The following is a 55,023-nucleotide window of genomic DNA, read 5'->3' as shown; positions in this document are numbered from 1 at the left end:
AGGCCGTCCGAGCGGCGATCCGTTCGACGGCAGCAGCGACATCTTCAGCCAGATTTTCGGCGAGACCTTCTCTCGCGGCGCCGGCATGGGCGCCGGCCGGCAGGCGCCGTCCGGCGCCGACCTGAACGTGACGCTCGACATCACCATCGAAGAAGCGGCGACTGCCGAGAAGGTAACGGCGATGTTCCCCGACGGGCGCAAGGTCGCCGTCAAGCTGCCAGCCTATGTCGAGGACGGCCAGACCATCCGGCTGAAAGGGCAGGGCGAGCAAGGGCCGGGGCAACCAGGCGATGCGCTGGTCAAGATCCGCTTCCGGCGGCATCCGCGCTACCGTGTCGAAGGCCGCGACCTCCACGCCGACCTGCCGATTGCGCTGGCGGATGCCGTGCTCGGTGCCAAGGTGGCGGTCGAAACGCCGACCGGCAAGGTTGCAGTCAATGTTCCCGCCTGGTCGAGCTCGGACAAGGTCCTGCGGCTGAAGGGCAGGGGCCTGCCGGAAAAAGTCGGCGGTCACGGCGATCTCTACGCGCATGTGCGGCTGATGCTGCCTGAGGGTGGCGACAGCGATCTCGAAACGTTGATGCGCAACCGCAAACGCTAGCCTGGCGCGTCAAGGCGCGCTGCGCCGCAAACGCTCTTGTCTCTCACCTGTCCGTCTTGTTCGACTGCAGGGCTCAGCCGAATTCCGCGACATCGCTCGATGGCCGCCCGGAACATGGCCGGCTCGCGCCAGGCGGGCCAGTCGCTCGTCGCCGAGAGCGTTTTCTTTTCTGCGGGCGGAATAAACCCGCGGCCGCCCCGTTTCCAGACCATTGGTTGACTAACGAAATTGCCGTCAAACGAATAGCAACGAAGGAGCGCGTCGGATTGCTGGGTCATGCGTTATCGAGTTTGGAAAATGCGTTCGGGGAAATCCGGGCGATGTATCGAAACGACAGGCTCAGCAGGGTTTTCGCGCTGATAGTGATATGCCTGAATATCCTCGTCATCATCGTTCCATTCGCGATCGAGGCGCTTCGATCTGTCGGAATTTCACACTACGATCTGCCAGCGCGTCTCAACATCAGCAGGGATGGATCGCTGCCCGAGATGTTCAACTACGGGCAGGCCGCGCTTTGCGCCCTGTTTCTGTTCGGCATCTGGCTTCGAACCAGGGAGCATATGTTTCTTGCCTGGTCCCTGATTTTCAGTTTTGTGACGCTCGACGACGCCACCCGTTTCCATGAGCGCGGCGGCCTGCTGCTGGCAGCGACATTCGACCTCGTTTCGCTGCCGGGCATGCGGGCTCGCGACACCGGGGAAATCATCACCTGGTCGGCGGTCGCGCTCGGCCTGCTGGCGCCGCTGTTGTGGTCATTCTGGCAAAGCAGACCGAGGCAACAAGCCTCGGATCGGTGTTTTTGCTGCTGTTCGCGTGTCTTGTGGGTTTTGCCGTGGTGGTTGACATGCTGCACTTCCTGACGGGCTCGAAGCTCGTTGGCTACGCTGAAGACGGCGGCGAGATGCTGTCGATTGCCGTCGCCTGTTGCTGTGCGTTCATCCTCTATCGCGGGCTGGGGCGTGATGCGGATCTTCACGCAATGGATCCGAGCCTGCCATTCTCAAAGCGGACATAACCGAATTGCGGAAACGGCCGCGCGAACAGGAGGAATAAGTTTGGCTCCGGCCCGTTACCCCGGGATCATTCCGGGAGGAGCCAATGCCGTCGCACCTGTTTCCGTCCGTTCCAACGCGCTGGTTCCGGCGTCGTTCAGAACACCAGGCGGTGAAGCCGAAGCCTGCTATGCCGGCGAAACCTTGCCGCTGGCGCGCCCTTCACCTCGCCCTGCCACTGATGGTCTTCCTGTGCGGCGCTTCGCCAGCGGCCAACGCGGTCGTGCCGGGCACCGACGCCAATGTCGTCACAGCAATCGACGTATCGGACTCGATCGGCCGATATGAGGAATGGCTCCAGCAGGCCGGGCTCGTGCGGGCGCTCGTCCACCCCGACTTCCTGCGCGCCGCCACCGCCGGTCCGCGGCGTCGGATCGGGTTCGCCGTCTTCACATGGTCAAGCGATGGCAAGTTCGACCTGTTGGCCCTGGACCGTCATCGGCTCGGCCGAGGACGCCGCGCGCGTGTCTCAGGCGCTCGCTTCGGTGACGCTCATCGACCGAACCCATTACGGAGGCGGCGATATGGAGCAGGACCGCGACGGCGACGCTGATCCCGCGGCGATGCACGATCGTCTGACAGACATGTCGGAGGCGATCGCCATTGCTTCGCTCCTGTTGACGTCATCGCCGCCCGCGACGGAGCGCGCGGTCATGAACATCTGCGCCAACGGAACCGACAATTTCGCGGGCGGAACAGAATCCTCGCGAGACGCGGCGCTGGCGCAAGGTTTTACAATCAACGGATTGGTCCTGGGGCAGGATGCGGAACTTGCGCAATATTTCCGCTCCAGCGTGATCGGCGGTCCCGGAGCGTTCGCCATGGACATCTCGGATGCGAAAGACGCCGGTGAATTCATGACGAGGAAACTTGTTCGCGACCTGTTGGCGTCGGCGCCGGCAGATGCGCCTCGTTTCAGGATCGAGTGACCGTTTCGATGCACAGCCACTCTCGCAGAACTGCTGCATGGCATCCAAGTCGGAAGGCCAGCCGGGCGGGCACTGTCCGTTTTGAGCGCTTGAAGGGGCTCGGTGCCTGTGCGATAGCCACTTCACGAAGCAGCAAATCTTGCGGAGAGCGCTCACATGGCGGGTGGACAAGGCATTATGGCCGGCAAGCGCGGGCTTGTCCTGGGCGTCGCGAACAATCGGTCGATCGCCTATGGCATTGCCAAGGCCTGCGTCGACCATGGCGCCGATATCGCGCTGACCTATCAGGGCGAGGCGTTCAAGAAGCGCGTCGAGCCGCTGGCGGCGGAACTCAACGCCCATGTCGCCGGCCATTGCGATGTGACCGATCCGGCAACGCTCGATGCGGTCTTCGACGACATCGCCAAGCGTTGGGGCAAGCTCGATTTCCTCGTCCACGCCATCGCCTTTTCCGACAAGGACGAACTGACTGGCCGCTATGTCGAGACGACGCGCGACAATTTCCTGCGCACGATGGACATTTCGGTGTTTTCCTTCACCACCATCGCCAAGCGCGCCGAGGCGCTGATGACTGATGGCGGCTCGCTGCTGACGTTGACTTACTACGGTGCGGAAAAAGTGATGCCGCACTACAACGTCATGGGTGTTGCCAAGGCAGCGCTCGAAGCCAGCGTGCGCTATCTGGCCGTCGACCTCGGCGCCAAGAAAATCCGCGTCAACGCCATCTCCGCCGGTCCGATCAAGACGCTGGCAGCCTCCGGCATCGGCGATTTTCGCTACATCCTGAAGTGGAACGAATACAATTCGCCGCTAAAGCAGACGGTGACGCAAGAGGAGGTCGGCGATTCTGCGGTCTATTTCCTTTCAAACCTTTCACGCGGCGTCACCGGCGAGGTCCACCATGTCGATTCCGGCTACCATGTCGTCGGCATGAAGGCGGTCGACGCGCCTGATATTTCGACCGTCAAGGAATAGACCCGCCTCGAATATACCCTCCCGCATTCTCGACCGCTCTCCGGATGACCTGATGTATCCGCTCGTCTACATCGCGCGCCATGGCCAGACGGTGTGGAACGCCGAGTCCCGGCTGCAAGGACAGGCCGACACCGATCTCAACCCGCTCGGCCGCGAGCAGGCGACCGGCAATGGCCATCGGCTGGCGNTGCAAGGACAGGCCGACACCGATCTCAACCCGCTCGGCCGCGAGCAGGCGACCGGCAATGGCCATCGGCTGGCGGAACTCGTTCAAAACCCCGAAGATTTCGATTTTGTCGCCAGCCCGATGCGGCGAACGCGTGAGACCATGGAACGCATTCGCATGGCGATGGGGCTCGATCCCCAGGCCTACCGCACCGATCCCCGCCTTGTCGAAATGAGTTTCGGCGACTGGCAGGGTTTCACCTTTCCCGAACTCGAGGCCCGGCATCTCGGCTCGGCCAGGGAGAGGCGCCTCGACAAGTGGAATTTCCTGCCGCCCGGCGAGGGCGCCGAAAGCTATCAAATGCTGCTCGAACGGGTAAAGCCGTGGTTCGACGCGCTGGATCGCCGGACGGTCTGCGTGACGCATGGCGGCGTCGTGCGCGTCCTGTTCCGCATGGTGCTGGGAATGCCCGAGAAAGAAGCCGCCAGGCTGAATGTGCCGCACGATCGCTTGCTCAGGCTGGAGGGCCGAAGCCTGGACTGGCTCTAATGCATGTCGCCCAAAAGCATGCCCACGGGCCCGCCTTCTACTGGCCCAACGATCTCAATGCCGCCGCCTCGTCTTCCCGTGACAGAGGCTCATGCACTCCGGTTGCCGCGAGATAGGAATCGAGCGCTTCCGTAGACGAGGCCGGTGCATATCCGCCGTCGCGCGCGGGCGCAACGACGGCAAAATTCACCGCCCAACCATTATCCGAGTGGCACGCCACGGATATGACGGTCGAGCGGTTGGCGGAATCGAGTTCAAATTCGCGGCACAAGGAACCGGTTCCATCGCGAAACGTGGCTACGGCACGGATCCTGTCGGTGGAGCCTGCCAGCACGGTTTCTTCGCCGGACGCCACCTGCCCGAGCGCCTCTGAAAGAGGGCTGTCCTGCCCTGCCACCTCAAGTCCATGCGGCTGGTTTTGGCTGGCAAACCCAAAAAAATATCCGCCGAACCCAAAAACGACTGCAACCAGCGAAGCAGCCAGCGGCATGATCCAGGATGCCTGGGGGCGCCGTATTGACTGATTGTCCCTCGCCCTGAAGGCAACGACACGCGCGGCCTCGATGGCGTGCGATGGAACGCTGCGCCACCTGGCTTCGTCGATTATTCGCTGCACGGACTGGCTGAGCCGGTCGGGAACGGGTTCATCGAGAACCGGCATCAGTGCCTCTTTGACCTGAATGCGGGTTTCCAGGAACAGCGCGACCCGGCTGGCGATATCCGGCTGCATGGCTTTCTCGATGGCTGCGGCAGTCGCGTCGTCAAGTTCGCCGTCTGCAAGGGCCATGAGCGTTTCGTCAGCAAACTCGCGTCTGATCATTTCTGTTCTCGCCCTTCATGACCGGTGAACGTGGCAAGCCGGGATTTATTCCGACTGCCTCGGCGAGATTCTTTCTGGCGCGCGCCAGCCGGCTCATCACCGTTCCGATCGGGATCCCGAGAACGCCGGCCGCCTCCCTGTAGGAAAGGTCCTCGACGCAGACCAGGAGAATGATTTCGCGCTGATCGTCCGGCAGGTCGGTGATCGCCTGGGCAACGCTGTTCAGGGTAAAGCGTGCTTCGACATCTCGCTCGCCACAGGCGCCGACGAGGTCCTGCCGTTGCTCAATGTCCTCCTGCGGCCCGGCCGTGCGCTGCCTTCTGATGTGGTCAATCCACAAATTTCGCAGGATCCGGAACAACCACGCATCAAAACGGGTTCCAGGTTCAAAGCGCTCGGTGTTGGCAAGCGCGCGTTCGCAAGCCGCTTGCACCAGATCGTCCGCAAGATCGCGGGAACGGCAAAGGGAAATCGCAAAACGGCGCAGGTTCGGAAGAAATGCAACAAGTTGCTTTCCGAATTGATCAGTCTCAATCACGTGAAGTTTCCGGTTTCTTGAGGACCGAGCGAAGTCAGCCGCCTCCGCACGCATTCGGGGTGGGTCGGTATCTTCATGTGGCAGCATATGACCACGGCGGCTAAACCAGCGTGGGAGTCCGGCTAGATTTCGGCAAGGCCAGGATTAGACTATGGCAAGCATCAGGTTAGAGCTTGGTGAGAGAACTGCCTATTTCCTGAAAACGTGGGTGACCCGCTGGCTTCAAGCCGATATCACGTAGCCGAAGCCCCGCACGGTTTTTATGAGCGGCTTTTCGTCCACGCTTTCGATCTTGCTGCGAAGGTAGCGAATGTAGACATCGACCACCTTCGTTTCCGGGTCGAAGCTCAGATCCCAAACATTGTTGAGCAGCCGGGTTCTGCTGATCACAGCGCCGGAGTGCGACATTAGATACGCGAGAAGCCTGAATTCCTTGGCCGTAAGGCTGATCTCGCGTTCGCCGCGCCAGACCTTCTTGCCGACCGGATCAAGCGCCAGATCGCCAACCCTGAGGACTGGGTCCGTGCCTGTGCTGGAGCCGCGGCGAAGCAGCGCCTCCATGCGCGCGATCAGCTCGTCGAAGGCGAAAGGTTTGGTCAGGTAGTCGTCGGCGCCCCCCTTCAGCCCTTCGACCTTGTCCTGCAGGCTGTCTCTAGCCGTGAGCATCAGGACAAGATGCTGGTGCTGCTCGCGCCGCAACATGCGACATACTTCGAGGCCGTCGATTCCTGGAAGCATTCGGTCGAGAACGATCAGCGCATATGGCGTCTCCCGCACCATCGCCAGCGCATCCCCGCCACTGTCGGTCACGTCGACAACGTAACCCTCGGCTTCGAGTCCTCGCTTGATGAAGCCGACGATGCGATCGTCGTCCTCTACCAGCAGAATCCTTGACATTTACACCACCTTCTCCCCGGGTCGTATTGCGGGGAGTCAGAGAATTCCCCGCCTCGCGGTGGGCGCGGTCATTCCGCCGAGCTCCCGCCTCAACTATCGTAATCCAGGAAACGAAGGAGGTCGTTCTTTATTCCGAGCCGGTTTTTGCACGCAGCCTCTTTTTCAGAACGACCACGGCGGCACCTGCGTTCGCATCCGCAGACGCGGTTGCGTCAGCGTGTGGAAGCCGGACCACGACCTCAGTAAAAGACCCGACCTCGCTCGTGAGCGCAATCTCGCCACGATGCTTTTCGATGAGCCATTTCGCGATCGCCAGACCGAGGCCACTGCCAAGTTGGCGCGACGCCCTTGGGCTTCGGCCACGGTAAAATCGCTCGAACACCTTGGGTATTTCCTCGGCTGGAATGCCCAAACCCTTGTCGCGTATCGCAATCTCCGCATGCCCGTCCATAGCGGTCATGCTCAAGTTCACCGAGCGATCGCGCGGAGAATATTTTATGGCATTGTCCAGAATTATCACCAGAGCCTGTTTGAGCCGCTGCGCGTCGGCTGTGATCCAGACCGGACGGGTGCTGTAGGCCGCCTTGATCGAGATGCCCTTGGCGCGCCCCAGGATTTCGCCCTCGTGGACCGCATCGGCGACGATGGTAACGAGGTCCGTTCGGCGGGGCTCGAAACGTATTGTATCGGTTTCCGAACGAGAAAGGAAAACCAGATCGTCGACGAGGCGTCCCATCTCCAGGCTCTGAGTGACAATCCGTTCGAGCGCATCGCGGTACACTGCCTCTGGCTTTGAACCATGGCGCAGCGGAATTTCCGCTTCACCGCGAAGCGCCGTCAGTGGAGTGCGCAGTTCATGGCTGATGTCGGCGAGGAACTGGACGCGCAACCGGTCGAGCTCCGTCAGCCGCTGGTTGGCCGCGGCAAGCTCGGCGGTCCGTGTGGCAACTTGCTGCTCGAGTTCTGCTTTGGCATTGAGCAGCCGGTCGCGCTGGTCTTGCTGATGCGTGGCCATTTCGTTGAACCGCCTGGCGAGCGCACCAAGTTCATCGCGGCCATCGAAGGCGATCCGGTGGTCGAGATCACCACGACTGATCGCCTCTGTGCCTTCGGTCAGCAGGCTGATCGGGCGCATCAATGATCGGGCGAGAAGGAAAGCAGCAACAAAGCAGAGAACCACAGCAGCCAATGCAAGCGCGGCCGTCATCCAGGTCAGGCGTCGCCACAGTGCTTCTGCCTGCAGTTCGGTTCGCACAACCTCTTCCTCTTCGTCGCGCCGCGCGGCTTCCAGGATGTTTTCGAACTCGGCGTCGAAACGATTCTCGATGTCCCGGCGAAAAATCCTGACCGCGTCCTCCTGGCGCCCCTAGTTGCGAAGATTGATTGCGTCCGACGTGGCTTTGGCGATTTCTCCGTAGAGCGTGCGCATCCGCGTGATGCGGAAGATCTCGTCACCGGCTTCCTCCTGTTTGCTGCTGCCCAGGAGAAACTCGGCTTCTCCCCTGGTCAGCTCGGCGAGCTTTTCGAATCCGGCCTCAAGTTCGGCGCGGGCGCTCTCGTAGTCGGGACGCTCCGGTTCGCCAATTAACAGGAACTCGGCGATCTGCTCAGAATATCGGTTGGCGTTGACCGTAAGCGCGGTGACGGCTTCCAGTTGGTTGTTGGCCCATTGCACGCGCTGTGTGTAGTAGGTTGTCGAGCGAATCGTGATGTAGACGATAGCCGCCATAATCACGACTGCCCCCACGACAATGAGCTGAAATACAAGAATGCGAGACCTGATGCCCATCGGTGTCCATCGGCGTTGAGAACCCGAAACCGATCGGATTCAAGAATACCCCCTTCGCGGCAGAGAAGGCCACCGTGCAGGATGGCTCGCGCAGATCGGCGCAACATTTCCGCGACGCCGTTTCAGCACGGAGCAACCATAGAGGACCCGCTATTAAGGATATGAGAGATTCAGGTTAGAACTTGGTGAGAATGCAGTCCTGCCGTCCGAATTTAGCGACTTCACCCCGTGAGAGGTTAAGTTCAGCCGGACGCCGCAAGCCGAGGTAAGACTGGCTTGCCGGGTTTGATCGGGCGCAGAGTTGAAGGCCGTCGCGGATGAGTGGGTGTCACTTACGAAACCGCCAGGAATCACCTGAAAGCCGTCTTCGTCAAAACCGAGACCCATCGCAGCCGGAACTGGTCGCGTTGCTCGCGAGAATAGCCAGCACCGCCCAGACTGAATGAGTCTATTCGGTTGAATCGCTATCCGGCAATTGCATGTCGGTGATGATGTTCTCGCCGTTTGTCTCGTCGTAGGCGATCACGATGTCCATGCCGGGTTTCAGCGCTTCGAGATCGGTTTCGGCATTCAGCTTGTAGGATTTGCCGTCGTCGAGTGTCAGCGTCAACGTCTCCTTGTCGATCTCTTTGATCAGGCCTTCGGTCTGGCCGGCGAAGGCGGCGGTGGAAATCAGCAACATGGCGGCAACGGCGCCGATCGGGATACGCATCATCGTCCTCTTATCATTGCGCCGGCTCGGTGGCGGCGGGTGTTCAACAGACGGTGTTCAACAGATGGGTCGAGGGAAGCAGAAACCAACCGAATGTGTCAAAACTAAATCCGCCTGATCACAGTTTGACCGCTGCGGAAAACGCCAATAGAACGCAGCTACGGCGCCACGCGCCCTGACGCAGAAACGACGCTGCGGCACTTTTGATTTGCGCATGATCCTTCCCGAAAATCGCTCCGATTTTCGGGGTCATGCGCTAAGCCGGCTCGACGCCGGCAGGGCTGGTTTTCATGTCTCACAATACGTTTGGCCATCTTTTCCGCGTCACCACCTGGGGCGAAAGCCATGGCCCGGCGCTCGGCTGCGTCGTCGACGGCTGTCCGCCCGGCATCCGCTTCACGCGCGCCGAGGTCCAGGCCGAACTCGACAAGCGCCGCCCGGGTCAATCGCGTTTTGTGACGCAGCGTCGCGAACCAGACGAGGTCAAGATCCTGTCCGGCTTCATCCTGGATGACGACGGCGAGACCATGATCACCACCGGCACGCCGGTGTCGATGCTGATCGAGAACGTCGACCAGCGCTCCAAGGACTATGGCGAGATCGCCCGTCAATACCGGCCGGGTCATGCCGATTATACCTACGACACCAAATACGGCCTGCGCGACCATCGCGGCGGCGGCCGTTCTTCGGCCCGCGAGACGGCGGCGCGGGTGGCGGCCGGAGCCTTGGCCCGCAAGGTCGTGCCCGGCATGATCGTGCGCGGCGCACTGGTGTCGATGGGGGAAAAATCGATCGACCGCGCCAACTGGAACTGGAATTTCGTTGGCGACGCCGAAAATCCATTCTTCACGCCCGATCCGGCATCGGTCGTCGTCTTCACCGCGTATCTTGACGGCATCCGCAAGGCGGGTTCCTCGGTCGGCGCGGTAATCGAGATCGTCGCCGACGGCGTTCCGGCAGGCCTGGGCGCACCGATCTACGCCAAGCTCGACCAGGACATTGCCTCGGGCTTGATGTCGATCAATGCCGTCAAGGGTGTCGAGATCGGCAACGGCTTCGAGGCCGCCCGCATCACCGGCGAAGAAAATGCCGACGAGATGCGTATCGGCAATGACGGCAAGCCGGTCTTCCTGTCCAACAATGCCGGCGGCATCCTCGGCGGCATCTCGACCGGCCAGGCGATCGTCGCGCGCTTCGCCGTCAAGCCGACCTCGTCGATCCTGACCCCGCGAAAGTCGATCGACAAGGACGGCAACGACGTCGAGATCATGACCAAGGGCCGGCACGATCCGTGCGTCGGCATCCGCGCCGTGCCGATCGGCGAGGCGATGGTTGCCTGCGCGATCGCCGATCACTATCTGCGGCATCGGGGACAGACAGGGAGAGGGCAGTAGGGCAGTAGGGCAGTAGGGCAGTAGGGCAGTAGGGCAGTATGTTATCCCGCCGAAGCAGCCAATTTTTTCCTTTTCCCTAATCCCTTACTGCCCTACTGCCTTACTGCCCTATTCCCTGCGAGAGCGAAGCGAGCGTCCATGCCTTACGACCAGAAGAAGATCGTCGAAGCCCTGCGCGCCTTCGAACGCGGCGAGATTGTCGTCGTCATGGACGATGACGGGCGCGAGAACGAGGGCGACCTGATCGTCGCCGCCGTCCATTGCACGCCGGAAAAGATGGCGTTCATCGTCCGCAATACCTCTGGTATCGTCTGCACGCCGATGCCGCGCGAGGAGGCCAAGCGCCTCAACCTGTCGCCGATGGTCGCCGACAACGACTCGGCCCACACCACCGCCTTCACCGTCAGCGTCGATTTCAAGCACGGCACCACGACGGGCATTTCGGCCGACGACCGCACATTGACCGTGCGCAACCTTGCCAACGGCAATGTCGGCGCCTCCGATTTCGTCCGCCCCGGCCACATCTTTCCGCTGATTGCGCGCGAAGGCGGTGTGCTGATGCGTTCGGGCCATACCGAAGCCGCGGTCGATTTGTGCAAGCTTGCCGGCCTGCCGCCGGTCGGTGTCATTTCCGAGCTGGTCAATGATGACGGCACCGTGATGCGCGGCCCGCAGGTGCAGGCCTTCGCCGAAACGAACGGTTTGAAGCAGATTTCGGTCGCCGACCTCATCGCCTATCGCCAGCGCAAGGAAACGCTGGTCGAGCGTGTCGCCTGTTCTGAGATCGACACGCCCGGCGGCAAGGCGCAGGTCTTCACCTACNCACGCTGCCCTGGGACTCCATGCACCATGTGGCGATCGTCTTCGGCGACATCCGCGACGGCGAGGAGGTGCCCGTGCGACTGCATTCCGAGGATGTTGTGACTGACGTCTTCGGCACCGGCCACAGGCTGGACGGCATCATGAAATCGATGGGCGAGCGCCGGCGCGGCGTCATCGTCTATCTGCGCGAAGGTTCCGTCGGCGTCGCCCATCAGGAGCGCAACCGGCCGGCTGCCGGCGACCGCGAGGACCATGAAGAGGCGCGCCGCCGCGAAAGCGAATGGCGCGAGATCGGCCTCGGCGCGCAAATCTTGAAGGATCTGGGCATTTCCTCGATCAACCTGATCGCCTCGCGCGAACGCCACTATGTCGGCCTTGAAGGTTTCGGCATCCACATCGCCAAGACCGAGATTCTTTAGGGCTGGTTTAGCGGAGCGCCGGGTGCGTCCGGTCCCGCTTGGGACCGGACGCCTGAAGGCTATTCGGCAGGAACCGCGGCTGTTTCGCGCGCGGAGATGTCACTATCGCCCGTGGCAAGGCTGCGCATTCCGAGCAGCACGGTGACCAGCGCGATTGTGCCCGCCGCCACCGACACCAGGAACCCGCTCTGGGCACCGAAGGCGTCCACCACCCATCCGGCGGCGAAGGAGCCGAGCGCCATGCCGATGCCTATGCCGGTCATGACCCAGGTCACGCCCTCGGTCAGCATCGCCTCCGGCACGCGCCGCTCGATCAGGCCGAATGCCGTGATGAAGGTCGGCGAGATCGCCACACCGCTAACGAAGACAGCCAGCGCCAGAAGCGGCACCGTGTCTGCGACAAGCAACGGCAGCGTGGTGAGCGCGATGATGGCGATCGCGATGGCAAGCTGAATTTGCAGCGGTGTTTTCAGGTTCAGAGCGCCGAGGACGATGCCGACGACGAACGATCCGAGGGCATAGACGCCGATGACGAGGCTGGCGGCGCCCGGCTGGCCGAGCTCCTTGGTGATCGCCACGGTGCTCACCTCCGTGGTTGCGAAGGTCGCGCCGATGAAGATCAGGGCCAAGGTGATGATTTGGACCGGCCGCAGGCGGATTGCCGATCCGCGCGAACCCTGGTCGACCGGTCGCACGCGCGGCTCGGTCGAGCGCTGCAGGATGAGGGCTGTCGAGCCGAAGGCGAGGAACAATGTGCTCGCCAGCATTCCCGCTTCCGGGAAAAGCGCGACGCTCAGGCCAACCGACAGCGAAGCCCCGGCGATGTAGACCAGCTCGTCCGCCGCCGATTCGAAGGCGAACGCCGTGTTCATCTCGGGGCGATCCCGGAAGAGCTCTGTCCAGCGCGCGCGCACCATCGCTGGGATGCTGGGCATAGCGGCGGCCAGCAGCGCTGACACGAACAGTGTCCATATCGGCAAGTCCTGATTGGCCGCCGCAATCAGCACCACGAAGGCGAGCACGGAAATAACGGTGGTGGGCGCCACAATCCGCGCCTGGCCGAGGCGGTCCACCAGTCGCGATATCTGCGGCGCGACAAAAGCATTGGCCAGCGCATATGTCGCGGAGACGGCGCCGGCCAGCCAGTACTCGCCGTGCGTCTGCGACAGCATCGCGACGATTCCGATCGGAGCCATGGCCATCGGCATCCGGGCGACGAAGCCGGCTGCAGCGAAGCCCTTGGCTCCCCTTGCCTTGAATATTTCGCGATAGGGATTGGGCATGGGAACACTCCTGGATTTTTGAGGCCGATCCACTTATATACGTGGCGTATGCAAATCAAATAATGACATACGACGCGTATGTCAATTAATATACGAGACGTATGTGAAGGAATGGGCGAATGGGGCACAAACCACGCAGGGAGATGATCGCCGAAACCCGCGCCAAACTGGTCGCGGCGGCGCGCCATGCCTTTGGCACTGTCGGCTATGCCGAGGCCTCGATGGACGACTTCACCGCATCGGCCGGGCTGACGCGCGGCGCGCTTTATCATCACTTCGGCGACAAGAAGGGCCTTCTCCAGGCGGTTATCGCCGAGATCGACGCGGAGATGTTGGCCCGGTTGAAGATCGTCTCAGTCAGGGCGGACACTCTCTGGCAGGGCTTTGTCGACGAATGCACCGCCTATATCGAGATGGCGCTGGAGCCGGAGATCCAGCGTATTGTCCTTCGCGACGGACCGGCGGTGCTCGGCGATCCTTCGCAATGGCCGAGCCAGAACGAATGCATCCGCTCGATGAGCGAGAACCTTCAAAAGCTGAGGGACGAGGGAACCATCGTTGCCGTTGATCCCGAAGCCGCAGCAAGGCTGGTCAGCGGCGCCTCGCTACATGCCGCGCAGTGGATCGCAAATTCGGAAAATCCAGAAGCGACGTCGAAAAAGGCGGTGAAGGCGTTCAACGTGCTTTTGCAGGGACTGCTCAGGCAAGGCCGCAGCACTGGTCGTCCACAAGCACCGGCTGAGGTGGACAAATCGCCGGCCTGAGCCTGTCTCAAGACCACCAAAAGGCAAGGCGCGACCTCGAATGGGACGGGCGAAGCGCGCCTCAAGATTCGGGCAGCTCGCGCCGGACCCAACCAGCACCAACGCCTAAACCCTGTTGAACGTCTGCCTTTGCCGGTTGCAAAACATGGTCAAAGCCACCAGGCGCGCCTATATCGGGGGCATGGTCACAAGGCTTTATACCCACCCGATCTTCGTCGAGCATATAACGCCGCCCGGTCATCCGGAGCGGCCGGACCGCCTGCGCGCCATCGAGCGCGTGCTCGACGACGAGGCCTTTGCGGCCCTTGATCGTGCCGAGGCGCCGGAAGGCGACGAGGCCACCATCCTCTACGCACACCCGCAGGAATTCGTCGAACGGGTCCGCGCTATGATACCGGACACCGGTATCGCTCGTGTCGACGCCGACACCACGGCCAGCCCGAAAAGCTGGCAGGCGGCCGTGACGGCGATCGGCGCTGCCAACGCCGCCGTCGACGATGTCTTTCGGGGCGACGTGGCCAATGTCTTTGTCGCCGCCCGGCCGCCCGGCCACCACGCCGAAAAGACCACGTCCATGGGCTTCTGCCTGTTCAACACCGCGGCGATCGCGGCGCGCTACGCGCAAAGGCAGCACCAGGCCGAGCGTGTTGCCATCGTCGACTGGGACGTCCACCACGGCAATGGCACGCAGGATATTTTCTGGGACGATCCGTCGGTGCTCTATTGCTCGACGCACCAGATGCCGCTTTACCCGGGGACCGGGGCGGTGAGCGAAACCGGCGCCGGCAACATCGTCAACGCGCCGCTGGCGCCGCAGACCGGCAGTGAGGTTTTCCGCGACGCTTTCCTGTCGCGGATCTTGCCGGCGCTCGACAATTTCGCGCCCGACCTCATCATCATTTCCGCCGGCTTCGACGCGCACCACCGCGATCCGCTGGCCGAGATCAATCTGACCGAGGACGATTTCGACTGGGCAACCGGCCAGTTGATGCAGCGCGCCGGTCGCCACAGCGACAACCGGCTCGTCAGCCTGCTCGAGGGCGGCTACGATCTGCAGGGATTGGCATTTTCGGTCGCCGCCCATGTCGGGCGACTGATGAAAGGATAGACGATGGCTGGTGAGAGCAACGAAGACGTCAAGGCGATGAGCTTCGAGCAGGCGCTCGACGCGCTGGAGAAAATCGTCGATGATCTGGAGCGCGGCGACGTGCCGCTCGACCAGTCGATCCGCATCTATGAGCGCGGCGAGGCACTGAAACTCCATTGCGACCGGCTGCTCAAGGCGGCCGAGGACAAGGTCGAGAAGATCAGGCTTTCGCGCGACGGCAAGCCGGTGGGGACCGAGCCGCTGGATGCGGAGTAAGGCACGGTCCCGGACGATAATTTCGCCGTGCGGCTTTTCGACATGATCATGATTGAGGATAGTACTCATCCCGCTTGAAACGGCTCCAGGACGAGAGGAGATTGCGAACGATGTGCAGAAACATCAAGACCCTGTTCAATTTCGATCCGCCGGCAACCGATGACGAGGTCCGCGATGCCGCACTTCAGTTTGTCCGCAAGCTGAGCGGAACGACTCGGCCGTCGAAACAGAACCAGCATGCGTTCGACCACGCCGTCGAGGCCATAGCCGCGTCTGCGCGCGAATTGCTGGACAGCCTCGAGACGACACAGCATCCGCGCAATCGCGACGAGGTGGCGGCCAAGGCGAAAGCCAGGTCTGCACTCCGCTTCGCCTGAGGAAGACCGCATGAGCTTCTTCCCCGGAAACGACCCTCTGCCCGGTGACGCCTTCGCCAGCGACCAGATCGAACTGATGGTTATTCCGAACGCCAAGGACATTGGCGGCTTTCAGGTTCGCCGTGCCTTGCCGACCGCCAGGCGTCGGCTGGTCGGTCCCTTCATCTTCTTCGATCGCATGGGACCGGCGATTTTGCGGGCCGGCCAGGCGCTCGATGTCCGCCCGCATCCCCATATCGGCCTGTCGACGGTCACTTACCTGTTCGACGGCAAGATCAGGCATCGCGATTCGCTCGGCACCGAAATGGTCATCCAGCCCGGCGACGTAAATTTGATGACCGCCGGTCGCGGCATCGTCCATTCCGAGCGTACGCCGCAGGAACTGCGTGGTGCGCCGATGTCGGTTTCCGGCCTGCAGACATGGCTGGCGCTGCCGGACGATAAGGAGGAGGTCGACCCGATCTTCGAGAATACGGCGGCCATGCGTCTGCCCGAAATCGACGCTGAAGGCGTCAGCGGACGCGTTGTCATTGGCGCGTTTTCCGGGTTGCGGTCACCGGTCGTGACCGCTTCGGACACGCTCTATGCAGACCTCAGCCTGGCGCCCGGCGCCAGCGTGAAAATCCCAGCCGATGCCGAGGAGCGCGCCATCTATACGTTGGAAGGCGAGGTATCGATCTCCGGTGACCGCTTTCCAGCAGAGCGGCTGCTGGTGTTCCGGCCCGGCGACGAGATCGTCGTGTCGTCGGAGGGTGGAGCGCATTTCATGCTGTTCGGCGGCGCCTCGCTCGGCTCCAAGCGCTACATCTGGTGGAATTTCGTGTCTTCGTCGAAGGAACGCATCGAACAGGCGAAAGAAGAATGGAAGACAGGCCGTTTCGATATCGTTCCGGGGGATGAAGAAGAGTTCATTCCGCTGCCGGACAATTAATGCATGTCGCGCAAAAGTGTGCAGCGGTTTTGCGTTAACGACATGCATAAAACAACAACCTAAAGCGCGTCGCGTGAGGTCGGTCGAACGCGACGCGCTTTAGAGCGCCGCGCGTCCTTTTGGACGCGTAAAGGAAACCCTAACAGTTTGAAGCTATGCCGCGTCACTCACACGCATTTACATTCGCCGGCCGGCAGCCTATTTCGCAGATGAATAAAAAGCAGGCCCCAGCACCAGTGAACGCAAAGCTCCATACGCCACTTCTCGACAAGGTCCGCATCCCGGCCGACCTCAGGACGCTTGACGAACGTGCTCTGCCGCAATTGGCATCGGAGCTTCGCACCGAGTTGATCGACGCCGTGTCCCACACCGGCGGACATCTCGGTGCTGGCCTTGGCGTGGTCGAACTGACGGTGGCGTTGCACTATGTCTTCAACACGCCAGACGACCGGTTGATCTGGGACGTCGGCCACCAGGCCTATCCGCACAAGATCCTGACCGGCCGCCGCGACCGTATCCGCACGCTGCGGCAAGAGGGCGGCCTGTCCGGTTTCACCCAGCGCGCCGAGAGCGAATACGATCCGTTCGGCGCCGCCCACTCCTCGACCTCGATTTCCGCCGGCCTCGGCATGGCAATGGCACGCGATCTCTCCGGGGGCCGCAACAATGTCATTGCCGTTATCGGCGACGGCGCCATGTCGGCCGGCATGGCCTATGAGGCGATGAACAATGCCGGCGCGCTCGATGCCCGGCTGATCGTCATCCTCAACGACAACGACATGTCGATCGCTCCGCCGACCGGCGCGATGAGCGCCTACCTGGCCCGTCTGGCGTCGGGGAAGGCCTATCTGGGCTTGCGCGATTTCGGCAAGAAGCTGACCTCCTATCTCGGCGAGCGCGCCGATCGCGCCATCAAGCGGGCGGTCGAGCATGCACGCGGCTACGTCACCGGCGGCACGCTGTTCGAGGAAATGGGTTTTTATCACATCGGCCCGATTGACGGCCACAATCTCGAGCACCTGATCCCGGTGCTGAAGAACGTCCGCGACAATGCCGACGGTCCGGTGCTGATCCACGTCGTGACCCAGAAGGGCAAGGGCTATGGACCGGCCGAGGCGGCCGCCGACAAATATCACGGCGTCAACAAATTCGACGTCATCACCGGCGCGCAGGCCAAGGCGCCGGCCAACGCGCCGAGCTACACGAAAGTCTTTGCCGACAGCCTGATCCAGGAAGGCCGCGAAGATGATCGCATCGTCGCCATCACCGCCGCCATGCCGAACGGCACCGGCCTCGACCTCTTCGGCGAGGCGTTCCCGTCGAGGACTTTTGACGTCGGTATCGCCGAGCAACATGCGGTGACTTTTGCCGCCGGCCTTGCCACCGAAGGCTTCAAGCCTTTCGCGGCGATCTATTCGACCTTCCTGCAGCGTGCCTACGACCAGGTCGTCCACGACGTGGCGATCCAGAAGCTGCCGGTGCGCTTCCCGATCGATCGCGCCGGCTTCGTCGGGGCCGACGGGGCGACCCATTGCGGCGCCTTCGACACGACTTTTTTGGCGACGCTGCCCGGTTTCGTCGTCATGGCCGCGGCGGATGAGGCGGAACTGCGACACATGGTGCGCACGGCGGCAAGCTACGATGAAGGCCCCATCGCCTTCCGATACCCGCGCGGCAACGGCGTCGGCGTCGACCTGCCGGAGCGTGGCTCGGTTCTCGAAATCGGCAAGGGCCGTGTCGTCAGGGAGGGCACCAAGGTTGCGCTGCTTTCCTTCGGCACGCGGCTGCAGGATTGCCTGGCTGCGGCCGAGGAACTCGGCGCGGCCGGGCTTTCCACCACGGTCGCCGATGCTCGTTTCGCCAAGCCGCTCGACGAGGACCTGATCCGGCGCCTGGCCCGTTCGCACGAAGTGTTGGTGACAGTGGAAGAGGGCGCGGTCGGCGGCTTCGCCAGCCACGTGCTGCAATTCCTGGCCCATGAAGGGCTGCTGGAAAACGGCCTGAAGGTACGCCCGCTTGTGTTGCCCGACAGCTTCGTCGATCACGCCAAGCCCGAAAAGATGTATGCCGACGCCGGGCTAGATGCCGCCGGCATCGTGCGCACCGTCTTTGTGGCGCTGGGACGCACCGCCAGCGCGCAAAGCGCCTGAATCAAAATCTCAACGGCTTGCACCAGTTTGCCGACCGGCGGTCGTAACTGACTGTTTGCGTTGTCATTTGGCATTCGCCTACGGTGCCTCTGTCTCGCGACCCAATCTTCTAAAAGCAGCCTGATGGTGTGAAGGGCAGAAATGGGTAGTTTCGTGCGTTCGAGTGCCGACTGGAAATGAGCAGCCAGCGGACATTGCGGTCGTTGCGATGCCGAAGACTTTCGTTATCCTGCGGCTGACCGATGCCGGAGATTATGGCTCTGAATCAAATCAGTTCTTCCGAGCGATAGCATCCCGACAGATACCGAGGATCAGGATCGCAGGGATCGTTATGAGCGGCGACGGCGCGGTGCTGGTCCAGCAGCCTGCGGACGATCCATCTTCATGCTTGGCCTTCATCGGCGGCGAATACGAACTCGGCGACACCTTTGAGACTCGCCTAAAGAAAGAGTTTGAAGAAGAGACAAACGCCAAAGTGCTCAATGCTCGATATCTCTTCTGCGTCGAGAACCACTTTCATTACAAAGGCACCGTTATTCAGCAGGCGGAGCACTATTTCCTCGTTACGCTGGATCGTCAGGATATCGTGAGTCGGGAACCTCATCTGAGGCAACTTTGGTTGCCTCTTTCAGAGTTAGGTCGCGCCGACTTGCGTCCATTCGTCGTGCGGGATGCTGTCATAAGCGGCAGCTATCTGACAGAGAGGCACCTCGTCCAGGTGCCGGATTAGAACCGGTTCTCACTGTGGCTGTTCATCGTGGGAGACCTAAATGGCGCTTACCAGTCAGATTTCAGCCTATGATGCCAAATGGCCCGACATGTTCCTTTCCGAAAAATGCCGAATCGAAGAGGCGTTTGGATCGGAGCTTGTCCAAATACATCACGTCGGAAGCACGGCAGTTCCCCGCCTGGCGGCAAAACCGGAAATTGATTTGCTGGTCGAAGTGAGAGAGCACCGGGACGAGACGCGTGTGGCCAACTTCATGAAATCCATTGGATACGTTCGGGGAAAGGACCTTTCACCGGACCACCATTTTTATCGGCGTGACGTAAATGGGGTGCGGACGCACAAGGTTCACGTCTGTCCGTCCGGGCATTGGCAGATTTCCAGAATGCTCCGATTTCGCGATCTTCTCAGGGCGGATGCGAACCTCCGCAAGCGATATGAGGATTTGAAACTGCAGCTTGAGGCCGAGAACGAACACGGAATCAAGGAGTATCTGGCGCTCAAAGCTCCATTCATTGACGCGGTGGTTGGCCCAGAACCTAAGGACAAACAATGACCGGCTCGGGCAGGGTCGGATGGCCGCAATGGGTTATGGGCGTGAATTCGGCCGGTCGCGAACGAACCACCGCCAAGGGGTGATCTTCCGCTCTTCCGCACCGGTACTGAGTCCACTAAAACCACATATCGCGCACGCAGCGACCATCGCGCGGAAGGTCCTCGAATGTGTGGAGACCATCGAAATGGTCGATTGGCAAGTCGGCGACGGTGTCAGGCGGCGCAAGCCTCACATTGACGGCGATCCGAGTGCGACCGGCGGCACTGGCGCGCAAACCACGCCAGGCCAGCACACAGGCGCATGTCGGACAGAACAGGATCTCGAGCGACGGGGCATCCTTTCCGGAGCGCGTATAAGCACTTGTCGGTCCCGCAAGACGGATGCGTTCGTCGACATAATCGTAAGCCCACAGCGCGCCATAGCGGCGGCAAAGCGTGCAGTTGCAGGCTGTGATCGAGCCGGGATCGCCTTCCAAAATCCAGTGGGCCGCGCCACAATGGCAGGTTCCGGTCAGCATTCGTCCTCTTCACCTTCTGGCAGCAACACGAGCATTGTTCCCAACATTGTGCCGGACCCAGTGCGATATTCAACAGTTTGTGGCGCGGCCTGATGCGCTCGCCGCTTTGGCAAGATGTTCGTTGTCTTCCCCAATATCCTTGCCTTCGTGACAGGCTTTCGCCATGAAGGCCGATGAACTCCCGTTTGCCAGCCAGCACACGCCAGCGGCTCGACGAACTCCTCGTCGCGCGCGGCCTGTTTCCCAGCCGCTCTCGCGCCCGCGACGCGGTCGAGCGCGGCACCGTGATGGTTGACGGCGTCATCGCCCGCAAGCCCGGCCAGACCGTCCGGGCTGATTGCCTCATAGAAGTCGATGATCCGGCGCAGGGCTATGTGTCCCGTGCTGCGCTGAAGCTGATCGCCGGGCTCGACTATTTCGACCTCGATCCAGCCGGCAGCGAAGCGCTCGACGTCGGCGCCTCGACCGGAGGCTTCACTCAAGTGCTGCTCGGACGCGGCGCGGCGCATGTCACGGCGATCGATGTTGGGCATGGCCAGATACATCCGAATATCGCCGGCGATCCGCGTGTAACTGTTATCGAGGGATTGAACGCCCGTGATCTTTCGACCGCCGATCTTGCCGATCGAATTCCAGATTTTATCGTCTCCGACGTCAGCTTCATCTCGTTGAAACTGGCGCTGCCGCCGGCGCTCGCCATTGCCAGGAGCGGCGCCAAAGCAATATTTCTGGTCAAGCCGCAATTCGAGGCGGGCCGCGAGGCGATCGGCAAGGGCGGCTTGCTGAAAGACCCATACGATGCCGCGCGGGTCGCCGGCCTGCTGCAGGATTGGCTGGACGGCGTCCCCGGCTGGCGCTCGCTCGGACTGCATCTGTCGCCGATCGAAGGCGGCGACGGCAACCGCGAGTTCCTGCTCGCCGGGATCAAGGACGCCGGTATCGAGAACAGGGGGATCGGAGGCCGATGACCGCGCGCTTCACGATCACACGGCTGGGCTCCCAGGGCGACGGCGTCGCCGAAACCGAAACCGGCGAGCTTTTCATTCCGTTCACGCTGCCCGCTGAAACCGTCACCGCCGCGCGCGAAAAGGACCGCGCCATGCTGATGTCGGTGCTGGAGACTTCGCCGCTTCGCATCGACCCTGCCTGTCGGCATTTCACCGAATGCGGCGGCTGCGCCATCCAGCATCTCGAGGCCGAAGCCTATCTTCGGTGGAAGCGCGACAAGGTTGCGCATGCGCTCAACAGCAAGGGCATCAGTTGCGACATTGACGCGCTGGTGCCGTGCGCGCCGCAGACGCGCCGGCGCGTCGTGTTCACCGCCCGGCGGAGCGAGGCCGGCATGCTGCTCGGCTTCGTTCGGGCGCTGTCGTCCGAAATCATTTCCATTGAGGAATGCCCGATCTCGCTGCCCGAGATCGTCGCAAAGCTCGACCGTCTGAGAGCACTCGCCGAACTGGTTTGCGCAACGACGAAATCGTTCCGCATGACGGTCACGGCGACCGGTTCCGGCCTCGATGTCGCGGTTCACGAGTCCGGCAAGCTCGGCGAGAACCAGCGCCGCGTCGCCTCCAATTTCGTCATCGCCCAGGGGCTGGCCAGGCTTTCGATCGATGGCGAGATCATCATCGAGCCCAAAAAGCCGGTTGTCACGTTCGGCAGCGTCGCCGTCGCGGTGCCGCCGGGCGCCTTCCTGCAGGCGACCGAGGCTGCCGAGCAGGCGATGGCCGACATCGTCGGCCGGCACCTCGCGCGCACCAAAAAGGTCGCCGACCTCTTCGCCGGCTGCGGCAGCTTCGCGCTGCGCCTCGCCGCCAGGTCGGAGGTCCATGCGGTGGAGGGGGATGCGGCAGCGCTTTCGGCGCTCGACCGGGCATTCCGTTTCGCCAGCGGTCTGAAGCGGGTGACCAGCGAACGCCGCGACCTGTTCCGGCGGCCGCTCACGTTCAAGGAACTGAATGCCTTCGACGGCGTCGTCTTCGATCCGCCCCGCGCCGGCGCCGAAGACCAGTCGAAGCAGATTGCCCGTTCCGACGTGCCGCTGGTCGCCGCGGTTTCCTGCAATCCGGTTACGCTGGCGCGCGACTTGCGCATCCTCGTCGATGGCGGCTACGCCCTGAAAAGCGTGACGCCGATCGACCAGTTCCTGTGGTCGCCGCATGTTGAGGCCGTCGCGCTTCTGGAGAAGCCGAAGCGAAGGCGGTAGCGAGTCCGCACTTGTTGAGCTTGAATTTCGCGTAAAATGAGCATACTTTGAACGTGTTCTGTTCAAAATGTGCTAGGAACCTGTTATGATTACCGCAGCTCTCGATATCAGAGCATCGCGCTTTGGCGACGAGCGGACGCCATTTCTTTCGGCAAGACGGGTGGCTGAACTGCTGGGTGTCAATCTGACCGAACTGGCGGGCCTGATCGGCGTCGCGCGCAACACGCTTGCCGCCAAGACCGGCGCGCGCAAGGTCGACGCCGCATTGAGTCCGATTGTCCGTATCCTTGCGATGGCAGGCGAGATGGCCGGCGATGAACAGCGTGCGGCGATCTGGTTCAAGCATCAGCCGATCCCCGGCTGGGCGGGAAAGACCGCCTACGATCTCGTTCGAGAGGGCAAGACGGACAAGGTGCTTGCCTATCTGGAGGCAGTCCGCTCCGGCATCTATGCCTGAAAACAGACTGAGCCTATGGCGCGCCTTCGTGCCGCGTTGGGCGCATCTGCCGCTTTCCGGCGAAGGAGCAGCCTGCTTTGGCGGTCGCTGGAATCCAGTGGGCGCCACGACGATCTATGCCGCGGGCGAGTTGTCCACTGCTTGGGCGGAGTACAATCAGGGCTTTGTCCAGCATCCGGCGCTGATTGCGCAACTCGCGCTTTCAGGCGCGCGCCTGGCCGACCTTACGGACGCTGATGTGCTGACCAGGCTCGGCGTGACGGCGGACATTCACCGATGTGAATGGCGCGACATCATGGATCAGGGCCTTGTGCCTGAGACGCATACGCTGAGAGATCGCCTGATTGCCGATGGGCAGCATGGCGTGATCTACCCGTCCTTCATGTCGCCCGGCGGCACATGCGTGGCGCTGTGGCGATGGAACGAGAGCAACACACCCCGTCTGAAGGTCATCGATCCCGACCATCGCTTGCCGAAAACGCCGGCTTCATGGCTTTAGGGCAGTTCGAGCCGGCCGCGCCGCCGCGCTTCGGCCAGCACACCCGCGTCCATTTCTTCCAACGTCTTCGGCCTGTCTGTATGGGGCAGGGATCCAAACACGTCTTCTGGCCGTGTCTCGGCGAAGACTGGCGCAGGCTTCAGTAGCACGCCCTCCGGAGTATCTTCGACCAGAAGACGTGTGCCGGCGTCCCATTCCCTCCGCTTGCGGATCGCGCTGGGCAGGGTGACCTGCCCCTTGGTCGAGACAGTGGTTACGAGTCTTTCCGGGTTGGCCATCGCGGCGCATCCTCTGAATGTAAGACAAAAACCGCAGCTTCTATCAAACCCGCGTTCCGCCAACCGTCATCTGGTTCATCCTGAGGTGCGGCTGGCCAACGCCGACCGGCACGCCCTGGCCGGCCTTGCCGCACATGCCGATGCCGGTGTCGAGCTTCATGTCGTTGCCGATCATCGCAACCCGATGCATGGCATCCGGCCCATTGCCGATCAGCATGGCGCCCTTGATCGGCTGTGTCACCTTGCCGTTCTCGATCATGTAGGCCTCGGTGCAGCCGAACACGAATTTTCCCGAGGTGATGTCGACTTGGCCGCCGCCGAAGGAGACGGCATAGATGCCGTTCTTGACCGAGGCGATGATTTCGTCCGGCTCCATGTCTCCTGAAGTCATATAGGTGTTGGTCATGCGCGGCATCGGCTGGTGCGCGTAGCCTTCGCGCCGTCCGTTGCCGGTGGCGTTCATGCCCATCAGCCGGGCGTTCTGGCGATCCTGCATATAGCCGACAAGCTTGCCGTCGTCGATCAGCACATTGCGGGCCGACGGCGTGCCTTCATCGTCGACGGTCAGCGAGCCGCGCCGCTCGGCCATGGTGCCGTCGTCGACCACGGTGACACCTTTTGCTGCCACCTGCTGGCCCATCAGCCCGGCGAAGGCCGATGTCTTTTTGCGGTTGAAGTCGCCTTCCAGCCCGTGGCCGACGGCCTCGTGCAGCATGACGCCCGGCCAGCCGCTGGACAGCACGATGTCAAAGGTGCCGGCGGGGGCCGGAATGGCCTCGAGGTTGACCAGCGCTTGCCGCAGCGCCTCCTTGGCGGCGTGTTTCCAGCTGTCCTCGACCAGGAATTCGCCAAACCCTTTGCGTCCGCCCATGCCGAAGGAGCCGCTCTCCTGGCGGTCGCCGTTGCCGACCACCACCGACACGTTGATCCTGACCAGCGGGCGGATGTCGCGCACCATCTGGCCGTCGGCACGCACGATCTCGACATGCTGCCAGGAGGCGGCGAGCGACGCCGTCACCTGCCGCACGCGCGGATCCTCGGCTCGCAGCCACGCATCGATTTCCTGAAGGAGCTTGGCCTTGGCCTCGAAGGAGGGCGAGGGGATCGGGTTGTCGTCGCCATAGAGATGGCGGTTGGTGCGGGCGGGAGCCGCAGCAAGCGTGCCGGAATAGCCGCTCTTGACGGTTGACACAGCGTCGGCCGCGCGCAGCAGCGATGCTTCCGAAAGATCGCTGGAATGCGCGTAGCCACTCGCTTCGCCGGCGACCGCCCGCAGGCCAAAGCCTTGGTCTGTGTTGAAATTGGCGGTCTTCAGCCGGCCATTGTCGAACATCAGCGCTTCGCTCTCGCTGTATTCGAGGAACAACTCGCCGTCGTCGGCGCCGTTGATGGTCTCGGCGACGATCTGCTTGATGCGATTGTCGGAAATGTCGAATTGGCCGATGAGGCTGTTCATGGCGCGGTCCATCCGTGGAAAGAGATTGTCCTCACGATGTAGGCGCGAAGGTGCGTCCAGACAATCGGCAATGACCATTGTCTGTGCATGACCCCGAAAATCGGAATCGATTTTCGGAAAGGATCATGCGCAAAATCGAAGCGCTACAGCGTCGTTTGCGCGTCCTTGGACGCGCGGCGCTGTAGCCAAAGGCGCTCACAATCTCATGTTCGTCAGCAGGGTTTTGGGCCTCTCGCCCGGCTCAAGGCAGGGCGGCGAAACCGTCGGCGAAACCCTTGAGCTCGACCGGAATGCCGATACCTTCCTCCGGCGTCTGGAAGACGATGAAGGTGGCCGACGTTCCGGTCTTCAGCGTATCGAGCAGCGGCTTTTCGAGAATGACCTCGGCATAGCAGCCATCCTGGAAGCAGCGCACGAAATAGGCCCGGCCGATGTCCTTGCCGTCGACATTGAGGCCGAGCCCGTTGGGCAGCAGCACGCCGAGCGGCGCCAGCACGCGCAGGATTTCGGCCTTGTTGTCGGCGGTGCGCAGCACGACGACGGAAAGCCCCATCTCGGGACGGTCTTCGGCGACGACGTTCTGCATCATCACGCATTGTTCCGATGTGGCGCCAGCCGGCGTGTCGCAGATGATCGACCATGCGCCATGCGTCGTCCGCACCTTGCCGCTTGGCTGCGCGGCATTGGCCTGGCTGACGCCAAACGAGCCAACATAGGACAGGCCGATCCCGGACAGACCAACGCCAGATAGGCCAACGCTACACACGGCAGCGAGAAGGATGGCCTTTGCCAAGCTTCTAGAAAGCCCAAGTCCCCAAAGCCAAGAGTTCATGACGGCTCCATTGCGAATCACGGCACTTTAAGCCGCGCCAAGGGCAAGTAAAGGATGAGACCACTGCCGGCCTGCCTCGACCAAGGCAATTGTGCGCTTTTCCGTGCCAAATTCGCCCGAATTGCGACGGCCCGGCGCATTTTGCCGGGACACTCCGCCGCTCGGGCGTCGCGGGTCCGACACCGCCGCGGCCGCCGCCACAAGGCGCAGCCGCGCTTGCGCGCAAAAATGCCGCACGGTTTCCCCCGCTCCTTTCTTGCAGAGGCAAATAGAGTATGGTTTGAACCAGCCTCGGGACTATCCGGGATTCCCGTCCCGGCGTTGTTCGATATTCTTGCGGTCCGATCGCGAGGAACTGGGAGATAATGACGGCAATGAGAAAATTCCTAGCAGGCGCCAAACTCCTGGCAAGCGCTGCCGCCACACTGTTCACCGGCGCATCCGCCCATGCGGCCCAGCCTGCGCCGTGGGAGATGACCTTCCAGCCCGCCGCCACCGACATGATGCGGCAGATCGCCTGGTTCGAGGGCTATACGCTGTTGTTCATCGTGCCGATCACCCTCTTCGTGCTCTTTCTCATCGCCTATTGCATCCTGAAGTTTCGCGCGAGCGTCAACCCGACCCCGTCGCGCACCAGCCATAACACGCTGATTGAGGTAATCTGGACGGTCGGGCCGGTCGTCGTCCTGCTCTTGCTCGCCATCCCCTCGTTCCAGCTCTTGACTGCGCAATACACGCCGCCGGAGGAAGCCAAGCTGACCGTCAAGGCGACGGGAAACCAGTGGAACTGGGATTACGAATACCAGACCGAAAACACGCTTTCCTTCAACTCGGCGATCCTGGCGGATTCTGACCGCGCCGCGGCCGGCAAGGAGGACCGCGGCGCTTATCCGCGCCTGCTCGCCGTCGACAACGAGATGGTGGTGCCGGTCAACACCATGACCCGGGTACTGGTGACGGCGGCAGACGTGATCCACGCCTTTGCCATGCCGTCCTTCGGCATCAAGACCGACGCGGTTCCGGGTCGCATCAACGAGGTCTGGTTCAAGGCGGAAAAGGAAGGCCTCTATTACGGCCAGTGCTCGGAGCTCTGCGGCAAGGACCACGCCTTCATGCCGATCGCGATCCGCGTCGTCTCCGACGCCCAGTACAAGACCTGGCTGGCAGCAGCCGGCACCGACCTTCCCGGCGCCAACAAGGCGCTGATGGCCGAGGTCGACGGCAAAGACAAGGTAGCGGCCGCCGGCAACTGATGCCGCGACCAGAAAAGATCAGGGAACGGAGCCGAACATGGCAGACGCTGCAGCTCACGACCACGACCACAAGCCGTATCATGGCTGGGTGCGGTGGGTGTATTCGACCAACCACAAGGATATCGGCACACTCTACCTGATCTTCGCGATCATGGCGGGCTGCGTCGGCGGTGCCCTTTCGGTCGTCATGCGTATGGAACTGCAGGAGCCTGGGATCCAGATTTTCACCGGCCTGGCGCAGATGGTCTACGGCTTGAACGCCGACGCTGCGCTCGACGGCGGCAAGAACATGTACAATGCCTTCACCACCGCCCATGCGCTGATCATGATCTTCTTCATGGTCATGCCGGCGTTGATCGGCGGCTTCGCCAACTGGATGGTGCCGATCATGATCGGCGCGCCGGACATGGCATTCCCGCGCATGAATAACGTCTCGTTCTGGTTGCTGCCACCGGCTTTCATCCTTCTGATCATCTCGGCCTTCGTGCCGAGCGCGCCTGGCGCCTACGGCGTCGGCGGCGGCTGGACGATCTATCCGCCGCTATCGACCTCGGGCCAGCCCGGACCGGCGATGGATCTTGCGATCCTGTCGCTGCACATCGCCGGCGCCTCATCGATCCTCGGCGCCATCAATTTCATCACCACCATCTTCAACATGCGCGCGCCTGGCATGACGCTGCACAAGATGCCGCTGTTCGCCTGGTCGGTGCTGATCACCGCTTTCCTGCTGCTGCTGTCGCTTCCGGTTCTGGCCGGCGGCATCACCATGCTTTTGACCGATCGCAATTTTGGCACCACCTTCTTCGCGCCCGACGGCGGCGGCGACCCGATCCTGTTCCAGCACCTGTTCTGGTTTTTCGGGCACCCGGAAGTTTACATCCTGATCCTGCCGGGCTTCGGCATCGTCAGCCACATCGTCTCGACCTTCTCCAGGAAGCCTATCTTCGGCTATCTCGGCATGGCCTATGCCATGGTCGCGATCGGGGCGGTCGGCTTCATCGTCTGGGCGCACCACATGTACACGACCGGCCTGTCGCTCGACACGCAGCGCTATTTCGTCTTCGCCACGATGGTTATCGCGGTGCCGACGGGCGTGAAGATATTCTCGTGGATCGCCACCATGTGGGGCGGGTCGATTTCGCTCAAGACCCCGATGCTGTGGGCGATTGGCTTCATCTTCCTGTTCACCGTCGGCGGCGTTACCGGCGTCCAGCTTGCCAATGCCGGTCTCGACCGCCCGCTGCACGACACCTATTACGTGGTCGCGCATTTCCATTATGTGCTGTCGCTGGGCGCGGTCTTTGCCATCTTCGCCGGCTGGTACTACTGGTTCCCGAAGATGACCGGCTACATGTATTCGCCTGTCATCGCCAATACCCACTTCTGGGTTACCTTCGTCGGCGTCAACCTCGTCTTCTTCCCGCAGCATTTCCTCGGACTTTCAGGCATGCCGCGCCGCTACATCGACTATCCGGATGCGTTTGCCGGCTGGAACATGGTGTCGTCCTACGGCTCGTATATTTCGGCCGTCGGCGTGGTCATCTTCCTCTATGGCGTGTTCGAGGCCTTCCAGAAGAAGCGGGTGGCCGGCGCCAATCCATGGGGCGAGGGTGCGACGACGCTTGAATGGCAGCTGCCTTCGCCGCCGCCCTTCCACCAGTGGGAACAGCTGCCGAAGATCAAATAGGCTTCTGCCTGGGCGAATACTGAATCGCCGGTTCGCCCGGCGGTTTTTGGCCAACGGAATGATGGACTTTAAGTACGCATGGCCCTTGTCGACGACACATTGACTGACGAACCGGGCTTTCGCATGTCGGAAGCGACGGCGGGCGATTTCTTCGCACTGTTGAAGCCGCGCGTCATGTCGCTGGTGGTGTTCACCGCCTTTGTCGGCCTGGTCGCGGCACCTGTGGCCATCAATCCGCTTCTGGCGGTGATCGCGATCCTGGCTATTGCCATTGGTGCTGGCGCGTCCGGCGCGCTCAACATGTGGTATGACGCCGATATCGATGCGGTGATGACCAGGACCGCCAGCCGTCCGGTGCCGGCCGGCCGCATCCGGCCAGGCGAGGCGCTGAGTTTCGGCCTGGTGCTGTCGGTGCTGTCGGTGATGACGCTCGGCGTGCTGGTCAATTGGTTGTCGGCGACGCTCCTGGCCTTCACCATCTTCTTCTATGCCGTCGTCTACACGATGTGGCTGAAGCGCTGGACCCCGCAGAACATCGTCATCGGCGGTGCTGCCGGCGCCATTCCGCCGGTGATCGGCTGGGCCGCGGTGACCGGAACCGTCAGCCTGGAAAGCGTCGTCCTGTTCCTGATCATCTTCCTGTGGACGCCGCCGCATTTCTGGGCGCTCGCCCTCTTCAAGTCCGAGGACTATGCCAGGGCCGGCATCCCGATGATGCCGAATGTCGCCGGCCAGGCTTCGACCCGACGCCAGATCTTCGCCTATGCGCTGATCCTTGCGCCGGTTGGCGTGCTGCCATGGGCGCTCGGCTTCACCACACCCGTCTATGGCGTCCTTGCGGTGTTGCTTGGCGCCGGCTTCGTCTGGTATGCGTGGCAGGTGCTGCGGATGGCGGACGACGACCATGTCATGAAGCCGGCCAAGGCATTGTTCGGCTACTCACTGCTCTACCTCTTCGCCATCTTCGCCATCTATCTTGCCGACTGCGTTGTCGGGCGCGCGCTGGCCACGGGCGGAGCATGACCATGGCCGACAAGAAGCTTGAACTCGTCACGCTGACGGAGCGCCAGCAGAAGGCCCGGCGCAACCGCTCGGTAGCCATCGGCCTGGCGCTGGCGGTGCTTGTCGTCATCTTCTACATCGCGACCGTCGTGAAATTCGGTCACAACCTCACCGGAACGATGTGAGGCTCAAGATGAACCGCCAAACAGTGACCAATCCTCAAAAGAAGAACACCAACCGCGTCGTCGCCGGCGTCTGCATCGCCTTTTTCGGCGGCATGATCGGGATGGCCTATGCCGCGGTGCCGCTCTACGCGATGTTCTGCCAGGCGACCGGTTACGGCGGCACCGTGAAACGCGCAACGCAGCAATATGCCGACCGGGTGCTCGACCGCGATATCACCATCCGTTTCGACGCCAACACAGCCGGCGTGCCCTGGCAGTTCGAGCCGGTCGCCCGCTCCGTCACCATCAAGATAGGCGAGACGGCGCAGGCGCATTATAGCGCGACCAACAAGTTCGTCCGCGCCACGACGGCCCGCGCGACCTTTAATGTGCAGCCGGAATTTGCGGGGTCTTACTTCAACAAGGTTGAGTGTTTCTGCTTTACCGATACGACGCTGAAGCCTGGCGAGACGCTGGACATGCCGGTCGTGTTCTATGTAGATCCCGACATCGTCAATGCGCCGGAATTGAAGGACCTGAAGACGATTACCCTGTCCTACACGATGTTCCCGGTCGAGAAGAACGAGAAGACCAAGCCGGTGGCGTCGACAGTGCCGGCCGAAGGCACAAGCAACAAAGTTTCACATACCGAACGAAGCCTCGGGGGTTGATATGGCAGACGCGCACGCAAAACCACAACATGACTACCACCTCGTCGACCCGAGCCCGTGGCCATTCGTCGGCTCGGTCGGCGCGTTGGTCACCGCGATCGGCGGCGTCTGTTACATGCAGTATCTCAAGGGCGGCGATTTCCCGATCTTCGGCTTCAACATCGCCAATCCGTGGCTGTTCTTCATCGGCCTCTTGATCGTCATCTACACCATGTACGCCTGGTGGTCGGATACCATCAGGGAAGCGCATGAAGGCCACCACACGCGTGTTGTGTCGCTGCATCTGCGCTACGGCATGATCATGTTCATCGCTTCCGAGGTGATGTTCTTCGTCGCCTGGTTCTGGGCTTTCTTCGACGCCAGCCTGTTTCCCGGCGAGGCACAGCAATATGCCCGCGCCACCTTCACCGGCGGTGTCTGGCCGCCGAAGGGCGTTGAGGTCCTCGACCCCTTCCACCTGCCGCTCTACAACACCGTCATCCTGCTTCTGTCGGGCACTACGGTGACCTGGGCGCACCACGCGCTGCTTCATGGCGACCGCAAGGGGCTGATCAACGGCCTGGTGCTGACCGTCGGTCTCGGCATCCTGTTCACCATGGTGCAGGCTTACGAATACATGCACGCGCCGTTCGGCTTCAGGGATTCGATCTACGGCGCCACTTTCTTCATGGCGACCGGCTTCCACGGCTTCCACGTCATCATCGGCACCATCTTCCTGCTGGTCTGCCTGGTCCGCGCGATGAAGGGCGACTTCACGCCCAAGCACCATTTCGGCTTCGAGGCCGCCGCCTGGTACTGGCACTTCGTCGACGTAGTCTGGCTGTTCCTGTTCGCGTCGATCTATGTCTGGGCCTCGAGCGGCGCGGTCATCGAAGGCCACTGAAATCTTCCTGAGGAAATCGATGAGGCGGCTGCGGCGACGTGGCCGCCTTACCTTTTGGAGTGAAGGGCATTAAAGTATCGCAATGAGCGACGACAAGGCGATCTGGCCAGCAATCGATCCGATTTCGGCTGGCCTGCACGGCCGCTGCCCGCGCTGCGGCGAGGGCCGGCTGTTTTCCGGCTTCCTCACCGTCGGCGAACGCTGCGCCAATTGCGGCCTCGACTATTCCTACGCCGATGCCGGCGACGGTCCGGCGGTGTTCGTCATCCTGATCATCGGCTTCATCGTCGTCGGGCTGGCGCTGTGGATGGAGGTGACGCTCAGCCCGCCGCTCTGGCTGCATTTCCTGCTGTGGATACCGCTGACGCTGGTGCTTTGCCTGGGCGCGCTCAGGCTGATCAAGGGCGTGCTCCTGACGCTGCAATACCGCAATAAGGCGGCAGAGGGCAGGCTGGACCTCGGCGAATGAGCACGACATCCGCTTCGATTGCGGGCCGTTCGCGGCCGAAGACGGCATTGCTGCTTGGGCTTGGCCTCGTGCTGTTCTTCATCCTGCTGGCGCTCGGCACCTGGCAGTTCCAGCGCCTGTACTGGAAAGAGGGTCTTCTCCAGACCATCGACCAGCGCACGCACTCAGCGCCCGTGCCGTTGGCCGAGGTCGAAAAGCGGTTTGCTGCCAGCGGCGATGTGGATTACACGCCGGTGACGGCATCAGGCACCTTCCTGTATCAAGGCGAGCGACATTTCTTCGCGACCTGGGAAGGCCAGTCCGGTTTCGATGTCTTCACGCCCTTGCATCTGGAGGACGGGCGCTTCGTTCTGATCAATCGCGGCTTCGTGCCGTACGATCTCAAGGACGCAGCCAAGCGCCCGCAAAGCCAGGGTGCGGGCCAGGTGACGGTGACGGGGCTCGCCCGCAATCCGCTGCCGGCAAAGCCCTCGATGATGCTTCCCGACAATGATCCGCAGAAAAACATCTTCTACTGGAAGGATCGCGACGCCATGGCGGCCAGCGCCGGTCTGCCGGCAGGTGCGGGGCTGGTGCCATTCTTTATCGACGCGGACGCCACGCCGAACCCGGGCGGGCTGCCGGTCGGCGGCGTTACAATCATCGAGCTGCCGAACAGCCATCTGCAATACGCCGTAACCTGGTACGGCCTTGCCGCTGCCCTTGCCGGCGTCCTCATCTTCAGGCTTCGCCGCCCGGCGAAAGAAGAATGATCAGCACTGGTGCCCTTGACAGGGCAGGGGTGCGCACCTCATTTCGCGCCTTGAGTTCAAGACTTCAGTTCACGCTACGACCAACCGGCCGGGAATCATGCTTCACACGACGACAAAGCCACCGCTGACGATAAGGCTCTGCCAGCCGCGCGGCTTCTGCGCCGGCGTCGACCGCGCCATCCAGATCGTCGTCCTGGCGCTGAAGAAATACGGCGCGCCGGTCTATGTTCGCCACGAGATCGTGCACAATCGCTACGTCGTCGAGGGGCTGCAAAGCCTCGGTGCGGTGTTCATCGAGGAGCTCTCCGAGATACCGGCTGAGCATCGCCAGAGCCCGGTCGTCTTTTCGGCGCATGGCGTGCCGAAGTCGGTGCCGGCGGACGCCCAGGCGCGCAACCTCTTCTATCTCGACGCCACCTGCCCGCTGGTGTCGAAGGTCCACAAGCAGGCAATGCGCCATCAGCGGCTCGGCCGTCACGTGCTTCTGATCGGCCATGCCGGCCACCCGGAAGTGATCGGCACGATGGGGCAGTTGCCGGACGGCGCCGTCACCTTGATCGAGACCGAAGCCGATGCCGCGAATTTGGTGCCCGCCGACCCGCAGGCGCTCGGGTTCGTCACCCAGACGACGCTGTCGGTCGAGGACACCGCCGGCATCATTCGGGTGCTTAAGGATCGTTTTCCCGATTTGCATGCGGCGGCAGCGGAATCGATTTGCTATGCCACCACCAATCGCCAGGAAGCGGTCAAGGAGACCGCCGCGGGTGCCGATCTCTTCCTGATCGTCGGTGCTCCCAACTCCTCAAATTCGCGGCGTCTCGTCGAAGTGGCCGAACGCGCTGGCGCCTCGATGTCGCTTCTGGTGCAGCGCGCCTCCGAGATTCCATGGACCGAGATCGCCGGCATCTCGACGCTCGGCCTGTCGGCAGGTGCATCGGCGCCGGAAATCATCGTCGACGAGATCATCGATGCGTTCCGGCAGCGCTTCGAGGTAACCATCGAGCTGGCGGTGACGGCGACGGAAACCGAGGATTTTCCGGTGATGCGGGTGCTGCGCGACGTCGAGCTGACGGCCGCCGACATGGCTTTCGTCAACGGGGCCGCGTAAGGTTCATGGCGGTCTACACCGACGTCAACGAAGGCGAGCTCGGCGCGTTCCTGAAGGCCTATCCAGTCGGCGATCTCCTGTCCTACAAGGGCATAGCCGAAGGCACCGAGAACTCGAACTTCCTGCTGCACACGACCAGCGGCTCCTACATCCTGACGCTCTACGAAAAGCGCGTCGACAAGGCCGATCTGCCGTTCTTCCTCGGCCTCATGAGCCATCTCGCCAGGAAGGGCATTTCCTGCCCGCTTCCGGTGACCGCGCATGATGGCGACGTCATCGGAACGCTTGCCGGCCGGCCGGCGGTCATCATCACCTTCCTCGAAGGCGTTTCGCTGCGGCGGCCAACATCAGCGCACTGCGGCGAGGTCGGCAAGGCGCTGGCGGCGCTGCATCTGGCCGGCGCCGACTTTCCGATGACCCGTCCGAATGCCCTTGCCATCGATGGCTGGCGCAAGCTGTGGAGCGCCTCTCGCCCTCGCGCCGACGAGGTCGAGCCGGGACTGGCGGCCGAGGTCGATGCCGACTTCGCCGATTTCGAGAGGAACTGGCCGAACGGCCTGCCGGAAGGCATCATCCATGCCGATCTTTTCCCCGACAACGTCTTCTTCCTCGGCGAGAAACTGTCGGGGCTGATCGACTTCTATTTCGCCTGCAACGATCTCTACGCCTATGATGTCGCTACCTGCCTCAATGCCTGGTGCTTCGAGAAGGATTTTTCGTTCAACCTGACCAAGGGCACGGCGCTGCTTGCCGGCTACCAAAGCGTGCGGCCCTTGAGCGGCGAAGAGAAAGCTGCGCTGCCGATGCTGGCGCGCGGCTCGGCACTGCGCTTCATGCTGACCCGGCTTTACGACTGGCTGATCATTGCCAACGGCGGGCTGGTCGTGAAACGCGATCCGACCGAATATATCAGGCGTATGCGTTTCCACCGGGCGATCAAATCTCCTTCCGAATACGGACTGACATGACCAAGCGCGTCGAAATCTTTACCGATGGTGCCTGTTCGGGCAATCCGGGGCCTGGCGGCTGGGGGGCTGTCCTTCGCTTCAAGGGCGTCACGAAGGAACTGTCGGGCGGCGAGGCTGCTACCACCAACAACCGCATGGAACTTTTGGCCGCCATCTCGGCGCTCAATGCGCTGAAAGAACCCTGTGCGGTCGATCTTTATACCGACAGCAACTATGTCAAGGACGGCATTTTCAGCTGGATCGACGGCTGGAAGCGCAACGGCTGGAAGACCGCTGCCAGGCAACCGGTGAAGAATGCCGAACTGTGGCAGGCGCTCGACGAGGCGCGCAACCGTCATCAGGTGATCTGGCATTGGGTCAAGGGCCATGCCGGCCATCCGGAGAACGAGCGTGCCGACGAATTGGCGCGGCTCGGCATGGCGCCGTTCAAGAACAAGACGGCCAGGCCCGCGCCCGTTTCGGCTGGGGAAAACACCCAAGCCAAACAGCCGGCAGCCAGGAAATTGCGCCGCTCGACCCAAAGCTACTGACCAGTCTGGGCTACTGACCAGTCTGGACTACTGACCAGTCTGGTCCGCCATATTCAGCGGATCAGCAGCGCTGTGCCGAAAAGTCCGAGCGCGAACACAGTATGCGACACGAGGTTGAGGGCGCGGATCTGCATCGGGTTGGGGCGCTTTGACGCGGCCCAGCCGGCGCCCATGCCGGGCGCCAGCAGGAACCAGCCGGCGCCTACGGTGACGATGCCGAGGATGAAGGCCGGCAGGAAGGTCGGCGCGGCCAGCCACGCCGCTCCCGCCAAAACGGCCAGAACGATGCCGTAGACGATGCCGACAAGATAGTGGAAGGCCCAGCCCAGCGCCGATTCATACGCATAGGGTGCTGCCTCGCCGATATCGTCATGGAAGACCTTGCCGTCCCTCAGGTGCCAGACCCAGCGACCAACCAGTCCCCAGTTCGGCCGTGGCTGAGCAAACACCGTGTTCAGGAAAATCGCCCAGAGGTCCATGAGTGCCGTGGCGCCGATGCCGATCGCCACAGCGCGCCAGAAGTGGTCAAACATCATTGAGGTCCCTAAAAGCAGGCAATTCCTGAACAGCGTTCTTTGCACGCCCAATTGGACGCGCCGCGGCCGAAACGAGCGCGATAGTCAGGCCAAAGGACCGCGGCAACCTCGGCCTATGCTGTCGCCAAAACGGAAAGCTGTCCGAGAATGTGAGCAGCACCGGATTCATCAACGCCAGGCTTTGTCTCGAGATTGAGCGCGGCGACCTTGCCGTCGTCGACGATCATCGAAAACCGCTTCGAGCGCAGCCCCATGCCACCGCCGGAAAGGTCGGCGTCGAGGCCGATCGACTTGACGAAATCGCCATTGCCGTCGGCAAGATAGAGGATCTTGCCTTCACCGCCGCTGAAGCGGGCCCAGGCGCCCATCACGTGGACATCGTTGACGGCGACGACGGCAATGGTGTCGACGCCGCGCGCCAGGATGGCGTCGTAATTGTCCAGAAAGCCGGGCAGATGGTTGTTGGAGCAGGTCGGCGTGAAGGCGCCGGGAACAGCGAACAGCACCACCTTCTTTCCCGAGAAAATCTCGGCCGTCGTGATCGCTTTTGCGCCGTCGGCAGTCATCGTCTTGAAGGTCGCTTGGGGCAGCTTGTCGCCAACGGCAATCATCATCGTGGTCCTCGTTTTGACAAATGGAAGGGAGTGTCCTTGCGATAGCGAATTCAGCCGTTTCCCGCAACTGTCGGGGTGGCCGGAGCAAGGGATGTTCGATCTGAACATCCTTTGCTGGGGATCAAGGGAACGGCAGCAGGCCTTCGACGGCGCCGGCCGCAGTTGTCAGCGTGTAGTAAAGTCCGCCATCCGTCGGCGTCGTCGTCGGTCTGTCGAGGATCGGCACGGTAAACAGCAGCTTGCCGTCCTTTTCGCTGCGGGCCGGCACGCCGAACATGTAGTCCCGCTCGCCGGCGACGAAGAAATCCGCTGCTTTGGGATTGCCCGGAAAGCTCGCCTCGACAATCAGTGTCTCGCGGTCGCCCGGCAGGATCTTGACGCCGAAATCGGGTCTTGCGGGAGCAGGCAGCGTTGCAAGCGCCGCCTTCACCAAAGCGGCGTCTTCGACATTGTCCGGATCGGAGCCCGGATCGATGGTCAGCTTTGTTTGCACCGGGATGCAGATCGTCTCACAAATTCCGAGAAAGATATCGGCAACGATGACGGCCGGCTCGTTCGGCGCCGACAGCGTGAACGTTACCGGCAGCGAAACCGGATGGTCGTAGCCGGCCCATTTGCCGGAGCCGTCGTCGTGGCGCTGGGGTGGTGGAAACGAAAACGTCGCGTTGGCAATGTTGGTGCTGGCCGAGATATCGATTTGCGGCGGCACGCCCGCGTCGCCCGGATCGCGCCAGTAGGTTTTCCAGCCGGGCTTGAGCGAAATATCGAGGACGCCATGGATGCGTCCGGCTGTGTCGGGCTTGCCGCTCGTCACAAGGCGTACTTTGCCGCCTTCGCTTTCGTACCAGATCGACGAGGAGGCTGCGGCGGGAAGACCGGTTCCACATCCGACAGCGGCGCTGAGCAGCAGGACTTTCAAGCTTTGCATGGCGGCGATTTGAGCGTCCGTTCATGGCTGCGCAATGACTTCATGGCGTCGCTGCTATCATATTTGCGTGACCTCGGGCACAGCTTTGTGTGACCTCGGGCACAGCTTTGCGTGGCTTGGATGCACATCTGCGACCAAATCGCGCGCGGCGCATCTTTTCGGCGCTCCAGAAACGCGTTACGCTCCCCTCATGGACTTGTTGCGCCACAAGAAGATGGCTGCGGGACGCGGCTTTCTCGACGACCAGTTCCTGATTGCCATGCCCGGCATGAAGGACGACCGCTTCACGCGCTCCGTCATCTATATTTGCGCGCACAGCGACGAAGGCGCGATGGGCCTGGTCATCAACCAGACACAGCAGATGCTGTTTCCGGATCTGCTCGTGCAACTCGGCATCATGAACGAACAGGAGGCGATCCGCTTGCCCGCGCAGGCCCGCGACTTCGTCGTCCGCAACGGCGGACCGGTGGACCGCAGCCGCGGCTTCGTCCTGCATTCGGGCGACTACCGGGTGGAATCGTCGCTGGCCGTCTCCGACGACATTTGCCTGACCGCGACCGTCGACATATTGCGCGCCATTTCGTCGGGCCGCGGGCCTCGGCACGCGCTGATGGCGCTCGGCTATTCGGGCTGGGGCGCCGGTCAGCTGGAAAGCGAAATCGCCGAGAACGGTTGGCTGACCTGCCCGGCAAATGCGGAGCTTCTGTTCGATACCGACATCGAGCGCAAATACGACCGGATACTCGCTTCGATCGGTATCGACCTCGCGCATCTCAGTCTGGCCGCCGGTCACGCCTAATGCATGTCGCGCAAAAGTGTCTAGCGGTTTTGCGATAGCGACATGCATAAAACGACAACCTAAAGCGCGTCGCGTGAGGCCGATCAACGCGACGCGCTTTAGAGGTGAAAACCCGATACCTGGATGGTTACCGCCGCATTGCCATCGCCAGCCGTTTGCCCAGATCGTAGACGAGATTCTCGAAACCCGACGTCCAGGACAGGTCGGCCTGTTTCACGCGCGTTTCGACATCGCTGTATTTGCCGATGCGGGCTTCCAGGAAGGAGCGCAGGCGCTGGTGAAACTGGCCGACGGTGAGCTGTTTTCCCTCGGCCTTGAAGATCGCAGTGTTGAAGCGTGCCGCCTTGGGGAAGATTTTGCTGGCCGTGGCATTGGGCTTCTTATCGGCATTCGACAGGAGCGCTGCTGCCCCGTTGGTGCCAAGGAAATGGGGGAGGTAGAGATCCTTTTCATCCATGGCCTTCTCAAGACGAGCTTCGATGCGTTGCTTGGCCGCGAGAAGGTTCTTGGCCGCAAGTGCCGCCGACAGATAGGGATCGCGCCTGAATTCAAGGATGCGCTGTTCTTCGGCCTTGTCCTCGACGAAATGGTATTCGCGTTTGCCCTCGGGGCGGGTCCGGATCAGTTCCGCTTCGTCGCCCAAGCCGAATTCTGCACCGTACCTCTTCACCGCCTCGAGCCATGTCTGGTCGAGGAATTGCATAAGACCAAGCGCCGACCCTTTAGACGGGCGATTGTTGATGTCGAAGGAGGATTCCTTTTCGGCGATCGCAAAAAGCGTATCGGCAGGAAATTGGGTGTCCTTGGCTGCACGAAGGATTTCGCTGGCGATGTGCTGCGACACCTTGTACTCGCCGAACTCGTGCATCGACATGCCGATGACGATCTGTTCCGCGCCTTCGGAAAGGATGGAGACGGTGCCCTTCAATGCCTCGGCCAGTGTGCGTTCTCCCTCGCGTCCAGAGGTCGATATGGTGTCTGGATCGATGATGTCGAACTCGGGCGCGGCCGAGGGGAAACTCAGAGCCGAGAACGGAACAGCAGTGGCAACCGCGGCTTCGGTCACGCCGTTGACCAGGACTCCCGAATGGACCGGCCATGGCATGGCTGCCACTATCGCCGCCAGGCCAAGCCCCGCGATCCTTTTCGACAAAGGCCGTCCGCCCGAAAGGACGAAGGCTCCGCAAGCAAAGAATTCAAATGTTCTTTGGAGTGACGCCAGGTCCCCCTCCGTTCCTTGTCTAGCCGCCCAGATACTTTGGGGCAGGTCTATTTCCAACGTTGAGCCGTCAACGTCGAAAAAGACAAGAAGAACGGTCAGTGCTTCATTCAACTAGTCATGGATAATGGCGGCACAATGGCCACAGTGCGGCAAAATAATTCGAAATGTAAAACAAGATGGTTTTTATCGAGGGCTGCGTAGCCGATGCGTTGCTTGTGAAGCCTCTCGATTGCGAGCAGTAGTTTCCCTGAGGTGGTCTGCCCTCGACCGCAGCGGGGCAATCCTTTCGGTTCTCGAACGGCGAATGTGAATGAGCAGCCATTCTCCGCACAATACACGATCGAACCAGTTCTCCGCTGGTGAGAGATCATTTAGCCTTTGGCTGTCGCCAGATTGGTGCTGAGCTCGAAGGCCAGTCCCGTCCCGATGGTGTATGGCTGCAGCACGGGCGCACTCTCGCTCACGATCGCCTCCACGACGCGCTTGCGTTCCTGATCACCCAATTCCTTGGCTAAGGAACTCATCCCGACCAGCGCCATCGTATTCAAATGCAGGAAAGGTACGCCTTCCCCGAAATGGATGGTGCGCGAAACAATCCACGATCGGACCTCGTGGAAGCCGGCGTCTCGCAGCAGCGCCTCGAGTGGAGCCGCTTCCCCGAAGCTGTACCGTTGATCGGCGATGGCGCCCAAATGGCGCTCCGCGACGCGGCGCAGGTCGCGAAAGAACGGGATTTCGTCGTCCGGGCGCCACGTGGCGATCGCTAGCCTGCCGCCCTTCGTCAGCGCGCGACGCATCTGCGCAGCCGCCGCGGGTTTGTCAGGAAAGAACTGCAGTCCTTGCTGGCAGACGACCACGTCGAAGGTCTCACCACTACGCAGAGGCAACTCGCCGGCATTGCCCTGGCGCCAGTCGATGGCTGGTTCTACAGCCCGTGCCACTGCAAGCATGTCCGCGCTGACGTCGACACCGACGATATATCCGGCTCCACCGAGCCGCTCTCTAGCAACGCGCGCCACTATTCCTGTTCCGCAAGCGATATCGAGTAGCCGATCGCCCGAAGACAATTCCAACTCGTCAAGAGCCATCTCGGCCCATGGACGGAAGAGAGGGCCGACGAGCCACCGCTCGTACATCTCCGGGAAACTTACCTGGTTCATTGCGTAGCTGGGCAAGGTCATGATCGTCCTCCCTCAGGGCGCATGACTATGGCGGATCTACTTCACCGGCGCCAGCAGGTGCTCGCAAGGCGCGTTGGGCCACATTCGGCGCCATAGAATGACGTTTTGCATCGACGAGAAGCGAAAACCTTCGGCGGGCTTTGGACCAGCAGCCAGAGCGCTCCGTCGGGATGGCAACACTCTTCGCATCACGCGGCTTCGCCGCGTGCAAGGGCCGCCGCCTGCTCCAGGCTCACGCCCTTGACCAGGGGGTCAGCGTGCCGATGCACCAAGCGCCATTCCGCCTCTTCGCGGCGATAGACCAAGGTAACCCGCAGCGGCCAATCCTGGGCTGGCAGACCGCCGACCTCGACGTGCGGGCGTTCAATGATCGCGAGGACCACCATGTCGGCGGAACCATAGGCTTGAAGAAGTTCGTGCTTGAAGGTGCCGTTCTTGAAAAAGCGGCCCATCGCCTCGATCCGCTCGGCAGTCAGTTCAGACGCCCGCGTGGGCTTTCCTCCGAATGGAGACATCAGCAGGAAGTCCCCGGTATGTGGGATCACCTCGTAGTATTTCGTTATCTCCCCGAGCATCAGCGCCGAATTTGCTTCCGCAGACCGCTCGACGAGATCGGCAACCGTCTGGTCTATCGCAGGCTCCCCAAGAGCCTGTGCCGAGGCTTTCGTTGATCTTGCAGTTTCTGACAATGCCACGCCAGCGCTTGCTGCGGCGAGAAGGGAACGTCGTGATACTGGCATGCGGGTGCTCCTGCATCTGTTTCCGATGCGAAGCGCGCCTTGCGCTGCTCCGCTTGCTCAGGAGATCGCACTTCGATGATGCTGAATCCAGTGATATGATTTCATCGAAATGCTGAACAGGATTGATCTCAACCTCCTCGTTCTGTTTGAGATCGTGCACGACGAGTGCCACGTGGGCCGAGCGGCCGAAAGGTTGAATCTGACGCATCTCAAATCAGCATAGCTCAAGCCTCAGCGCTAAACGCCTAGCCTGGCCAATCGAACGTCTGGGCAGCTCGGACCATTGCCGCCGTCGCCGGGCTATAGGGCCGGCCGGGAACGCTAGCCAGGGACACCGTGCGTGCCACCGCGGGTTCGATCAGCGGACGCTGCAAAAGTTCAGGCGACGTCACCGAATATTCAGGCATGAAGGCGAAGCCGATCCGCGCCAGCACCATTGATTGGATCCAATCCTCGCGCTCGGAACGAAAGCGGGCATAAAGGCTGACGTTTCTTTCCCGGCACGCACCCATCACCAGGTCCCGCATTTCGCAGGACAGACGATCGACATAGGGTTCTTGAGAGAGATCGACCAACTTGATTGCATTGAGGCTCGCAAGCCGGTGATCCGGCGCGAACACGACGACGTAACGCTCACTGTAGAGATCATGGACGCGGAACGCCGCTCCCAATCCCTCCAGCGGATTGAGAACGGCAAGATCGAGATCGCCTTGCTCGAGCCTGTTTTTCAGTTCCTGGACGCTCGCCTCGCTAACTTCAAGCTCCACGCCATGATAGTCGCGCTGGAACTTTGCGAGGAACCGGGCGAGTTTCACATGGCCGATGGTCGACATGACGCCGAGGCGGATCGGCACCTGGTTGAGCAGCCTGAAATTGTCGGCAAGCGTTCTGGTTGCGTGGGCCTCCTGCATGATCTGCTGAAGATGCGGCAGAATGGAGCGCCCGAACTCACTCAGGAGGACGCGCTTTCCCTCGCGGTGGAACAAAGGCGCGCCAAGCTCATCCTCGAGCGTCTTGACAGCTTTGGTGAGCGCCGGTTGAGAGACATTGCAATCGGTGGCGGCCTTGGTGAAGTTCAGCATCTTCGCGGCGGCAAGCACGTAGCGGACCTGAAACATCTCCATGGCGAGCCTCCCGAGGCGGTTCCACGAAACGACATTGTAATCCTTTCATCGATAACTGTCGGCTATCGATCGATAGAAAAAATGTCGTTCTCTTTCGCCCGCAGCTGCGTTCAACTCCTGTGGTCACTTTTCACAGGAGGAGATCTGGAAATGACTGTCTACATGGTGGAACGCGACCTCAAGGGCATCAGCATGGAAGCTCTGGGAGATGCGCAGAAGGCGGCGATCAGCAAAGCCGCCGAGATGACCTCCAACGGCACCGACATCAGCTATCTGCGCTCGACCTTCGCACCGGAGGACGGGCGCTGCATGTGCCTGTTTGACGCTGCCTCCGATGTCGACGTGAAGCGTCTAAACGACGATGCGGGGCTGCCCTATCACAGAATCGTGCCGGCGCTCGATCTTACCCCATAGGGCCGGCGCGACCGGGCTCGTGATGGCTATCCGGGCCCGGTGTTCTTGCGGAGTTATGCAGCGCGCCAGATTGGATCTTTGGAACGACGGAAGGGCCAAGACGTTCGTGCTGCATCCGCCAGCCACACGCGTTGCCAGGAGAGTCGGAGCATGTTTGGCAATTCGGGCACCCTTCCTCTGCCTCGCCTGCTTGAGCGTCGTGTGGACACCCTTGCGCTGTCGTTCATGCGCCAGCGGCTCGGATCTCAGATGGACTTCTCGACCCCGCAGGGCGAGCCGGCGCTGTTGCCGCCCAACTCGGTGTCGTGGCGTATTTTCAAGAACCCGGTTGCGCTGTTCATCGGCGGGGTTACGGCGGTGCTGCTCGAATTGGCAGAGCCGCGGGTTCGCGACGCCATTTGGCAGCACAGCACATTCCGCTCCGACGCGCTCCGACGATTACGGCGCACCGGCCTCGCCGCCTTGGTCACGGTCTACGGTCCCCGGACCAAGGCCAAGGCCATGATTGAAGGTGTGGTCAGGATGCATGGGCGCGTTTCAGGCCGAACCAGCGAAGGTGAGCCATACCACGCCACCGACCCGGAGTTGCTGGACTGGGTGCAAGCGACGGCCGGGTTTGGCTTCATGGAGGCCTATCACGTCTACGTGCATCGATTGCGTTTTTTCGAACGGGATGCGATGTTTGCCGAGGCTCGCCCCGTCGCGCTTCTCTATGGTGCGGTTGACGCGCCCACGTCGCAGGCCGAGCTTTACGCGCTGTTCGACGTGATGAGGCAAAGACTCGTCGCATCGCCGATCGTCCTGGAATTCCTGCAGATCATGGAAGACGTTCCCGTCTTGCCGGGGGTGGCTCAACCGCTTCAGCGGCCATTTCTGAAGGCAGCTGTCGAGATCCTGCCCCGCTGGGTCCGCAAGCGGTTGGCACTCGGCGACCACTGGACGTTGAAGCCGTGGGAGCGTGCTTTTGTGAAGACGACGGCTGCAATCTGCGAGCGCATCGTGCTCCCTTCATCTCCGGCCGTCCAGTCGAGCCGTCGCCTCGGTCTTCCCGAGAACTATCTCTATCGCCGACAGAAGGCACCTAGACACGAGCAGCACGGTCGCGATCATGCGGGATTTGATGCCCGCATAAGGGAAAGCGACGGGTTAAAAGTGCGGCAATGGCCGCCCTAAGGGCGCGTATCTCGTGTTGGGGAATGTCCAGCGAAGGGCCCGAAAGCGACGATCAGCGGAGCCGGAAATTCCTATCATTTCGACCTGGCAGGCTGTCGGACATGCTCCGCTGGTAGCCGCCCAGCAAGTTCCCTCGCGATCCTGTTCAGGGCGTCGCGAGGCCGGTCCCGCGACGGGCCGCATCGACGCTCCACGCGCCGCCTCCCGCGAAAAAGAAGTACAGGAAGATGAAGCAGTAGAGGATCGACGAGTCGCCCTCGTTGACAACCGGAAAGAAGTTTTGCGGCGCATGCGCCATGAAATAGGCGACCGCCATGTTGCCGGACAGAATGAACGCGACGGGCCGGGTGAAGAGTCCGAGGGCAAGCAGCGCGCCTCCGATCAGCTCGATCAATGCCTGGATCACAATAAGCCCCGACAGTTGCATCGGCTCGGGCGCGGGCGGAAAATTGAAGAGCTTTTGAGTTCCGTGCTCCAGAAACAGCAGCGCCGACATGATCCTCACGACGCTTAACCACACCGGAGCCCAAGCAGAAATCTTGTCGAAATTCATCAGTTGGGCCTCCATCATGACCCGGTGATTCCGGGCAGCAGGCTGAATTATCAGCGGGTCCGCTCTTCGCACCGATTTCGCGAAGTCGGTATGATGCACAGCGCGAGCCGCAAACCAATACTCCCAGTTCACAGTCGCGTGACCTCTGGTCGTGCTATTGATGGAGTGCCGAGCCGCGGGAAGCGAGACCTTGCCGATGCGCTTCAGCGGGTGCCAATCGCCAGGCTCATGCCGCCCAAAAAGGGCAGCGGTTTTGGGACAACGACATGAACAAGATCAAGCCCGGGTCAGCGGATACTGTTCCTTCAGCGTCCTCAGCACCTGATCACCGGGCATCGGCGCGCCGAACATGAAGCTCTGCACATATTCGCAGCCCATCTGGCGCAGTTCGAGCGCATCGCTTTCGTCCGAAATGCCCTCGGCCACGACCGAAAGGCCAAGTTCATGCGCCATGTTGACCATCGATTTGAGCAGCACCGCGCGCTTCGGTGTCGTGTCGTCGACAAAGCTCTTGTCGATCTTGATCGTGTCGAAGGGAAAGCGCGTCAGATAGGCCAGCGATGAGTAGCCGGTGCCGAAATCGTCCAGCGACAGGCCGATGCCAAGCTTCTTCAGCTTGTTCAGCACATGGGCTGTCTGCTCGGGATTGTCCATCACCAGCGATTCGGTGAGCTCGAGTCGGAAACAGCGCGGCTTCAGATTGGCCCGCGCGATCACCGAGCGAACGTCGCTGACCAGATCGCGGCGGATGAGCTGTCGGCTGGACAGGTTGACCGAAACCGACAGCGGCGCGTCGCCGATCTGCTTTTGCCATCCCGCCAGATCTTCGGCGGCCTGCTGCATGGCGAACAAGCCAAGCTGCACGATCAGGCCGCAGCTCTCGGCGACCGGGATGAAATCGCCTGGCGGGATCATGCCGCGACGCGGATGGTCCCAGCGCAAAAGCGCCTCGAAGCCGGCAACGCTGCCGTCTTCCAGCCGCACGATGGGCTGGTAGGCGAGTGTGAATTCGCGCCGTTCGATGGCGCGGCGCAGGTCGGACTCGAACTGCAGCCGGTCGGTGCCGACGGTGCGGAAGGCGGGTCGGAACGGTTCGATCCTGTCGCCGCCAAAACGCTTGGCCTGGTGCATGGCAAGCTCGGCGTCCTTGACCATGTCCTCGGCCGAACTCTGCGCCGAGGTCCAGGTGACCAGACCGATCGAGCGAGCCCAACGCCGGAAGCGCTCCGGCGACCATTCCGGGTAGNGACCGATCGAGGCGGTCAGCACGATCTCGCGCTTGGCAAAGGTAATCGGATTGTTGATCGCATGCTTGATGGCATCGGCAACGGCTGCGATGCGGGCCGGGTCCTGCTCGGAAAGCAGCATCAGCGCGAACTGGTCGCCGGCAAAGCGCGACAGCGAATCCTTCGGCTTGAGCAGCCGGTGCAGCCGGCGCGCAACAGTGAGCAGGATGGTATCTCCGGCCGAGATGCCGAGCCCGTCATTGACCTGCTTGAACCGGTCGATGTCGATGACGAAGACGGTGGGACGGACCTTCTCTTCGGTGCGCGCGATCGAGATGATCGCCTCCAGCCGGTTCATAAGCAATTCCCGGTTCGGCAGGCCGGTCAGATTGTCGTGCACGGCATCGTGCAACAGCCTCTCCTCGGACTTCTTCTGCTCCGTCACGTCGACCATGGTGCCGACGCAGCGGATGACCTCGCCGTCCGATCCGATCACCGGCCGGGCGCGCAGCGAAAACCAGTGATAGTGCCCGTCGGCGCCGCGCAGGCGGAAATTCTGCGACACCCGGCCGCGCCGGTGTTCAAGCACCACGTCGAGCGTCGTTCGGAAGGTGTCGCGGTCGTCGGCATGGAGTACCGGCAGCCAGTTGCGGGCAGCGCCGCCCAGGCTGTCGGGCGCAAGGCCCAGCTGGATGCTGACATCCGGCCTGGTGACGACGCGGTCGCGCATCACGTCCCAGTCCCACACCGTGTCGCCCGATCCGGCCACGGCCAGCGCCTGCCGTTCGAGATCGGAGAACAGGCCCTGATGCAGCGCACCGCCGGCAAAGGCGTGCTGCATTACGGTGAAGCCGATGAGCAGGATGATGAGGATCAGCCCGCCGCCCAGTGCCGGCTGGGCGATGTCATTGTCGAGCATGCCGGTGATCGCCATCCACGACCCGCATAGCCACAACAGGACCATGACCCAACTGGGCACCAGCATGATGGCACGGTCGTAGCCGCGTATGCCGAGGAAGATGATCAGGCCGAGGCCGGTCAGCGCGGTAGCGGCGAAGGACAGCCTGGCGATGCCGGCGGCGACCGCCGGGTCGACGATTGCAACGCCGGCGATCAGCAGCAGCCCCAGAATCCAGACCAGAGCGCCGTAGCTGAAATGGCCGTGCCATCGGTTAAGGTTGAGATAGGCGAACAGGAACACCACGAACGTCGCTGCAAGCGCCACCTCCGTTCCGGCCCGCCACATCTGCTCGTTGCCGGGCGATATTTCCAGGACCTTGTTGAGAAAGCCGAAATCGATGCAGATGTAGGCGAGCACCGCCCAGGCGAGTGCTGCGGTTGCCGGGAACATCGAGGTCCCCTTGACGACGAAAAGGATGGTCAGGAACAGCGCCAGGAGGCCGGCGATGCCGATGACGATGCCGCGAAACAGCGTGTAGGAATTGACCGAATCCTTGTAGGATTCCGGCTCCCAAAGATAGACCTGCGGCAGTTTGGGCGACGCCAGTTCGGCAATGAAGGTGATCACCGTTCCGGGGTTCAGCGTCACCCGGAACACATCAGCGTCGGGGCTGCTCTGGCGGTCAAGCGCGAAGCCCTCGCTGGGCGTGATCGCGGCAATGCGGGTCGAGCCGAGATCCGGCCAGAAGATACCGGAATTCACCAGCCGGAAATGCGGTGCGACGATCAGCCTGTCGAGCTGCTGGTCGGTGGTGTTGGCAAGCGCGAACACCGCCCAGTCGCCGGTCGAGCGCGCATCATTGGCCTCGACCTCGATGCGCCGCACGATGCCGTCCGGTCCCGGAGCAGTCGACACCTGAAAATTCTCGCCCTGGTTGCGGTATATTTCGACGGCACCCGAAAGGTCGAGCGCCACATCGTCGCGGGCAATCTTGATCGGTTCGACGGCGAAGGCCGAAGACGCCGCGCAGAGCACGACGATTGCCGTCAGCACAAAGGCGAACAACGACCCGATTCGCAGGAAATTCGTCAAAATCAGTCCTTCGTTTCCGCGCCCGGCGGATCGTCCTCGATCCGGGCGTAGAGGTAGTGGTCCTGCCAGATGCCGTTGATCCTGAGATAGGATCGGAGAAGTCCTTCGCGCCGGAATCCGGCTTTTTCAAGCACGCGGATCGACCGGGCGTTGTCGGGAATACAGGCAGCTTCGATCCGGTGCAACCTCAGCGTATCGAAGGCGAAGCGCGTCACCACCTTGACCGCGTCGGTCATCAGGCCACGGCCGCTGTAGCGCTCGCCGATCCAGTAGCCGATATGGCCGCTTTGCGCGACGCCGTGGCGGATATTGCCGAGGGTGATTCCACCGACAAGCTTGCCGTTGCTTTTGTCGAAGATGAAGAAGGCTATGGCCGTTCCCTGCGCATAGTCTTCGCGATAGCGGCTGAGGCGATGCCGCCAGGCCGTGCGGTCGAGCTCGTCGGGGTTCCAGCGCGGTTCCCACGGCTCCAGGAAGGCGCGGCTTTCCCCGCGCAGCACCGACCATTCACGATAGTCGTTGGTCAGCGGCACGCGCAGCGTGACCCGGTCACCCTTCAGTGCCGGCAGGTCACGGCGAAAGAAAGGGAGCGCGAACATGACGCTTTGATGGACTTAGCCGGCGAGCTTTCGGGCCGTGGTCTGCGTGCCCGAAAGCGACTCGAGGACCGCCTCATAGGGAGCGAGCGTGCCCACCGGTCCGACGGCAGTCAGCGTCGGCTTGGTCGAAAACAGCCGTGACGACAGGTCCGTTAACCGCTCGACCGTCAACGCCGACAGCCGTTCCATCAGCTCTTCCTTGGCGATCGGCCGGCCGAACAGAAGCATTTGCCGGGCGATCTGCGAGGCGCGGCTGGCTGGGCTTTCGGCAGACATGATCAGGCCTGCACGGTACTGGGCGCGTGCCCGGTCGAGTTCCTCCTGCAGGATGTTCTCGCCGACCTTCTGCAACTCGCCGATGACCACCGGCACCAATTCGGCGATATCGCTCTGCCCGGTCGCGGCATGGACGCCGAATATGCCGGTATCGGAAAAACCCCAGTGGAATGCATAGACCGAATAGCACAGCCCGCGCTTTTCGCGGACCTCCTGGAAAAGACGCGACGACATGCCGCCGCCAAGGATCATCGACAGGACCTGCGAGGCGTAGAAGTCGCGTACATGATAGGCGCGGCCCTCGAACCCCAGCACGATCTGCGCGTCCATCAGGTCGCGGTCCTCGCGGAAATCGCCGCCGACATATTGCGCATATTGCGGCATGGTGTTGTCGGACTTGCTGCGGAAACCGCCGAGATGCTTCTCGACCTCGCGCACGAAGTTGTCGTGCTTGATGTCGCCGGCGGCAACGACCACCATGCGCTCGGCGCCATATTGCCGTTCGATGAATTTGTGCAATTGCTTCGAGGTGAAGGATTTGACGGTTTCCGGCGTGCCGAGGATGGAGCGGCCGATCGTCTGGTGGCGGAAGGCCGTCTCGGTGAAGTGGTCGAAGACGACGTCGTCGGGTGTATCGTGTGCGGCGCCGATCTCCTGCAGGATCACATGCTGCTCGCGCTCCAGCTCCTGCGGGTCGAACTCGGATTCCTGCAGGATGTCGGACAGGATATCGACGGCCAGGGGCACGTCGTCGCTCAGCACCCTGGCATAATAGGAGGTGGTCTCGACACTGGTGGCGGCATTGATCTCGCCGCCGACATCCTCGATTTCGGAGGCGATCTCGAAGGCGCTGCGCCTTCTGGTTCCCTTGAACGCCATGTGTTCAAGCAGGTGGGCCATTCCGTGCTCTTCGCTACGCTCATTGCGGGCGCCTGATTTGATCCAGGCGCCAAGAGCGACGGATTCGAGGCTTGGAAGGGTTTCGGTGGCGACTGTCAGGCCGTTCGACAGACGGCTTACCTCAACACCCATATAGCTGATACTCCCTAATTTGCCGCCCGCGTGTGGCGGCTAACATAATCTTCCACCATTTTCAGGTCGGATGGAAGTACCGTGTATTTTTCCTCTGAAGTCATCAACCCGCCTAGCCATGCGGGCAGGGCAGGCGACACGCCGCTGGACGCTTCGACGGCGGCGGGGAACTTTGCCGGATGGGCGGTGCCCAGCACCACCATCGGCACGGCATTGGTGGCTTTTGCAACCGCAACGTGCATGGCCGCGGCCGTGTGCGGGTCGAGCAGATAGTTGCTGGCTGCGAGCGTCGAGCGGATCGTGGCGGCGACTTCGTCCATGGTCGAGCGGCCGGCGTCGAATTCGGAGCGGATCCTGGCGATCTCGCCGGCTTCGATGGTGAAGGCGCCGGACTGCTTGAGGCCGCTCATGTAGCGCCGCACGGTAGAGGCGTCGCGGCCGGCCGCCTCGAACAGCAAGCGCTCGAAATTCGAAGAGACCTGGATGTCCATCGACGGCGACGTGGTCGAAAAGACGCCTTTCGTGCGGTACTCGCCGCTCGACAGCGTGCGCGCCAGAATGTCGTTGTCGTTGGTTGCGATGATCAGCCGCTCGATCGGCAGCCCCATCTTCTTGGCGGCGTAGCCGGCGAAGATGTCGCCGAAATTGCCGGTCGGCACCGTGAACGAAATCGGCCGGTCGGGCGCGCCGAGCGACAGCGCCGATGAGAAGTAATAGACGATCTGGGCCATGATGCGGGCCCAGTTGATCGAATTGACGCCGGACAGCGATACCCGGTCGCGAAAACCGTGATCGTTGAACATGTCCTTCACCAGGCCCTGACAATCGTCGAAATTGCCTTCGACCGCCAGCGCATGGACATTTACGGCGATGGACGTCGTCATCTGCCGCTGCTGCACCGGCGAGACCCGGCCGTGCGGGAAAAGAACGAAGATGTCGGTGCGGTTGCGCCCGGCGAAGGCATCGATGGCGGCCCCGCCGGTATCGCCGGAGGTGGCGCCGACAATGCTGGCGCGCTGGTTGCGTTCGGCAAGCACATGGTCCATCAGCCGGGCGAGAAGCTGCATGGCGACGTCCTTGAAGGCAAGCGTCGGGCCATGGAAGAGTTCCAGAATGAACACGTTCGAGCCGGTCTGCACCAGCGGGCAGACCGCCTCGTGACGGAACGTCGCATAGGCTTCGCGCACCAGGCGTTCGAACACCGGCATCGCGATCTCGCCGCCGAGAAACGGCGACAGCACGCGGATGGCGAGGTCGGGATAGGCAAGGCCGCGCATCGCGCGGATCTCAGCTGCCGAAAACTGCGGCCAGGTTTCAGGGACATAAAGTCCGCCATCGCGCGCCAAACCCGCCAGCACAGCGTCGGAAAATCCAAGCACGGGCGCTTCCCCGCGGGTACTCACATAACGCATCGTCATGTTCCATTGCTGCCGGGCGGTATTGTCCGCGGCAAAGTGGTTAATTTCCGTACTTGCTCAGTCGCATTTTTGCCGCGCGGTTGATATACGTCACCCGCTTTGCGAGAGGGAAGTGCAGTTCATGGCGTTTCATACATTTAACGGTCGTTTTGTCGCGGGTCTGGCGCTCGCCGGCTTTATGCTTACCGCCGCAGGCTGCCAATCAGGCGGCAGCAGCATGCTGGGCTTCGGAAAGAAGGACACGACACCGCCACCACCGCCGGACCCCAAGGTTCTCGCCAGCCAATTGCTGGCCTATTGTCCGAAAGTGACGCTGCGCGACGGCACCGCCTTCTTCAATACCTATGCCAAGGGCAGTCAAAAGCTCAAGAAAAAAGCCGCCACCCTGGATGCGGAAGCTGCTGCGCTTGACGCGAGCAGCGGCCAGCAGGATGATTCCGCCAAGATCGTCTATCAGGCCTCGATCACCGATGTGACCCGCGACTGCATCCGCGCCAACGGCTCGCTGACGATGAAGATCGCCGTCGCCGGCAAGGTCGTTCCGGGACCGATGTTCAGCCCTGGCACCATCACCATGCCGATCCGTATCGCTGTGATGCATGGCAAGGAGGTCCTTTACTCGCAGCTTCACCAACATCAGGTCCAGGTTACCAATCCCTCGAGTGCCACCCAGTTCGTCTTCACCGATTCGAACGTTGTCGTTCCCGAACCCACCGCGCGGGACTATCAGGTGTTCGCCGGCTATGACGAAGGCCCGCCGAAGAAGACTGACAAGAAGGTTGCCGCGGCCGAATAGCCGCGGCTTTGGATCTGCGCGTCCATTTGGACGCCTGCTTCACGCATCCGCCGACCACTCCGACAGGGCGGAGATCACGCTTTTCAGTTCCGCCCAGCGGCGGATGACCGTTTCGGCGCCGGCCTCGGTCAGCGCGTCGGCATGGCCGGGATAGCTGTGCGCCGCTCCGGTGAAGCCGATCACACGCATGCCGGCTGTCCTGGCGCCGGTCACGCCATGCACGGAATCCTCGATGACGAAGGTGTTCGCCGGATCGGCCTGGAGCTTTGCCGCGGCAAAGAGAAACACGTCGGGCGCCGGCTTGGATTTTCCGCTAGGTGTTTCCAGCGAGGAAAAAATCCGGCCGCTGAAAAACGGCAGCAGATGCACCTTCTCCAACATGAATTCGATCCGCTCGGTGCGCGAATTCGAGCAGATGCAGCGCGGCGCCGTCACCGCGGCGACCGCCTCGTGCACCCCGTCGACGGCGCGCACGTCGCTGCGCAGCCGGCGGTCGACCAGGTCTTCGGCGCGATCGATCAGCGAGGCTTGGAATGGGACGCGGGATTTTTCCTCGACCCGCATCATGATGTCCTTGAAGGTCAGCCCGGCATAGGTCTCGGAAATCTCCTCGGCCGATATCTCGTAGCCGGCCGACGTCAAAAGCTCGGCCTCGATGCGCGCGGCGATGATTTCGGAATCGACGAGCACGCCGTCGCAATCGAAGATGACAAGGTCTGGCTGGGGCATAGCGATCCGAAAAGCGGGAGGGAGGAGGCTGGGACGGTTCAGGCGGCGCGGCATACACCAACAGGCGGATCTTCGCAAATTACCCGGGGTCCGCACCCTCGGCCTTCACCGAATATTTACGCTGATCGGTAACCATAACAGGGAGTAAACAGTAACGCGTGCTTTGGGTGTCACAATGTCTGCCGTGCGTCTTCTCGACGAGCTTTCCCATGCTCCCCAGCAATCCGAATGGCTCGATACGATCCTGAAGGGCGATTGCGTCGCCGCGCTCGACCGGCTGCCCGAAAAATCCATCGACGTGATCTTTGCCGATCCGCCCTACAATCTGCAGCTCGACGGCGATCTGCACCGGCCCGACCAGTCCAAGGTCGATGCCGTCGACGACGACTGGGACCAGTTCGCAAGTTTTGAGGTCTACGACGCCTTCACCCGGGCCTGGCTGCTGGCGGCGCGCCGCGTGTTGAAGCCCAACGGCACCATCTGGGTCATTGGCTCCTACCACAACATTTTCAGGGTCGGCGCCAAGATGCAGGATCTGGGGTACTGGATCCTCAACGATGTCGTCTGGCGCAAGACCAATCCGATGCCGAATTTCCGCGGCCGCCGCTTCCAGAACGCCCATGAGACGATGATCTGGGCCTCGCGCGATCAGAAGGGCAAGGGTTACACCTTCAACTACGAAGCGCTGAAGGCGTCGAACGACGACATCCAGATGCGGTCCGACTGGCTGTTTCCGATCTGCACCGGCGCTGAGCGCCTCAAGAACGAAAATGGCGACAAGCTGCATCCGACGCAGAAGCCCGAAGCGCTGCTCGCCCGCATCATGATGGCCTCGACGAAGCCCGGCGATATCGTGCTCGATCCCTTCTTCGGCTCCGGCACCACCGGCGCCGTGGCCAAGCGCCTCGGCCGCCATTTCGTCGGCATCGAGCGCGAGCAGGCCTATATCGACGCCGCCAACGAGCGCATCGATGCAGTCCGGCCGCTGGACGGCGCTGCTCTTACCGTGCTTACCGGCAAGCGCGCCGAGCCGCGCGTCGCTTTCGTCAGCCTCATCGACACCGGGCTGATGCTGCCGGGCGCCACGCTCTACGACGCCAAGAAGCGCTGGGCGGCCAGGGTGCGCGCCGACGGCACTGTGGCGGTCGGCGGCAGCGCCGGATCGATCCACAAGATCGGCGCGGAAGTGCAGGGGCTGGATGCCTGCAACGGCTGGACCTTCTGGCACTATGAGCGCAGCGGCGGCCTGACCCCGATCGACGAGCTTCGCCGCATCGCCCGCCTCGGCATGGAGCGGGCAGGGGCCTGACGATAACCGCTACAGAGGTCTCGTTGCACGTCGTTCTCATGCGGCGCGCAGGCCGAGGTAACGAACCATCGGGTCGAAGTCTCGGTCATCATGCAACAGCGCGTGTCCGCCCAGGATGCAGAATGTGCCGATAATCATATCGACTGTCTTGCGGATGGTGATGCCCCGCTGCCGGAGCATGCGGTAGTTTCGGGCAGCTTCGACTGCCGTCGCCGGATCCAGCATCGGAACGATGGCGAATTGTCGGAGGTTCCGCTCGATCAGTTGGGCATGCGGTTCGTTGAGCGCGCCTTGCAGCACTTCCAGCAGGATCAAGTCTCCGACCAGAATCTCCTGTGTGTCATCGAGATGCCTGAGCTTGCCGACCGAGACGCTGTCCGTATTGCGGAGATGGGCGATCCACACGGAACTGTCGACGACGATCATCGCTGCCGATCGGGCGAACGGCCTTCCCGCATGGCGTCGAGATCGCCCTCCCAGCCGGCGCCAGCAAGGGCGGCGATAGCCATATCCTGCCTGTGCCGGCGCACCAGACTGCGCAGCGCCGCCTCAATCGTCGCTTTCTTGGTCTTGAGGCCGGAGGCGGCCATGGCCTCCGCGATCAATTCGTCGTCGAGTTCGATGTTGGTTCGCATGGTGCTTCTCGATGTGTATAGATTGGACTAAATATACACATTCTGCTCCTGACCAACAAGCCGTCACGACGAAAGAGAGGACATCTTCGACACCTAGTGGTCAGAATCTGATGGAGTGGATGCCCCCTCCCGACGGCATCGCGATGTGCCAGTTTGGTGATTGCCAGAATCGACCAAGAC

61 protein-coding genes and 4 pseudogenes (1 of these 65 only partly in view) are annotated in these 55,023 nt (G+C 61.9%); 38 read left to right on the top strand and 27 right to left on the bottom strand.

Annotation, left to right across the window (positions count from 1 at the left end):
- The 7 genes and pseudogenes from X738_RS58530 to X738_RS58510 form a co-directional block, all read left to right on the top strand.
- Positions 1-601: the 3' portion of a DnaJ C-terminal domain-containing protein gene (locus tag X738_RS58530; protein WP_023799360.1), read on the top strand. It extends 320 nt beyond the left edge of the window; the window shows 601 of its 921 coding nt (coding positions 321-921); its start codon lies beyond the left edge, outside the window; its stop codon occupies positions 599-601.
- A 320-nt stretch (positions 602-921) separates the two neighbouring features.
- Entirely contained in the window at positions 922-1,461 is a 540-nt protein-coding gene (locus X738_RS58525) for a hypothetical protein (protein WP_023799358.1), read from the top strand.
- Positions 1,446-1,616, top strand: coding sequence for a hypothetical protein (locus tag X738_RS84775; RefSeq protein WP_023799357.1), 171 nt, complete (start codon positions 1,446-1,448; stop codon positions 1,614-1,616). Before X738_RS58525 ends, X738_RS84775 begins: the two co-directional genes overlap by 16 nt.
- Positions 1,617-1,699: 83 nt before the next feature.
- Positions 1,700-2,005, top strand: a pseudogene (locus tag X738_RS89060) (hypothetical protein); the annotation flags it as partial.
- A gap of 52 nt (positions 2,006-2,057) precedes the next feature.
- Positions 2,058-2,582, top strand: a complete 525-nt coding sequence (locus X738_RS80850; RefSeq protein WP_023799355.1) for a DUF1194 domain-containing protein — start codon at positions 2,058-2,060, stop codon at positions 2,580-2,582.
- 156 nt (positions 2,583-2,738) lie between these two features.
- Positions 2,739-3,557 (top strand): enoyl-ACP reductase FabI, encoded by an 819-nt coding sequence (gene fabI / locus X738_RS58515; protein ID WP_031254975.1) that lies wholly within the window; start codon positions 2,739-2,741, stop codon positions 3,555-3,557.
- 52 nt (positions 3,558-3,609) lie between these two features.
- Positions 3,610-4,272: a histidine phosphatase family protein gene (locus tag X738_RS58510; RefSeq protein WP_023799353.1), complete on the top strand. Its 663-nt coding sequence runs from the start codon at positions 3,610-3,612 to the stop codon at positions 4,270-4,272.
- A 37-nt stretch (positions 4,273-4,309) separates the two neighbouring features.
- On the opposite strand, the gene X738_RS58505 is transcribed toward X738_RS58510, so the two are convergent.
- From X738_RS58505 to X738_RS58480, 7 genes and pseudogenes are all read right to left on the bottom strand, one after another.
- Positions 4,310-5,002, bottom strand: a complete 693-nt coding sequence (locus X738_RS58505; protein ID WP_156942592.1) for an anti-sigma factor — start codon at positions 5,000-5,002, stop codon at positions 4,310-4,312.
- Positions 5,003-5,069: 67 nt separating this feature from the next.
- Positions 5,070-5,684: an RNA polymerase sigma factor gene (locus tag X738_RS58500; protein WP_084833722.1), complete on the bottom strand. Its 615-nt coding sequence runs from the start codon at positions 5,682-5,684 to the stop codon at positions 5,070-5,072.
- Between the two features lie 168 nt (positions 5,685-5,852).
- Complete coding sequence (locus X738_RS58495) at positions 5,853-6,527, bottom strand: response regulator transcription factor (protein ID WP_023799350.1); 675 nt, start codon at positions 6,525-6,527, stop codon at positions 5,853-5,855.
- 127 nt (positions 6,528-6,654) lie between these two features.
- Positions 6,655-7,416 carry a sensor histidine kinase gene (locus X738_RS87015; RefSeq protein ID WP_245277669.1) on the bottom strand — a complete coding sequence of 254 codons (762 nt, stop codon included), beginning with the start codon at positions 7,414-7,416 and terminating at the stop codon, positions 6,655-6,657.
- 174 nt (positions 7,417-7,590) lie between these two features.
- Positions 7,591-7,662, bottom strand: a pseudogene (locus X738_RS87010) (HAMP domain-containing protein); the annotation flags it as partial.
- A gap of 231 nt (positions 7,663-7,893) precedes the next feature.
- Positions 7,894-8,256 (bottom strand): hypothetical protein, encoded by a 363-nt coding sequence (locus X738_RS87005; protein ID WP_023799348.1) that lies wholly within the window; start codon positions 8,254-8,256, stop codon positions 7,894-7,896.
- Positions 8,257-8,764: 508 nt separating this feature from the next.
- On the bottom strand, positions 8,765-9,028 hold the full coding sequence (locus X738_RS58480; protein ID WP_031254973.1) for a DUF1344 domain-containing protein: 264 nt from the start codon (positions 9,026-9,028) through the stop codon (positions 8,765-8,767).
- Positions 9,029-9,318: 290 nt separating this feature from the next.
- Here X738_RS58480 and aroC point away from each other — a divergent pair, with 290 nt between their 5' ends.
- Both aroC and ribB read left to right on the top strand, forming a co-directional pair.
- Positions 9,319-10,422, top strand: coding sequence for a chorismate synthase (gene aroC / locus X738_RS58475; protein ID WP_023799346.1), 1,104 nt, complete (start codon positions 9,319-9,321; stop codon positions 10,420-10,422).
- Positions 10,423-10,560: 138 nt separating this feature from the next.
- Positions 10,561-11,663 (top strand): annotated as a pseudogene (gene ribB / locus X738_RS58470) (3,4-dihydroxy-2-butanone-4-phosphate synthase).
- Positions 11,664-11,722: 59 nt separating this feature from the next.
- Here ribB and X738_RS58465 read toward each other — a convergent pair.
- Positions 11,723-12,946, bottom strand: coding sequence for an MFS transporter (locus X738_RS58465; protein ID WP_023799343.1), 1,224 nt, complete (start codon positions 12,944-12,946; stop codon positions 11,723-11,725).
- Positions 12,947-13,065: 119 nt separating this feature from the next.
- Between X738_RS58465 and X738_RS58460 the strand changes: the two genes are divergently transcribed.
- From X738_RS58460 to X738_RS58425, 8 genes are all read left to right on the top strand, one after another.
- Complete coding sequence (locus X738_RS58460; protein WP_051407827.1) at positions 13,066-13,710, top strand: TetR/AcrR family transcriptional regulator; 645 nt, start codon at positions 13,066-13,068, stop codon at positions 13,708-13,710.
- Between the two features lie 181 nt (positions 13,711-13,891).
- Entirely contained in the window at positions 13,892-14,818 is a 927-nt protein-coding gene (locus X738_RS58455; RefSeq protein WP_031254972.1) for a histone deacetylase family protein, read from the top strand.
- A gap of 3 nt (positions 14,819-14,821) precedes the next feature.
- A complete protein-coding gene (locus X738_RS58450; protein ID WP_023799340.1) occupies positions 14,822-15,073 on the top strand; it encodes an exodeoxyribonuclease VII small subunit in 252 nt (83 codons plus the stop codon).
- Between the two features lie 110 nt (positions 15,074-15,183).
- Positions 15,184-15,450 carry a DUF2277 domain-containing protein gene (locus X738_RS58445; RefSeq protein ID WP_023799339.1) on the top strand — a complete coding sequence of 89 codons (267 nt, stop codon included), beginning with the start codon at positions 15,184-15,186 and terminating at the stop codon, positions 15,448-15,450.
- A gap of 10 nt (positions 15,451-15,460) precedes the next feature.
- The gene (locus X738_RS58440; RefSeq protein ID WP_023799338.1) at positions 15,461-16,381 is read left to right on the top strand and encodes a pirin family protein; all 921 of its coding nucleotides are present in this window, start codon (positions 15,461-15,463) and stop codon (positions 16,379-16,381) included.
- Between the two features lie 209 nt (positions 16,382-16,590).
- Positions 16,591-18,531 carry a 1-deoxy-D-xylulose-5-phosphate synthase gene (gene dxs, locus X738_RS58435; RefSeq protein ID WP_198032820.1) on the top strand — a complete coding sequence of 647 codons (1,941 nt, stop codon included), beginning with the start codon at positions 16,591-16,593 and terminating at the stop codon, positions 18,529-18,531.
- A gap of 208 nt (positions 18,532-18,739) precedes the next feature.
- Positions 18,740-19,261 (top strand): NUDIX domain-containing protein, encoded by a 522-nt coding sequence (locus X738_RS58430; protein WP_023799336.1) that lies wholly within the window; start codon positions 18,740-18,742, stop codon positions 19,259-19,261.
- 40 nt (positions 19,262-19,301) lie between these two features.
- Positions 19,302-19,814 carry a GrpB family protein gene (locus tag X738_RS58425; RefSeq protein WP_023799335.1) on the top strand — a complete coding sequence of 171 codons (513 nt, stop codon included), beginning with the start codon at positions 19,302-19,304 and terminating at the stop codon, positions 19,812-19,814.
- Between the two features lie 115 nt (positions 19,815-19,929).
- Here the strand turns inward: X738_RS58425 and X738_RS58420 are convergent, their stop codons facing one another.
- The gene (locus tag X738_RS58420) at positions 19,930-20,331 is read right to left on the bottom strand and encodes a GFA family protein (RefSeq protein WP_023799334.1); all 402 of its coding nucleotides are present in this window, start codon (positions 20,329-20,331) and stop codon (positions 19,930-19,932) included.
- 173 nt (positions 20,332-20,504) lie between these two features.
- Between X738_RS58420 and X738_RS58415 the strand changes: the two genes are divergently transcribed.
- The 4 genes from X738_RS58415 (at position 20,505) to X738_RS58400 (ending at position 23,493) form a co-directional block, all read left to right on the top strand.
- Complete coding sequence (locus X738_RS58415; protein WP_023799333.1) at positions 20,505-21,299, top strand: TlyA family RNA methyltransferase; 795 nt, start codon at positions 20,505-20,507, stop codon at positions 21,297-21,299.
- Positions 21,296-22,537: a class I SAM-dependent RNA methyltransferase gene (locus X738_RS58410; protein ID WP_023799332.1), complete on the top strand. Its 1,242-nt coding sequence runs from the start codon at positions 21,296-21,298 to the stop codon at positions 22,535-22,537. The genes X738_RS58415 and X738_RS58410 overlap by 4 nt, the downstream gene beginning before the upstream one ends.
- Positions 22,538-22,622: 85 nt before the next feature.
- Positions 22,623-22,994: an antitoxin Xre/MbcA/ParS toxin-binding domain-containing protein gene (locus X738_RS58405; protein WP_023799331.1), complete on the top strand. Its 372-nt coding sequence runs from the start codon at positions 22,623-22,625 to the stop codon at positions 22,992-22,994.
- Positions 22,960-23,493 (top strand): RES family NAD+ phosphorylase, encoded by a 534-nt coding sequence (locus X738_RS58400; protein WP_373420415.1) that lies wholly within the window; start codon positions 22,960-22,962, stop codon positions 23,491-23,493. Before X738_RS58405 ends, X738_RS58400 begins: the two co-directional genes overlap by 35 nt.
- On the opposite strand, the gene X738_RS58395 is transcribed toward X738_RS58400, so the two are convergent.
- The 3 genes from X738_RS58395 to X738_RS58385 form a co-directional block, all read right to left on the bottom strand.
- Positions 23,490-23,771 carry an AbrB/MazE/SpoVT family DNA-binding domain-containing protein gene (locus tag X738_RS58395; RefSeq protein ID WP_023799329.1) on the bottom strand — a complete coding sequence of 94 codons (282 nt, stop codon included), beginning with the start codon at positions 23,769-23,771 and terminating at the stop codon, positions 23,490-23,492. The two genes, X738_RS58400 and X738_RS58395, sit on opposite strands and share 4 nt — an antisense overlap.
- A 43-nt stretch (positions 23,772-23,814) precedes the next feature.
- Positions 23,815-25,227, bottom strand: coding sequence for a metalloprotease TldD (tldD, locus tag X738_RS58390; RefSeq protein ID WP_031254970.1), 1,413 nt, complete (start codon positions 25,225-25,227; stop codon positions 23,815-23,817).
- 241 nt (positions 25,228-25,468) lie between these two features.
- Complete coding sequence (locus tag X738_RS58385) at positions 25,469-26,059, bottom strand: invasion associated locus B family protein (RefSeq protein ID WP_031254969.1); 591 nt, start codon at positions 26,057-26,059, stop codon at positions 25,469-25,471.
- Between the two features lie 374 nt (positions 26,060-26,433).
- Here X738_RS58385 and coxB point away from each other — a divergent pair, with 374 nt between their 5' ends.
- The 11 genes from coxB to rnhA all read left to right on the top strand — a co-directional run bounded on the left by coxB (position 26,434) and on the right by rnhA (position 35,546).
- The gene (gene coxB, locus X738_RS58380) at positions 26,434-27,312 is read left to right on the top strand and encodes a cytochrome c oxidase subunit II (RefSeq protein ID WP_023799326.1); all 879 of its coding nucleotides are present in this window, start codon (positions 26,434-26,436) and stop codon (positions 27,310-27,312) included.
- 37 nt (positions 27,313-27,349) lie between these two features.
- Positions 27,350-28,999 carry a cytochrome c oxidase subunit I gene (gene ctaD / locus X738_RS58375; protein WP_023799325.1) on the top strand — a complete coding sequence of 550 codons (1,650 nt, stop codon included), beginning with the start codon at positions 27,350-27,352 and terminating at the stop codon, positions 28,997-28,999.
- Positions 29,000-29,077: 78 nt separating this feature from the next.
- Positions 29,078-30,022 carry a heme o synthase gene (locus X738_RS58370; RefSeq protein WP_023799324.1) on the top strand — a complete coding sequence of 315 codons (945 nt, stop codon included), beginning with the start codon at positions 29,078-29,080 and terminating at the stop codon, positions 30,020-30,022.
- Positions 30,023-30,024: 2 nt separating this feature from the next.
- Positions 30,025-30,186 carry a hypothetical protein gene (locus X738_RS82655; RefSeq protein ID WP_077381685.1) on the top strand — a complete coding sequence of 54 codons (162 nt, stop codon included), beginning with the start codon at positions 30,025-30,027 and terminating at the stop codon, positions 30,184-30,186.
- 8 nt (positions 30,187-30,194) lie between these two features.
- Positions 30,195-30,836, top strand: coding sequence for a cytochrome c oxidase assembly protein (locus X738_RS58360; protein ID WP_031254967.1), 642 nt, complete (start codon positions 30,195-30,197; stop codon positions 30,834-30,836).
- A gap of 1 nt (position 30,837) precedes the next feature.
- Positions 30,838-31,719: a cytochrome c oxidase subunit 3 gene (locus X738_RS58355; RefSeq protein WP_023799321.1), complete on the top strand. Its 882-nt coding sequence runs from the start codon at positions 30,838-30,840 to the stop codon at positions 31,717-31,719.
- Positions 31,720-31,801: 82 nt separating this feature from the next.
- Positions 31,802-32,188 carry a DUF983 domain-containing protein gene (locus X738_RS58350; protein WP_023799320.1) on the top strand — a complete coding sequence of 129 codons (387 nt, stop codon included), beginning with the start codon at positions 31,802-31,804 and terminating at the stop codon, positions 32,186-32,188.
- Complete coding sequence (locus X738_RS58345) at positions 32,185-32,940, top strand: SURF1 family protein (protein WP_023799319.1); 756 nt, start codon at positions 32,185-32,187, stop codon at positions 32,938-32,940. Before X738_RS58350 ends, X738_RS58345 begins: the two co-directional genes overlap by 4 nt.
- A gap of 97 nt (positions 32,941-33,037) precedes the next feature.
- Positions 33,038-34,048: a 4-hydroxy-3-methylbut-2-enyl diphosphate reductase gene (gene ispH / locus X738_RS58340; RefSeq protein ID WP_023799318.1), complete on the top strand. Its 1,011-nt coding sequence runs from the start codon at positions 33,038-33,040 to the stop codon at positions 34,046-34,048.
- A 5-nt stretch (positions 34,049-34,053) separates the two neighbouring features.
- Complete coding sequence (locus tag X738_RS58335; RefSeq protein WP_023799317.1) at positions 34,054-35,016, top strand: homoserine kinase; 963 nt, start codon at positions 34,054-34,056, stop codon at positions 35,014-35,016.
- Positions 35,013-35,546: a ribonuclease HI gene (gene rnhA / locus X738_RS58330; RefSeq protein ID WP_023799316.1), complete on the top strand. Its 534-nt coding sequence runs from the start codon at positions 35,013-35,015 to the stop codon at positions 35,544-35,546. Before X738_RS58335 ends, rnhA begins: the two co-directional genes overlap by 4 nt.
- A 53-nt stretch (positions 35,547-35,599) precedes the next feature.
- Here the strand turns inward: rnhA and X738_RS58325 are convergent, their stop codons facing one another.
- The 3 genes from X738_RS58325 to X738_RS58315 all read right to left on the bottom strand — a co-directional run bounded on the left by X738_RS58325 (position 35,600) and on the right by X738_RS58315 (position 37,624).
- On the bottom strand, positions 35,600-36,079 hold the full coding sequence (locus tag X738_RS58325; RefSeq protein ID WP_031254965.1) for a DUF2938 domain-containing protein: 480 nt from the start codon (positions 36,077-36,079) through the stop codon (positions 35,600-35,602).
- A 116-nt stretch (positions 36,080-36,195) separates the two neighbouring features.
- Complete coding sequence (locus X738_RS58320) at positions 36,196-36,696, bottom strand: peroxiredoxin (protein WP_023799314.1); 501 nt, start codon at positions 36,694-36,696, stop codon at positions 36,196-36,198.
- 121 nt (positions 36,697-36,817) lie between these two features.
- A complete protein-coding gene (locus X738_RS58315) occupies positions 36,818-37,624 on the bottom strand; it encodes a protein-disulfide reductase DsbD domain-containing protein (protein ID WP_023799313.1) in 807 nt (268 codons plus the stop codon).
- A gap of 190 nt (positions 37,625-37,814) precedes the next feature.
- On the opposite strand from X738_RS58315, the gene X738_RS58310 reads away from it, so the two are divergent.
- Entirely contained in the window at positions 37,815-38,423 is a 609-nt protein-coding gene (locus X738_RS58310; RefSeq protein ID WP_023799312.1) for a YqgE/AlgH family protein, read from the top strand.
- A 127-nt stretch (positions 38,424-38,550) separates the two neighbouring features.
- On the opposite strand, the gene X738_RS58305 is transcribed toward X738_RS58310, so the two are convergent.
- The 3 genes from X738_RS58305 to X738_RS58295 all read right to left on the bottom strand — a co-directional run bounded on the left by X738_RS58305 (position 38,551) and on the right by X738_RS58295 (position 41,521).
- Positions 38,551-39,576, bottom strand: coding sequence for a transglycosylase SLT domain-containing protein (locus X738_RS58305; RefSeq protein ID WP_023799311.1), 1,026 nt, complete (start codon positions 39,574-39,576; stop codon positions 38,551-38,553).
- 440 nt (positions 39,577-40,016) lie between these two features.
- The gene (locus tag X738_RS58300) at positions 40,017-40,826 is read right to left on the bottom strand and encodes a class I SAM-dependent methyltransferase (protein WP_023799310.1); all 810 of its coding nucleotides are present in this window, start codon (positions 40,824-40,826) and stop codon (positions 40,017-40,019) included.
- 188 nt (positions 40,827-41,014) lie between these two features.
- A complete protein-coding gene (locus X738_RS58295) occupies positions 41,015-41,521 on the bottom strand; it encodes a nuclear transport factor 2 family protein (RefSeq protein WP_245277665.1) in 507 nt (168 codons plus the stop codon).
- Positions 41,522-41,675: 154 nt separating this feature from the next.
- Here X738_RS58295 and X738_RS87000 point away from each other — a divergent pair.
- Positions 41,676-41,771: pseudogene (locus X738_RS87000) on the top strand (LysR family transcriptional regulator); the annotation flags it as partial.
- A 40-nt stretch (positions 41,772-41,811) separates the two neighbouring features.
- Here the strand turns inward: X738_RS87000 and X738_RS58290 are convergent.
- Positions 41,812-42,690 (bottom strand): LysR family transcriptional regulator, encoded by an 879-nt coding sequence (locus X738_RS58290; protein ID WP_023799308.1) that lies wholly within the window; start codon positions 42,688-42,690, stop codon positions 41,812-41,814.
- Between the two features lie 150 nt (positions 42,691-42,840).
- On the opposite strand from X738_RS58290, the gene X738_RS58285 reads away from it, so the two are divergent.
- Together X738_RS58285 and X738_RS58280 are read left to right on the top strand one after the other, a co-directional pair.
- Entirely contained in the window at positions 42,841-43,104 is a 264-nt protein-coding gene (locus tag X738_RS58285; RefSeq protein WP_023799307.1) for a DUF4242 domain-containing protein, read from the top strand.
- Positions 43,105-43,254: 150 nt separating this feature from the next.
- Positions 43,255-44,277, top strand: coding sequence for an oxygenase MpaB family protein (locus X738_RS58280; RefSeq protein ID WP_023799306.1), 1,023 nt, complete (start codon positions 43,255-43,257; stop codon positions 44,275-44,277).
- A gap of 145 nt (positions 44,278-44,422) precedes the next feature.
- Here the strand turns inward: X738_RS58280 and X738_RS58275 are convergent, their stop codons facing one another.
- The 5 genes from X738_RS58275 to thrC all read right to left on the bottom strand — a co-directional run bounded on the left by X738_RS58275 (position 44,423) and on the right by thrC (position 51,368).
- Positions 44,423-44,830, bottom strand: coding sequence for a DoxX family protein (locus X738_RS58275; protein ID WP_031254957.1), 408 nt, complete (start codon positions 44,828-44,830; stop codon positions 44,423-44,425).
- 276 nt (positions 44,831-45,106) lie between these two features.
- Positions 45,107-48,049 (bottom strand): EAL domain-containing protein, encoded by a 2,943-nt coding sequence (locus X738_RS58270; RefSeq protein WP_023799304.1) that lies wholly within the window; start codon positions 48,047-48,049, stop codon positions 45,107-45,109.
- Positions 48,050-48,051: 2 nt separating this feature from the next.
- Positions 48,052-48,648 (bottom strand): GNAT family N-acetyltransferase, encoded by a 597-nt coding sequence (locus tag X738_RS58265; RefSeq protein ID WP_023799303.1) that lies wholly within the window; start codon positions 48,646-48,648, stop codon positions 48,052-48,054.
- A 15-nt stretch (positions 48,649-48,663) separates the two neighbouring features.
- Positions 48,664-49,956, bottom strand: coding sequence for a M16 family metallopeptidase (locus tag X738_RS58260; protein WP_023799302.1), 1,293 nt, complete (start codon positions 49,954-49,956; stop codon positions 48,664-48,666).
- A 14-nt stretch (positions 49,957-49,970) separates the two neighbouring features.
- Positions 49,971-51,368, bottom strand: coding sequence for a threonine synthase (thrC, locus tag X738_RS58255; protein WP_023799301.1), 1,398 nt, complete (start codon positions 51,366-51,368; stop codon positions 49,971-49,973).
- Between the two features lie 127 nt (positions 51,369-51,495).
- On the opposite strand from thrC, the gene X738_RS58250 reads away from it, so the two are divergent.
- Entirely contained in the window at positions 51,496-52,170 is a 675-nt protein-coding gene (locus tag X738_RS58250; protein ID WP_023799300.1) for a hypothetical protein, read from the top strand.
- Positions 52,171-52,209: 39 nt separating this feature from the next.
- On the opposite strand, the gene X738_RS58245 is transcribed toward X738_RS58250, so the two are convergent.
- Entirely contained in the window at positions 52,210-52,899 is a 690-nt protein-coding gene (locus X738_RS58245) for an HAD family hydrolase (protein WP_027152381.1), read from the bottom strand.
- 175 nt (positions 52,900-53,074) lie between these two features.
- On the opposite strand from X738_RS58245, the gene X738_RS58240 reads away from it, so the two are divergent.
- Positions 53,075-54,208: a site-specific DNA-methyltransferase gene (locus X738_RS58240; protein ID WP_023799298.1), complete on the top strand. Its 1,134-nt coding sequence runs from the start codon at positions 53,075-53,077 to the stop codon at positions 54,206-54,208.
- A gap of 36 nt (positions 54,209-54,244) precedes the next feature.
- Here the strand turns inward: X738_RS58240 and vapC are convergent, their stop codons facing one another.
- Both vapC and X738_RS58230 read right to left on the bottom strand, forming a co-directional pair.
- Positions 54,245-54,634, bottom strand: a complete 390-nt coding sequence (vapC, locus tag X738_RS58235; protein ID WP_023799297.1) for a type II toxin-antitoxin system VapC family toxin — start codon at positions 54,632-54,634, stop codon at positions 54,245-54,247.
- A complete protein-coding gene (locus X738_RS58230; protein ID WP_023799296.1) occupies positions 54,631-54,843 on the bottom strand; it encodes a type II toxin-antitoxin system VapB family antitoxin in 213 nt (70 codons plus the stop codon). The genes vapC and X738_RS58230 overlap by 4 nt, the downstream gene beginning before the upstream one ends.
- Positions 54,844-55,023 lie beyond the last annotated feature (180 nt).

This window comes from Mesorhizobium sp. L48C026A00 (assembly GCF_000502375.1).
Classification (GTDB): domain Bacteria; phylum Pseudomonadota; class Alphaproteobacteria; order Rhizobiales; family Rhizobiaceae; genus Mesorhizobium; species Mesorhizobium muleiense.
The sequence above is the reverse complement of the archived record's forward strand: the minus strand, read 5'-3'. Positions and strand labels throughout refer to the sequence as shown.

Bases quoted from the DNA above. Each gene is read 5' to 3' on its own strand.
- X738_RS58525 (WP_023799358.1), top strand. From the start codon at position 922: ATGTATCGAAACGACAGGCTCAGCAGGGTTTTCGCGCTGATAGTGATA.
- X738_RS84775 (WP_023799357.1), top strand. From the start codon at position 1,446: ATGCTGCACTTCCTGACGGGCTCGAAGCTCGTTGGCTACGCTGAAGAC.
- X738_RS80850 (WP_023799355.1), top strand. From the start codon at position 2,058: ATGGCAAGTTCGACCTGTTGGCCCTGGACCGTCATCGGCTCGGCCGAG.
- fabI (WP_031254975.1), top strand. From the start codon at position 2,739: ATGGCGGGTGGACAAGGCATTATGGCCGGCAAGCGCGGGCTTGTCCTG.
- X738_RS58505 (WP_156942592.1), bottom strand. From the start codon at position 5,002: ATGCAGCCGGATATCGCCAGCCGGGTCGCGCTGTTCCTGGAAACCCGC.
- X738_RS58500 (WP_084833722.1), bottom strand. From the start codon at position 5,684: ATGCGTGCGGAGGCGGCTGACTTCGCTCGGTCCTCAAGAAACCGGAAA.
- X738_RS58495 (WP_023799350.1), bottom strand. From the start codon at position 6,527: ATGTCAAGGATTCTGCTGGTAGAGGACGACGATCGCATCGTCGGCTTC.
- X738_RS87005 (WP_023799348.1), bottom strand. From the start codon at position 8,256: ATGGCGGCTATCGTCTACATCACGATTCGCTCGACAACCTACTACACA.
- X738_RS58480 (WP_031254973.1), bottom strand. From the start codon at position 9,028: ATGCGTATCCCGATCGGCGCCGTTGCCGCCATGTTGCTGATTTCCACC.
- aroC (WP_023799346.1), top strand. From the start codon at position 9,319: ATGTCTCACAATACGTTTGGCCATCTTTTCCGCGTCACCACCTGGGGC.
- X738_RS58465 (WP_023799343.1), bottom strand. From the start codon at position 12,946: ATGCCCAATCCCTATCGCGAAATATTCAAGGCAAGGGGAGCCAAGGGC.
- X738_RS58460 (WP_051407827.1), top strand. From the start codon at position 13,066: ATGGGGCACAAACCACGCAGGGAGATGATCGCCGAAACCCGCGCCAAA.
- X738_RS58455 (WP_031254972.1), top strand. From the start codon at position 13,892: ATGGTCACAAGGCTTTATACCCACCCGATCTTCGTCGAGCATATAACG.
- X738_RS58450 (WP_023799340.1), top strand. From the start codon at position 14,822: ATGGCTGGTGAGAGCAACGAAGACGTCAAGGCGATGAGCTTCGAGCAG.
- X738_RS58445 (WP_023799339.1), top strand. From the start codon at position 15,184: ATGTGCAGAAACATCAAGACCCTGTTCAATTTCGATCCGCCGGCAACC.
- X738_RS58440 (WP_023799338.1), top strand. From the start codon at position 15,461: ATGAGCTTCTTCCCCGGAAACGACCCTCTGCCCGGTGACGCCTTCGCC.
- dxs (WP_198032820.1), top strand. From the start codon at position 16,591: ATGAATAAAAAGCAGGCCCCAGCACCAGTGAACGCAAAGCTCCATACG.
- X738_RS58430 (WP_023799336.1), top strand. From the start codon at position 18,740: ATGCCGAAGACTTTCGTTATCCTGCGGCTGACCGATGCCGGAGATTAT.
- X738_RS58425 (WP_023799335.1), top strand. From the start codon at position 19,302: ATGGCGCTTACCAGTCAGATTTCAGCCTATGATGCCAAATGGCCCGAC.
- X738_RS58420 (WP_023799334.1), bottom strand. From the start codon at position 20,331: ATGCTGACCGGAACCTGCCATTGTGGCGCGGCCCACTGGATTTTGGAA.
- X738_RS58415 (WP_023799333.1), top strand. From the start codon at position 20,505: ATGAACTCCCGTTTGCCAGCCAGCACACGCCAGCGGCTCGACGAACTC.
- X738_RS58410 (WP_023799332.1), top strand. From the start codon at position 21,296: ATGACCGCGCGCTTCACGATCACACGGCTGGGCTCCCAGGGCGACGGC.
- X738_RS58405 (WP_023799331.1), top strand. From the start codon at position 22,623: ATGATTACCGCAGCTCTCGATATCAGAGCATCGCGCTTTGGCGACGAG.
- X738_RS58395 (WP_023799329.1), bottom strand. From the start codon at position 23,771: ATGGCCAACCCGGAAAGACTCGTAACCACTGTCTCGACCAAGGGGCAG.
- tldD (WP_031254970.1), bottom strand. From the start codon at position 25,227: ATGAACAGCCTCATCGGCCAATTCGACATTTCCGACAATCGCATCAAG.
- X738_RS58385 (WP_031254969.1), bottom strand. From the start codon at position 26,059: ATGAACTCTTGGCTTTGGGGACTTGGGCTTTCTAGAAGCTTGGCAAAG.
- coxB (WP_023799326.1), top strand. From the start codon at position 26,434: ATGAGAAAATTCCTAGCAGGCGCCAAACTCCTGGCAAGCGCTGCCGCC.
- ctaD (WP_023799325.1), top strand. From the start codon at position 27,350: ATGGCAGACGCTGCAGCTCACGACCACGACCACAAGCCGTATCATGGC.
- X738_RS58370 (WP_023799324.1), top strand. From the start codon at position 29,078: ATGGCCCTTGTCGACGACACATTGACTGACGAACCGGGCTTTCGCATG.
- X738_RS82655 (WP_077381685.1), top strand. From the start codon at position 30,025: ATGGCCGACAAGAAGCTTGAACTCGTCACGCTGACGGAGCGCCAGCAG.
- X738_RS58360 (WP_031254967.1), top strand. From the start codon at position 30,195: ATGAACCGCCAAACAGTGACCAATCCTCAAAAGAAGAACACCAACCGC.
- X738_RS58355 (WP_023799321.1), top strand. From the start codon at position 30,838: ATGGCAGACGCGCACGCAAAACCACAACATGACTACCACCTCGTCGAC.
- X738_RS58350 (WP_023799320.1), top strand. From the start codon at position 31,802: ATGAGCGACGACAAGGCGATCTGGCCAGCAATCGATCCGATTTCGGCT.
- X738_RS58345 (WP_023799319.1), top strand. From the start codon at position 32,185: ATGAGCACGACATCCGCTTCGATTGCGGGCCGTTCGCGGCCGAAGACG.
- ispH (WP_023799318.1), top strand. From the start codon at position 33,038: ATGCTTCACACGACGACAAAGCCACCGCTGACGATAAGGCTCTGCCAG.
- X738_RS58335 (WP_023799317.1), top strand. From the start codon at position 34,054: ATGGCGGTCTACACCGACGTCAACGAAGGCGAGCTCGGCGCGTTCCTG.
- rnhA (WP_023799316.1), top strand. From the start codon at position 35,013: ATGACCAAGCGCGTCGAAATCTTTACCGATGGTGCCTGTTCGGGCAAT.
- X738_RS58325 (WP_031254965.1), bottom strand. From the start codon at position 36,079: ATGTTTGACCACTTCTGGCGCGCTGTGGCGATCGGCATCGGCGCCACG.
- X738_RS58320 (WP_023799314.1), bottom strand. From the start codon at position 36,696: ATGATGATTGCCGTTGGCGACAAGCTGCCCCAAGCGACCTTCAAGACG.
- X738_RS58315 (WP_023799313.1), bottom strand. From the start codon at position 37,624: ATGCAAAGCTTGAAAGTCCTGCTGCTCAGCGCCGCTGTCGGATGTGGA.
- X738_RS58310 (WP_023799312.1), top strand. From the start codon at position 37,815: ATGGACTTGTTGCGCCACAAGAAGATGGCTGCGGGACGCGGCTTTCTC.
- X738_RS58300 (WP_023799310.1), bottom strand. From the start codon at position 40,826: ATGACCTTGCCCAGCTACGCAATGAACCAGGTAAGTTTCCCGGAGATG.
- X738_RS58290 (WP_023799308.1), bottom strand. From the start codon at position 42,690: ATGGAGATGTTTCAGGTCCGCTACGTGCTTGCCGCCGCGAAGATGCTG.
- X738_RS58285 (WP_023799307.1), top strand. From the start codon at position 42,841: ATGACTGTCTACATGGTGGAACGCGACCTCAAGGGCATCAGCATGGAA.
- X738_RS58280 (WP_023799306.1), top strand. From the start codon at position 43,255: ATGTTTGGCAATTCGGGCACCCTTCCTCTGCCTCGCCTGCTTGAGCGT.
- X738_RS58275 (WP_031254957.1), bottom strand. From the start codon at position 44,830: ATGAATTTCGACAAGATTTCTGCTTGGGCTCCGGTGTGGTTAAGCGTC.
- X738_RS58265 (WP_023799303.1), bottom strand. From the start codon at position 48,648: ATGTTCGCGCTCCCTTTCTTTCGCCGTGACCTGCCGGCACTGAAGGGT.
- X738_RS58260 (WP_023799302.1), bottom strand. From the start codon at position 49,956: ATGGGTGTTGAGGTAAGCCGTCTGTCGAACGGCCTGACAGTCGCCACC.
- thrC (WP_023799301.1), bottom strand. From the start codon at position 51,368: ATGCGTTATGTGAGTACCCGCGGGGAAGCGCCCGTGCTTGGATTTTCC.
- X738_RS58250 (WP_023799300.1), top strand. From the start codon at position 51,496: ATGGCGTTTCATACATTTAACGGTCGTTTTGTCGCGGGTCTGGCGCTC.
- X738_RS58245 (WP_027152381.1), bottom strand. From the start codon at position 52,899: ATGCCCCAGCCAGACCTTGTCATCTTCGATTGCGACGGCGTGCTCGTC.
- X738_RS58240 (WP_023799298.1), top strand. From the start codon at position 53,075: ATGTCTGCCGTGCGTCTTCTCGACGAGCTTTCCCATGCTCCCCAGCAA.
- vapC (WP_023799297.1), bottom strand. From the start codon at position 54,634: ATGATCGTCGTCGACAGTTCCGTGTGGATCGCCCATCTCCGCAATACG.
- X738_RS58230 (WP_023799296.1), bottom strand. From the start codon at position 54,843: ATGCGAACCAACATCGAACTCGACGACGAATTGATCGCGGAGGCCATG.